This window comes from Actinophytocola algeriensis (assembly GCF_014203735.1).
Lineage (GTDB): Bacteria > Actinomycetota > Actinomycetes > Mycobacteriales > Pseudonocardiaceae > Actinophytocola > Actinophytocola algeriensis.
In genome coordinates this window covers 735,936-793,606 of record NZ_JACHJQ010000003.1, presented here as the reverse complement: position 1 = coordinate 793,606, position 57,671 = coordinate 735,936, and the positions used below count along the sequence as shown (strand labels likewise).

At 69.8% G+C, this 57,671-nt stretch carries 48 protein-coding genes (2 of these 48 cut by a window edge); 16 read left to right on the top strand and 32 right to left on the bottom strand.

The genetic code is table 11. The features are described from left to right. Positions 1 to 1,317 carry the final stretch of an AfsR/SARP family transcriptional regulator gene (locus FHR82_RS47440; RefSeq protein WP_184811173.1) on the top strand. Its footprint begins 1,389 nt before the window's first position, so 1,317 of the gene's 2,706 nt are visible here — the last part of the coding sequence; its start codon lies off the left edge, out of view; its stop codon occupies positions 1,315 to 1,317. A gap of 15 nt (positions 1,318 to 1,332) precedes the next feature. On the opposite strand, the gene FHR82_RS16070 is transcribed toward FHR82_RS47440, so the two are convergent. The 13 genes from FHR82_RS16070 to FHR82_RS16010 are packed head-to-tail and all read right to left on the bottom strand — an operon-like array spanning position 1,333 to position 16,088. Beyond that, positions 1,333 to 2,886 carry an NADase-type glycan-binding domain-containing protein gene (locus FHR82_RS16070; RefSeq protein WP_184811172.1) on the bottom strand — a complete coding sequence of 518 codons (1,554 nt, stop codon included), beginning with the start codon at positions 2,884 to 2,886 and terminating at the stop codon, positions 1,333 to 1,335. After that, the gene (locus tag FHR82_RS16065) at positions 2,883 to 3,434 is read right to left on the bottom strand and encodes a phage tail protein (RefSeq protein WP_184811171.1); all 552 of its coding nucleotides are present in this window, start codon (positions 3,432 to 3,434) and stop codon (positions 2,883 to 2,885) included. Before FHR82_RS16065 ends, FHR82_RS16070 begins: the two co-directional genes overlap by 4 nt. After that, a complete protein-coding gene (locus FHR82_RS16060; RefSeq protein ID WP_184811170.1) occupies positions 3,431 to 5,383 on the bottom strand; it encodes a putative baseplate assembly protein in 1,953 nt (650 codons plus the stop codon). Before FHR82_RS16060 ends, FHR82_RS16065 begins: the two co-directional genes overlap by 4 nt. Next, entirely contained in the window at positions 5,383 to 5,802 is a 420-nt protein-coding gene (locus FHR82_RS16055) for a gp25 family contractile injection system sheath assembly initiator (RefSeq protein WP_225944031.1), read from the bottom strand. Before FHR82_RS16055 ends, FHR82_RS16060 begins: the two co-directional genes overlap by 1 nt. 1 nt (position 5,803) lies before the next feature. Then, positions 5,804 to 8,248, bottom strand: coding sequence for a phage baseplate assembly protein V (locus FHR82_RS16050; RefSeq protein ID WP_184811169.1), 2,445 nt, complete (start codon positions 8,246 to 8,248; stop codon positions 5,804 to 5,806). Then, positions 8,245 to 9,090 (bottom strand): LysM peptidoglycan-binding domain-containing protein, encoded by an 846-nt coding sequence (locus FHR82_RS16045; RefSeq protein ID WP_184811168.1) that lies wholly within the window; start codon positions 9,088 to 9,090, stop codon positions 8,245 to 8,247. The genes FHR82_RS16050 and FHR82_RS16045 overlap by 4 nt, the downstream gene beginning before the upstream one ends. Before the next feature lies 1 nt (position 9,091). Next, the gene (locus FHR82_RS16040; protein WP_225945002.1) at positions 9,092 to 9,553 is read right to left on the bottom strand and encodes a phage tail protein; all 462 of its coding nucleotides are present in this window, start codon (positions 9,551 to 9,553) and stop codon (positions 9,092 to 9,094) included. Positions 9,554 to 9,590: 37 nt separating this feature from the next. Next, entirely contained in the window at positions 9,591 to 10,052 is a 462-nt protein-coding gene (locus FHR82_RS16035; RefSeq protein WP_184811166.1) for a phage tail protein, read from the bottom strand. A gap of 12 nt (positions 10,053 to 10,064) precedes the next feature. After that, positions 10,065 to 13,466, bottom strand: a complete 3,402-nt coding sequence (locus FHR82_RS47435) for an eCIS core domain-containing protein (RefSeq protein WP_184811165.1) — start codon at positions 13,464 to 13,466, stop codon at positions 10,065 to 10,067. 15 nt (positions 13,467 to 13,481) lie between these two features. Continuing rightward, on the bottom strand, positions 13,482 to 13,661 hold the full coding sequence (locus tag FHR82_RS16025) for a DUF6760 family protein (protein ID WP_184811164.1): 180 nt from the start codon (positions 13,659 to 13,661) through the stop codon (positions 13,482 to 13,484). Continuing rightward, complete coding sequence (locus tag FHR82_RS16020; protein ID WP_184811163.1) at positions 13,658 to 14,050, bottom strand: phage tail assembly protein; 393 nt, start codon at positions 14,048 to 14,050, stop codon at positions 13,658 to 13,660. The genes FHR82_RS16025 and FHR82_RS16020 overlap by 4 nt, the downstream gene beginning before the upstream one ends. After that, positions 14,047 to 14,514 (bottom strand): phage tail protein, encoded by a 468-nt coding sequence (locus FHR82_RS16015; protein ID WP_184811162.1) that lies wholly within the window; start codon positions 14,512 to 14,514, stop codon positions 14,047 to 14,049. The genes FHR82_RS16020 and FHR82_RS16015 overlap by 4 nt, the downstream gene beginning before the upstream one ends. Positions 14,515 to 14,543: 29 nt before the next feature. Next, positions 14,544 to 16,088, bottom strand: coding sequence for a phage tail sheath family protein (locus FHR82_RS16010; RefSeq protein ID WP_184811161.1), 1,545 nt, complete (start codon positions 16,086 to 16,088; stop codon positions 14,544 to 14,546). 182 nt (positions 16,089 to 16,270) lie between these two features. Here FHR82_RS16010 and FHR82_RS16005 point away from each other — a divergent pair, with 182 nt between their 5' ends. The 5 genes from FHR82_RS16005 to FHR82_RS15985 are packed head-to-tail and all read left to right on the top strand — an operon-like array spanning position 16,271 to position 23,491. Then, entirely contained in the window at positions 16,271 to 16,909 is a 639-nt protein-coding gene (locus FHR82_RS16005; RefSeq protein WP_184811160.1) for a Pvc16 family protein, read from the top strand. 16 nt (positions 16,910 to 16,925) lie between these two features. Then, complete coding sequence (locus tag FHR82_RS47430) at positions 16,926 to 20,093, top strand: COG1361 family protein (RefSeq protein WP_184811159.1); 3,168 nt, start codon at positions 16,926 to 16,928, stop codon at positions 20,091 to 20,093. A gap of 37 nt (positions 20,094 to 20,130) precedes the next feature. Beyond that, on the top strand, positions 20,131 to 21,174 hold the full coding sequence (locus tag FHR82_RS15995; protein ID WP_184811158.1) for a hypothetical protein: 1,044 nt from the start codon (positions 20,131 to 20,133) through the stop codon (positions 21,172 to 21,174). Positions 21,175 to 21,195: 21 nt separating this feature from the next. After that, the gene (locus FHR82_RS15990; RefSeq protein ID WP_184811157.1) at positions 21,196 to 21,474 is read left to right on the top strand and encodes a hypothetical protein; all 279 of its coding nucleotides are present in this window, start codon (positions 21,196 to 21,198) and stop codon (positions 21,472 to 21,474) included. A 40-nt stretch (positions 21,475 to 21,514) separates the two neighbouring features. Continuing rightward, positions 21,515 to 23,491 carry a hypothetical protein gene (locus FHR82_RS15985; protein WP_184811156.1) on the top strand — a complete coding sequence of 659 codons (1,977 nt, stop codon included), beginning with the start codon at positions 21,515 to 21,517 and terminating at the stop codon, positions 23,489 to 23,491. A gap of 76 nt (positions 23,492 to 23,567) precedes the next feature. Here FHR82_RS15985 and FHR82_RS15980 read toward each other — a convergent pair whose 3' ends face one another. Together FHR82_RS15980 and FHR82_RS47425 are read right to left on the bottom strand one after the other, a co-directional pair. Next, positions 23,568 to 24,587 (bottom strand): hypothetical protein, encoded by a 1,020-nt coding sequence (locus FHR82_RS15980; RefSeq protein ID WP_225944030.1) that lies wholly within the window; start codon positions 24,585 to 24,587, stop codon positions 23,568 to 23,570. A gap of 202 nt (positions 24,588 to 24,789) precedes the next feature. Continuing rightward, positions 24,790 to 26,004: a DUF4241 domain-containing protein gene (locus FHR82_RS47425; protein ID WP_184811155.1), complete on the bottom strand. Its 1,215-nt coding sequence runs from the start codon at positions 26,002 to 26,004 to the stop codon at positions 24,790 to 24,792. A gap of 68 nt (positions 26,005 to 26,072) precedes the next feature. On the opposite strand from FHR82_RS47425, the gene FHR82_RS15970 reads away from it, so the two are divergent. Continuing rightward, the gene (locus FHR82_RS15970; RefSeq protein WP_184811154.1) at positions 26,073 to 26,846 is read left to right on the top strand and encodes a PIG-L family deacetylase; all 774 of its coding nucleotides are present in this window, start codon (positions 26,073 to 26,075) and stop codon (positions 26,844 to 26,846) included. Positions 26,847 to 26,895: 49 nt separating this feature from the next. Next, the gene (gene pcaDC, locus FHR82_RS15965) at positions 26,896 to 28,029 is read left to right on the top strand and encodes a bifunctional 3-oxoadipate enol-lactonase/4-carboxymuconolactone decarboxylase PcaDC (RefSeq protein WP_184811153.1); all 1,134 of its coding nucleotides are present in this window, start codon (positions 26,896 to 26,898) and stop codon (positions 28,027 to 28,029) included. A gap of 328 nt (positions 28,030 to 28,357) precedes the next feature. Here pcaDC and FHR82_RS15960 read toward each other — a convergent pair whose 3' ends face one another. Genes FHR82_RS15960 through FHR82_RS15950 form a run of 3 tightly spaced genes read right to left on the bottom strand, consistent with a single transcriptional unit; the run spans position 28,358 to position 32,486 of the window. Further along, on the bottom strand, positions 28,358 to 29,218 hold the full coding sequence (locus tag FHR82_RS15960) for a DUF6807 domain-containing protein (RefSeq protein ID WP_184811152.1): 861 nt from the start codon (positions 29,216 to 29,218) through the stop codon (positions 28,358 to 28,360). Next, positions 29,209 to 30,273, bottom strand: a complete 1,065-nt coding sequence (locus tag FHR82_RS15955; protein WP_184811151.1) for a Gfo/Idh/MocA family protein — start codon at positions 30,271 to 30,273, stop codon at positions 29,209 to 29,211. Before FHR82_RS15955 ends, FHR82_RS15960 begins: the two co-directional genes overlap by 10 nt. Further along, complete coding sequence (locus tag FHR82_RS15950) at positions 30,273 to 32,486, bottom strand: glycoside hydrolase family 3 N-terminal domain-containing protein (RefSeq protein ID WP_184811150.1); 2,214 nt, start codon at positions 32,484 to 32,486, stop codon at positions 30,273 to 30,275. The genes FHR82_RS15955 and FHR82_RS15950 overlap by 1 nt, the downstream gene beginning before the upstream one ends. 249 nt (positions 32,487 to 32,735) lie before the next feature. Here FHR82_RS15950 and FHR82_RS15945 point away from each other — a divergent pair, with 249 nt between their 5' ends. From FHR82_RS15945 to FHR82_RS15930, 4 genes are read left to right on the top strand one after another with little or no spacing between them, the layout of a single operon-like run. Beyond that, positions 32,736 to 34,016, top strand: a complete 1,281-nt coding sequence (locus FHR82_RS15945; RefSeq protein ID WP_184811149.1) for an ABC transporter substrate-binding protein — start codon at positions 32,736 to 32,738, stop codon at positions 34,014 to 34,016. Continuing rightward, the gene (locus FHR82_RS15940; protein WP_184811148.1) at positions 34,017 to 34,946 is read left to right on the top strand and encodes a carbohydrate ABC transporter permease; all 930 of its coding nucleotides are present in this window, start codon (positions 34,017 to 34,019) and stop codon (positions 34,944 to 34,946) included. Next, complete coding sequence (locus FHR82_RS15935; RefSeq protein ID WP_184811147.1) at positions 34,943 to 35,761, top strand: carbohydrate ABC transporter permease; 819 nt, start codon at positions 34,943 to 34,945, stop codon at positions 35,759 to 35,761. Before FHR82_RS15940 ends, FHR82_RS15935 begins: the two co-directional genes overlap by 4 nt. Before the next feature lie 43 nt (positions 35,762 to 35,804). Beyond that, a complete protein-coding gene (locus tag FHR82_RS15930; RefSeq protein WP_184811146.1) occupies positions 35,805 to 36,818 on the top strand; it encodes a LacI family DNA-binding transcriptional regulator in 1,014 nt (337 codons plus the stop codon). A gap of 6 nt (positions 36,819 to 36,824) precedes the next feature. On the opposite strand, the gene FHR82_RS15925 is transcribed toward FHR82_RS15930, so the two are convergent. From FHR82_RS15925 to FHR82_RS15915, 3 genes are all read right to left on the bottom strand, one after another. Beyond that, entirely contained in the window at positions 36,825 to 38,075 is a 1,251-nt protein-coding gene (locus FHR82_RS15925) for a plasmid pRiA4b ORF-3 family protein (RefSeq protein ID WP_184811145.1), read from the bottom strand. A gap of 53 nt (positions 38,076 to 38,128) precedes the next feature. Next, entirely contained in the window at positions 38,129 to 38,608 is a 480-nt protein-coding gene (locus tag FHR82_RS15920; protein ID WP_184811144.1) for a DUF1841 family protein, read from the bottom strand. A gap of 382 nt (positions 38,609 to 38,990) precedes the next feature. Next, complete coding sequence (locus FHR82_RS15915; RefSeq protein WP_184811143.1) at positions 38,991 to 39,569, bottom strand: DUF8817 family protein; 579 nt, start codon at positions 39,567 to 39,569, stop codon at positions 38,991 to 38,993. 281 nt (positions 39,570 to 39,850) lie between these two features. Here FHR82_RS15915 and FHR82_RS15910 point away from each other — a divergent pair, with 281 nt between their 5' ends. Further along, positions 39,851 to 40,309 carry a phage integrase central domain-containing protein gene (locus tag FHR82_RS15910; RefSeq protein ID WP_376706423.1) on the top strand — a complete coding sequence of 153 codons (459 nt, stop codon included), beginning with the start codon at positions 39,851 to 39,853 and terminating at the stop codon, positions 40,307 to 40,309. A 183-nt stretch (positions 40,310 to 40,492) separates the two neighbouring features. After that, a complete protein-coding gene (locus FHR82_RS15905) occupies positions 40,493 to 40,765 on the top strand; it encodes a hypothetical protein (RefSeq protein ID WP_184811141.1) in 273 nt (90 codons plus the stop codon). 150 nt (positions 40,766 to 40,915) lie between these two features. On the opposite strand, the gene FHR82_RS15900 is transcribed toward FHR82_RS15905, so the two are convergent. From FHR82_RS15900 to FHR82_RS15880, 5 genes are all read right to left on the bottom strand, one after another. Continuing rightward, a complete protein-coding gene (locus FHR82_RS15900; RefSeq protein ID WP_184811140.1) occupies positions 40,916 to 41,278 on the bottom strand; it encodes a hypothetical protein in 363 nt (120 codons plus the stop codon). 50 nt (positions 41,279 to 41,328) lie between these two features. Continuing rightward, the gene (locus FHR82_RS15895) at positions 41,329 to 43,719 is read right to left on the bottom strand and encodes a helicase-associated domain-containing protein (RefSeq protein WP_221463795.1); all 2,391 of its coding nucleotides are present in this window, start codon (positions 43,717 to 43,719) and stop codon (positions 41,329 to 41,331) included. Between the two features lie 322 nt (positions 43,720 to 44,041). Then, a complete protein-coding gene (locus FHR82_RS15890; protein WP_376706415.1) occupies positions 44,042 to 44,425 on the bottom strand; it encodes a PIN domain-containing protein in 384 nt (127 codons plus the stop codon). After that, a complete protein-coding gene (locus FHR82_RS15885) occupies positions 44,422 to 44,682 on the bottom strand; it encodes a ribbon-helix-helix domain-containing protein (protein ID WP_184811138.1) in 261 nt (86 codons plus the stop codon). Before FHR82_RS15885 ends, FHR82_RS15890 begins: the two co-directional genes overlap by 4 nt. Before the next feature lie 205 nt (positions 44,683 to 44,887). Continuing rightward, on the bottom strand, positions 44,888 to 45,184 hold the full coding sequence (locus tag FHR82_RS15880; RefSeq protein ID WP_225944029.1) for a hypothetical protein: 297 nt from the start codon (positions 45,182 to 45,184) through the stop codon (positions 44,888 to 44,890). Positions 45,185 to 45,287: 103 nt separating this feature from the next. Between FHR82_RS15880 and FHR82_RS15875 the strand changes: the two genes are divergently transcribed. Together FHR82_RS15875 and FHR82_RS15870 are read left to right on the top strand one after the other, a co-directional pair. After that, positions 45,288 to 46,172, top strand: coding sequence for a helix-turn-helix domain-containing protein (locus FHR82_RS15875; protein WP_311771103.1), 885 nt, complete (start codon positions 45,288 to 45,290; stop codon positions 46,170 to 46,172). Between the two features lie 18 nt (positions 46,173 to 46,190). Further along, entirely contained in the window at positions 46,191 to 46,391 is a 201-nt protein-coding gene (locus tag FHR82_RS15870) for a DUF397 domain-containing protein (protein ID WP_184811136.1), read from the top strand. Here the strand turns inward: FHR82_RS15870 and FHR82_RS15865 are convergent. The 6 genes in view from FHR82_RS15865 to FHR82_RS15840 are tightly spaced (at most 49 nt apart) and all read right to left on the bottom strand, a layout consistent with a single transcriptional unit that may run on beyond the window. Further along, positions 46,381 to 48,483 carry a UvrD-helicase domain-containing protein gene (locus FHR82_RS15865; RefSeq protein ID WP_184811135.1) on the bottom strand — a complete coding sequence of 701 codons (2,103 nt, stop codon included), beginning with the start codon at positions 48,481 to 48,483 and terminating at the stop codon, positions 46,381 to 46,383. The two genes, FHR82_RS15870 and FHR82_RS15865, sit on opposite strands and share 11 nt — an antisense overlap. 11 nt (positions 48,484 to 48,494) lie before the next feature. Continuing rightward, complete coding sequence (locus FHR82_RS15860) at positions 48,495 to 49,673, bottom strand: McrC family protein (protein WP_184811134.1); 1,179 nt, start codon at positions 49,671 to 49,673, stop codon at positions 48,495 to 48,497. Beyond that, a complete protein-coding gene (locus tag FHR82_RS15855; RefSeq protein ID WP_184811133.1) occupies positions 49,660 to 50,301 on the bottom strand; it encodes a hypothetical protein in 642 nt (213 codons plus the stop codon). Before FHR82_RS15855 ends, FHR82_RS15860 begins: the two co-directional genes overlap by 14 nt. Further along, positions 50,298 to 51,701 carry an AAA family ATPase gene (locus FHR82_RS15850; RefSeq protein WP_184811132.1) on the bottom strand — a complete coding sequence of 468 codons (1,404 nt, stop codon included), beginning with the start codon at positions 51,699 to 51,701 and terminating at the stop codon, positions 50,298 to 50,300. Before FHR82_RS15850 ends, FHR82_RS15855 begins: the two co-directional genes overlap by 4 nt. A gap of 49 nt (positions 51,702 to 51,750) precedes the next feature. After that, complete coding sequence (locus FHR82_RS15845; RefSeq protein ID WP_184811131.1) at positions 51,751 to 53,850, bottom strand: AAA family ATPase; 2,100 nt, start codon at positions 53,848 to 53,850, stop codon at positions 51,751 to 51,753. After that, on the bottom strand, positions 53,847 to 57,671 hold the 3' portion of the coding sequence (locus tag FHR82_RS15840) for an Eco57I restriction-modification methylase domain-containing protein (RefSeq protein ID WP_184811130.1). It continues 204 nt past the right edge of the window; 3,825 of the gene's 4,029 nt are visible here — the last part of the coding sequence; its start codon lies off the right edge, out of view — the gene reads right to left on this strand; the stop codon is at positions 53,847 to 53,849. The genes FHR82_RS15845 and FHR82_RS15840 overlap by 4 nt, the downstream gene beginning before the upstream one ends.

Genomic DNA, 57,671 nt, shown 5'->3' with positions numbered 1-57,671 from the left:
ATGGTCGACGGGCGGATCGACATGGCCGTCGAACTCGCCGAGCCGCTGGCCGGCGCGCCGTCGCCGTTCGCCTCGCTCGCGGCCCGGCTGCTGACCACCGCGATCAGAACCGCCGTGTACGGAAGTGGCACGGTGGCGCAGTTCTACGCGCTGGCCGGAGAGGCGGAGGCGGAGGGCTGGTTGTGGCTCGCCAGGATCGCGCGCGCGACGACCGCGGTGCTGGAGCCCTCGGCGTGCGCGGACGCCGCGGCGGCGCTCGCGGAGTTCGAGGCGGCCGGCGACGACTGGGGCTGCCTGATCGCGATCCTGGTGCTGCTGATCGGCCAGCTGCGGGCCGGCCAGCCACGCGACCCCGGTGTGCTGCGGCGCACCCTGGTGCGATTACGCCGGATGCGCGCCCCGTTGCTGGAGATGTGGCTGCGGGCACTGGTGGGTCCGGAGATCGAACGGATGGAGGCCGGGGACCCGGCGCTCGCCGCGACCGCGCCGGCACGGCCGTGGGCCAAGGACATGCTCGGCCACAACTGCCCGGCGATCGTCGCGGTCCTCAGCACGCCGCCTGCCGCCACGCACAGGTCGGGACTGACCCTCGCGTCCCCGCCCGAGCGGACACCGCCGGTCGCGGTGCGCTGTTTCGTCACGTTCGAGGTGGACGTGCACGGCGAGCCGGTGCCCCTCGACGGGCTGCGCGCGCAGGCCCGCCGGGTGCTGCGCGTGCTCGCCGTGCACTACGGCCAGCCGATCCACGAGGAGCGGCTGGCGGCGGTGCTGTGGCCGGACACCGCCGTCAAACCGGCGAAACGAAGACTCCAGGTCGCCATCTCCAGCCTGCGTGCGCTGTTCCGCACGTACCTGCCGGGCGACCGGCACGGCGGAGTCGTCCGGCACGGCAGCGCCTACCTGCTGCGATTACCGGCCGGCTCGACCGTCGACGTGGTGGAGTTCGCCGCGGCGATGCGGGAGTGGCGACGCGGACAGCATCTGCGCGACCCGCACCACGTGCGCGAGGTCGGCACCAAGGTGCTCGACCTGTACCGGGGTGAGCTCCTCGCCGAGGAGGGCTCCGCGGAGTGGCTCCTCGCCAGGCGCGAGTCGTTGCGTGGCGAGGCGATGGGGGTGGCCGTGGCCCTCGCCGGCATGGAGCTCGACACGGGTGACCCGGCCGCCGCGGCGGCGGTGTGCGAGCGGGCACTCGCCATCGACGACCTCGACCACCGCCTGTGGACGGTGCTCGCCGACGCCCGCGCGCGGCTCGGGGACGGCGACGGGGCGTCGCGGGCCCACGACGCCTACCGCGCACTGCTGGCTGAGGGCTGAGGGGCTGGGGAACCTTCACTTGAGCGCGAAGAACTCCAGCTCGCTGATCGCCACCGTCTGCCGTTCCGTCCCGCTGTAGACGTCGACCACCTCGATGGTCACCGAGGTCACCAGCGTGGAGTTGGACAGCTGCAGGTTCTGCTCGCCCCGGGTGTCGATCGGCAGCACGTTCTCACTCTTCCCGGTGCTGTAGGTGAGCCGCAGGATCGACGGGCGGCCGTTCTCCGTGAACTCGTCGGCCGCGCCGGAGTGGATGATGATCGAACGCAGCAGGTAGCTCTCGTCGAAGCGGACGGTGATCTTCGGCCGGTTGCCGCTCAGGTCGGCGGCCCAGTAGGTGTCGTCGTAGGTGTCGATGAGCAGTCTGGGATCGTGCCCAGGGAGAGCGCTGAGCGAGGTCAGCGCGGCGGGCCGCACCGGGTCCATCGTGGGCACGATCTTGCGGTACAGCGCACGCGTGTTGTCGATGATCACGGCGCGGAACGGCGGGTAGAGGGCGTACACCAGGCCGAGGGTCAGGCCGAGGATCACGATCGCGGCCCGGACCCGCCGGAAGGTCAGCCGCATCAGCCACGAGCGGCGGTTGCGGGTGCCCTTCGCGCCCGGCCGCGTGCCGAGCGGGTACTTCTTGCGCCGCCGCCGGAAGACGCGGCGCCACCACACCAGGCGCACGACTCCCGCGTCCGCCAGCGACTCGCCGCACCGGCTGCAGAAGTTCCGCGACGGCGCGTTGCCCTCCCCGCAGGCAGCGCACACCAGGTCGTCCGGTTCGAGCCTGCGGCTCGGCTTGGTCCGCACGACGGCACGCGTCTTCTTGATCGCGGGGGCCGGCATCAGCTCGGGCGGCTCGTCCGGCCGCGCGGTGGCAAGCCCGTCGACCGGCTGGGCGAGCGCGGACACCAGCTCCGGCGCGGGCGGCGGCGGTTCGGCGACCGCCTCCCCCTTCGCATCCGACGGCGAGGCAGTCGCGCCAGGCGACGGTGACTTCGCACCAGGCGGCGGAGGCGGGGCCTTCGCACCCGGCGGCGGCGGAGGCGGGGCCTTCGCACCCGGCGGCGGAGGCGGCGGCGCTTTCGCACCCGGTGGGGGTGGCGGCGGCGACTTCGCGCCAGGTGGCGGAGGTGGCGGCGACTTCGCGCCAGGTGGTGGCGGAGGCGGGGCCTTCGCACCCGGCGGAGGTGGCGGCGGGGCCTTCGCGCCCGGTGGTGGTGGAGGCGGCGGCGCTTTCGCACCAGGCGGCGGTGGCGGCGGCGTCCTCGCACCCGGTGGCGCGGGCGGGGGCTCGGGTGGCGGTGGTTCCGCTTCGGACGCCCAGGTGGCGACCACGGCCGCCGACGGTGCACGCGGTGCCACCTGGACACGGGCGGGCAGCCAGGACCGGACCTTCGCGCGCACCCGCTGCCACCAGGTCAGCTGCTCCCCGGCCGTGGGCGGCGGTGCCTCCACCACCACGACGACCTCCGGCGGCGGGGTCACCTTCTCGCCGTTCCATTCGAGGAACCGGCCGCAGTCGCCGCAGAAGGCGTGCGTCTCGTCGTTGTGGTTGCCGCACATCGCGCAGACGATCATGGGAGCACTTCCAGTGTGTGCGCGACGTGCACCGGCTTCGCGGCCCGGATCACCGCGGCGACGGCCTCCTCGGAGATCACCGACGGCTCGCGCGTGCGGACCACCACCCGCACCCAGTGCTCCCCGTCGTCGGCGACGTCCGGCCGGGGGCGGGCCGACCAGGACACCCCACCGCTCTCCTCGATCTCGACGTCACCGTCGAGCACGACCGCCAGATGCCTGCGCAGCCCCGCCATCGTGCCCCGCATGCGGAACAGGTCGACCGCCTCCGCGACCACCGCGCGCTGCGCCGTCATCGGCCAGCTCTCGTCGAGCAGCACACCGAACCAGCTCGACAGCCACCGCACGAACTCCTCCGGCGCCAGCAGCGGGTCCACATAGGCGTGCACGCAGTCGATGACGTTGATCAGGGAGGCCAGCACGTCGTCGAAACCCGCCGTCCACCGCACCGCGCCCTGGCTGTCGGCGTAGACCGCGGGCAGGTAGTCGATCAGCGGGTACGGCGACGGGAGTGGCTGTTCCTCGGCGACTCCGATGACCGTCGTCATGACTTCTCCACCCGCACCTGGTGGTCGTAGGAGAACACCAGCCCGCCCGGCCCCACCTGCAGGCGCGTGCTCTCGTTGCCGCGCTCGCCGGTGACCGGGTTGGCGCCGTAGAGCCGGACGTCCTCGGCCACGTCCACCCCGCGCACGGACTGGAGCAACGCGAACACCTCCCCGTGGGTCACCCGGCGGCCGAAGGGCCAGCCAGTGCCGTCGGGCCCGCCGGTGAGCGGGTTCAGATAGCTGTACAGCGCGCTCAGCGCCCGCGTCCTGATCTCCTCGGGGTCCAGCCTGGTCCGCGCCACGAGCCGGGCGACGACGGTGATGCCGCGGTAGCGCGGCGGTTCGACGAGCACCCTCGTGCCGACCAGGCGGACCTCCTCGAGCCGGTCCGCGATCCGCGCCAGCGTGGCCTCGCCCGGCACCAGGTCGGCGAAGGCCAGTTCGCCGCCCCGGTGTGCGGCCGCGGGCACCACCAGCACCTTGACCGAGCCCGTCGGGACGTCGTCCTCCCCCGCGGTCACGCAGTGGATCCGCGCCACCTCCGGTGCGGCTTCCCTGGCGATCGCCTCGTAGTCCTCCGCGGTCACCGCCCGGCTGCGGGTCCGCAGCATGATCGGGCCGCGTGCCTTCGCCTCGTCGAGCGTCTCCCCGTCGACCCCGCCCGCGGCGGGGTGCAGGTTCGTCACGCCGGACACGAACGGGATGGACGCCTTGAGCGTGTCCACGGCGAACCTCGCGACGTTCCCCCGGGCGCCGCCGCCGTGGTAGTAGCTGCGCATGCGGACACGCGTCCCCCGCGGGGGCACGGCGCCGTGCCTGCGCAGGCCGCCGTCCTCGAGACGGGTCGCGGGGCCGAACTCGACCTCGCCACCGACCGCGTCCAGCACGAAGTGCCGGTCTTCCCGGCCGGACGCGGCGAAGCTCTCCACCGCCGTCCACTCCTGCCAGCCCTCGTCGGTCGCCACCTCCAGCACGGGCGCGTGGCTGCCCGCGAGCACCGGGCCGCGCAGCAGGGAGAACCGCTGCCCCGGCGTGCCTTCGGACTCGCCGAGCTCTTCGAACTCCACCAACTCGCCGTGCACCGCGGTCACGGACCCGCCGACGGTGCCCGCGCGCATGGACCGGATCACCGGGCTGGAGCTGTACGCGGGCTGGCCGGGCAGCGGCTCGACCACCCTGATCCGCAGCCACCCGGCCCGCTGCTCGTCGATCACGCTGGCGCGGTGCCCTTCCGGCACGTGCACGACGACGCGCCCCGGCCGGTTCAACCCGCCGGTCTCGTCGGTGGTCAGCTCGCACTCGGTCCAGCCGTCACCGGTCCACGCCTCCCACACGATCGGCGGGTGCAGCGGGTTGACACCCACGCCCGAGGTCCTGCTGTCGACGTCGATGCGCACGGCGCACGACGAGGCCTCGTCGACCAGCCCGATCAGCAGCACGTCGTCCAGCTTGGGCGGCTCACTGAACGCCTCGAACTCCTTGCCGAGCTCGACCACACCGGTCTGGTTCTCGCTGCCGACACCGGTGCCGCGGATCCGCCGCACCGCCGCGACGGCCGTCGGGCGCAACGGCAGGTCCGCCACGGTGGAGAAGACGATCGCCTCGTCGCTCTCGGTGCGCGTGGTGGACACCTTGGTGCCCGCCCGGATCACCAGCGGCGCCCTGGCCGGGGTCGACAGCCAGAACGTCACGCCCACCTCGGCCGGGGTGGGCGGCAGCATGCGCAGGCCCAGCAGTTCCAGGAACTTCACGTAGAGGCGGTCGGGCACCCGGTTGAGGCGGTAGCAGAGCTGCTCGGTCATGAACGCGAACGTCTCGATGAGCGTGACACCGGGGTCGGACACGTTGTGGTCCGTCCACTCCGGACACCGCCGCATCACGTACTTCTTCGCGTCGTCGACGAACTCCTGGAAGCGGCGGTCGTCGAGGCTCGGTGCGGGAAGGACCATCAGTAGTCTCCCTCGTCGGGAATCGTGTAGAAGGGGTGGACGAGGTTCCGTTCGTCGTTCTCCCCCTTGATCCGGTACGTGATGTCGATCAGCAGGAGGGACGGCTGGTCGAGGTCGGCGCGGACGGTGACGTCCTCGACGGTCACCCTCGGCTCCCACAGGTCCAGCGCGGACCGGACCTCGCTCTCGACCGCCGCGAACACCTCGACGCTCGCCCCCTCGAACGTGAAGTCCCGCAGCCGGGACCCGAACTTGGGGCGGAACGGCCGTTCGCCCGGATAGGTGTTTAGCACCAGCGCCATGGCCTGTTCCAGCTTGCGCGGACCGCTCGCCGTGGCGACGGTGCCGTTGACCGTGAAGTCGAGCGGGAACGACCAGCCCCGGCCGACGAACTCGTCGTGCAGCAACGGGAACCTCATCTCAGATCGGGACCGGGATGCCGTTGACGGTCAGCAGGCCGACGACGTTGACGTTCTCCGCGGAGAGCGTGATCGTGCCGGTGGCGGAGATGACCATCCCCGCGCCGCCGTTGATCATCGCGGCGCCCGCCTGCCCGGCGCTCAGGTAGAGCAGGCCGTTGTCGGCCGACAGGGAGACGCTGGGCATCGGGTTGACCGACGTGCCGGGCACCATCGCCGCGTTGATGCTCACCCCGGCGTTGACCTGGTCGACGGTCACGGACACCTCACCGTTCTGGCTGCCCAGCCGGACGGAGGAACCGATCGCGGGCGTGCCGAGCCCAGCACCCGCGGCCCCGCTGCCCGCCCCCTTACCCGTGCCACCGCCTGTGCCGTTCGTCGTGCCCGTGTCGGCGGAGCCGGACTGGTCCTCGGTGGTGCCCGTGCCCGACGCACCGGTGCCCGCCGCCATGCCCATCGGCAGCGGCACGTCGTAGAACAGCAACGAGTTGCCGGTGCTCGACACGAAACCCCGGTGGTGCACCTCGCTGACCATCCCCGGCGCCACCACCGATCCCGCGGCGGATCCGCCACCGCCACCGATCCCGCTGAGCCCGTCGGCCACCGTGTTGGTGGCGTCCGTGTACATGGCGAGGTTGGCGTCGGCCAGTTCGCCGTACGTGTCCCCGGCAGCACTGGTGTCGACGAGACCGCCGGTGGCGAAGCCCGCCGTGCCAGCGACGTTGCCGACCACCTTCTTCGCGAGCCCGGTGCCCATGGCCATCTGCGCGTTGAACGTGTCCGCGAGGGTGGTGAAGATGTTCGCGTCCTCGTTCAGGATGCTGTCGACGATGCCCCCGACGAACTCGCCGCCCGCCTGCAGCGGACCGGAAGCCGAGACGTCCCACTGGGTGAGGTTGTTCATCATGCCGCCGAGCACGTAGGGCCTGCGGATGTCGCCGAACTCGAACGCCACCAGCACCTCGTCGCCGACCTCCGGCAGGAACATCGCACCGGTCTTCTGCCCGGCGACGAACTGGATGTTCGGCGCCCAGTCGGTCTCGAAGTCCGGGGACAGCCACGGCAACGTGAGCTTCATCCGGCCCTTGGCCAGCGGGTCGGCGCAGTCGCTGACCACCCCGCACACCACCCCGGACATCCTGGCCCGGTCCGCGCCGGGCGCGGTCGCCCGCGACGCCAGCCCGACCATCGTGCGGTCCTGCCTGCCGTGGGCCGAGAAGATCACCCGGTACCCGAACTCGAGGTCGTCGAACACGTGCCTGGCACGGGAAACCCGCCAGGTGCCCGCGAACTCGGCCTGCACGCCGGAGATCGTGAGCACCGCACCTGGTTGCACGGCCGCGTTGCCCTTCACCTCACCTTCCGCCTCGGCGAACGTGCTGCCCGCCGCGGTGCCGAACGCCCCGGCCACCGTCGGACCGGCCGTCGGCATCGCCGACGCGCGGGCGAAGGGCCGGTCGGACCGGATGTTCGCGGTGGCGCTCGGCCGCGGACCGAGGTAGCCGACCGGCGAGCCCAGCATGCCGCCCAGCGCGCTCCCCGCACCGCCGGCGCCACCCGCACCGCCCAGGCCGCTGAGTCCACTCGCGACACCGCCGAGGTCACCGGACGCCAGTGCGCTGCCGACGCGCCCGAGACCACCCAGAGCCCCCGGCCGGCCGGTCGAGGTGAACCGCTGCCCCAGCGACCGCGGCGAGTGCTCACCCCCCGAGACCATCGAGACGTTCTCCGCCACCGCCTTGCGGGCGAGGGGATCCCACACCCGCACCTCGACGTCGGGGGTCAGGTTGCCCGCCGTGATCCGGGGCCGGAAGCTGATCAGGTCGTCCGGGTACCGGATCGCGACCTCCTTCGCCGCGAGGCCCCCGCCCGACGGGTGGAAGTGGAACTCGCCCGCCACCACACCGAACTCGCAGCCGGTCTCCCGTGCGCGCGCGTCCAGGAACTCCCAGTCGGTCTGGTTCACCTGCGCGAGGTAGCTGTGGGTGAAGCCACTGCACCGCACGTCGCGCACGGTCAGGCCGGCCTCGGTCGCGATCCGCCGTGCGACGTCGGCGTCGGTCACGTTGACGAAGCTGCGGCTGCGCCTTGCGCGCTGCAGCCGGTGCTCGGCGGTGTAGCCCCGCACGATGGTGCGTTGCGTCATCCCGCGGATCTGCGCCTCGAGCCCGGTGACCTCGCCGGTGAGCAACGTGAGCGCCTCACCGGCCGGGCCCGCGCCGGTGATCGTGATCTCCGAGCCCATCGAGATCCGCGCCTCGCGGAGGCTCTTGCCGTCCACGTCGAGGAAGGTCAGCTCGAACATGCCGGGCAGGTGCGCGTCGTTGTCGACCACCACCCGTTGCAGCCGGACCGCCATGTCGGCACGCATCGGCGTGCCGTCGACCGCGACGGTCGGCCGTCCGGTCGCCTCGACGTTGGCGACGCTCTCTTCCGTGTCGGTCATCGGGTCCGCACCTCCTGTGTGTTGCCCGCCGGCGGGATCGCCAGCCGCCGCCCCGGCCGCACCCGCAGGGGGTCGTCGATGCGGTTCGCCTCGGTGACCGCGCGCCAGGCGTTGGGGCTGCCGTAGGCGCGGTTGGCGATCTGCACCACGTTCTCGCCCTGGGTCACCACGTGGCGGGTGTGCCCTGGCACCCCGCCGGAGGTCGGGTTGGTCCTCGGCTTGTCCACGACGTACTCGACCAGGGTCAGGTCGACCGTGGCCCAGACCGGGATGCCGTAGTCGTCGAACCGCTTGTACCTGGCGGTCACCTTCTCGAGCGTCACCGGCAGGTTGGCGCCCGCCGGGCCGGAAAGCCCCCAGCTGAACAGCAGGACCGGCAGGCGGAAGAACACCGGCGTCGAGTCGGTCACGTCCATGCCCTTGGTCGCGGACCCCGGGGCCCCGCTCGTGGCCGCGGTCGCCGCGGTGGCCGCGAACGACTTGATGGCGGAGGCCGCGCTGACCGACCCGAGGTGGTACGCGTCCACGGCGCTGATCGAGGCCGGGGTCGCCCACTCGATGAGCTGGTCCACAGCGGACTTGGTGGAGGCGGCGCCGAACAGGTGCGCGTTGGACAACGACCACCGGATGTTGCCGGTCCCCTTGAGCGCTTCCTGGAAGCTGTGGGTGACCACCCCCCGCCTGCCCTCGGTCGTGTTCCGCTTGTCCACGCTCACCGACTCCGGGTTGAGCCCGAACGTCACCGGGAACCCGCCGGACTCGGCGGTCAGGCTCGCCTTCGCGTTGCCGGTGACCAGGCCAGCGACGTTGGTGAGGTTGGAGATGAGGCGACCGGCGGCCATGTCACAGGAACCCTTCGTGCACGAGCTCGAGGGTCTCGGTCGCCACCTTCGCCTTGTCCGCGTCCAGCGACGGACCCGTCCAGCCGGTCGGGTACACGTTGCGCAGCTCCCAGGAGGTGACCTCCTGCCACTCCGCGTCGAGCAGGCGGATCGTCGCGTCGTCCCCGAAGAACAGGCCCGCCATCGCATGCAGGGCGCCCGGCTGGCTGAACGTGGACCACTTGTCCTTCACCCAGTCCCGCACCGCGGCGGACGACGAGTCGATCGCGCGGGTGAGCTTGACGGGCGAGTAGTCGACGTCCGCGAACAGGATCCGCTTGTAGGTGTACTCGCCGTGGTCGTAGAACCGGTGCACCGTCGCCTTCGCGTCCAGGCCCGTGCAGGACGACCAGTCCCCGAGGCTGACCCCGCCGACGGACACGCTGAACCGCATGGTCATGCCCATCGCGGGCCGTGCTCCCATTCGCGTCACATCGTGCTCCTCTCCATCACGTGCACCGTCAGGCCCGCTGCGCGGCGGTCAGAAATCCGTTGTGGACGATCGTGAGCGTCTCCATCGCGACCCTTCCGGTGGTCGCGTCGAAGTCGCTGAGCTGCCAGCCGGCCGGGAACATCTCGCGCAGCGTCCACGTCGCCACCGGCACTCCGGCCGAGGTCAGCATGTCCACGGCGCCCTCCTCCGGGACCCCGCCCCGCGCCTGCACCTCGTTGAGCCAGGCCTGGACAGCGGCCGTGCCCGCCGAGTCCGCCGCCCGGCTGAGCCTGATCGGGTCGAACCGCGGGATGGCGGCGAACCGGTCCACGTGGTCCGAGCTGCCCCGGCGGTACTCGGCCACGTCCCACTTGACCGCGAGACCGGACACCTTCGACCACGCACCGAGGTCACGTGCCCCCGCGGTCACGGCGAACCGGTGCGCCATCCCGTGCAGCAACGCCCGGCCGTTGGTCCTCGCCTCCTGCATGTGCCTCTCCTGTCAGCTGAAGTCGAGCAACGTGCCGGACCGTTCGCGGTCGACGACCATGTCGAACCGGATGCGGCTCACGAGCTCGTTGTAGATGCGCCCCGCCAGCTCCTCGAAGTCGTCGACGTCGTCGAGGTCGAACCACCTGCGCGGCGGCTCGTCAGCGAAGATCTCCGCGATGCCCTCGGCCAGCGCCGCGACGGTCTCGTCAGCCGTGCCGCCCCCGCCGCCGAGCCGGTTCCCGCCGCCATCGGCCCCGTCACCGCCGGGCCCGCTCCCGCCACCACCCGGTTGGTCCGGCCCGAACAGCGACGCGACGTCCAGCGCCGGCATCTCGTAGGCGGCGTCCGGGATGAGGCTTTCGCCGGTCGCGGGATCGACACCCGCGAAGATCTGCCGCACGTCCAGGTCCGGCCGGTCCGGCGCGGAGCCGGCGAACACCGCCAGCGCCTCGGCCAGGCTGGGGCGGCTGCCGGAGCCGGAGGTGAGGCCGGTGCCACTCGCCTGCTGCTTGGCGCCACCGACCGGGTGCACCAGCACCGGCGGCGAGCCGCCCGCGCCACCCGCCACCCAGCGCTCGACCTCGACCGCGTCCTCCTCGAGCTGCTGCCCGGCGACGGAGCCAGGGGCGGGGAGCGCCGACCCGAAGTCGCGTTGCTGCGCCGCGTGGGTGAGCTCGTGCGCCAGCAGCGGTGCGACCGAGGAGCTGTCGAGCGGACCGACGTCGTCCGGCAGGTACACCACCCGATCGTCGGTGTACCCGCGCGCGCCGAGCCGGTGGGACATGGCCGTGACGTCCGGCCCGCGCCGCACCGTCACGTCCGAGACGTCGACACCGAGCGCGAGCGACACCGGCCGCACCACCGACAACGGCGGACTCTCGTCGACCGTTCCCCGGCCGTCCGAAGTGGACGATCCGGCCGAAGTCCCGTCCCCCATGGCGAACTGCGCCCGGCTCGACGGGGCGTGGCTCAGGACCGCCGTACCGGCCCCTGCCCGCCGTCCTGTGCCCGCGGCGTCCCCGGCAGGCGCGAGCCGCCGCACGTCCGACGCGTCCGGGTATGGCGCGAGCGGCACGGTCCGCGTCCCGTGCAGTCCCACTCCGCCCGCGTCCGTGTGGCGGTGCACGTCGTGGGAGACCGAGCGCCCGGCGGCGGATGCGCTGCGGTGCTGGAGCGAACCTTCCTGCGCGGCAACGGATTCGTCCTGTCCGTTGCCATCAGTTCGCACGCCTTCCGTTGCCGCGCCAGGACGTCTGCCGGACCGCGCCTCGCCACCCCGCGACACCTCGTCCGGCACCACACGACCAGGCACCACGTTCACCGGCACCGCGGCACTCGGCACCGCGCCACGCAGCGCCACCTCCGGCACCCCACCCTGCTCCGGCCACGGCTCCCGCCCCGACACGGCACCCGCCTCCACCTCAAGCTCGCGCCCGGGCCGCGACACCGCCTCCGGCCGCGACACGGCATCCGCCGCTGACTCCAACTCCGGCCCTCGCTCCAGTTCGAGCCGCCGCACAGCCACTGCCTCCGGACCCAGCCGCGACTCCCGGCCCGGCAGGGCAGCCATCTCCGGCTCAGGCCCCCGCCCGGGCCGCGACACCGCCGCCGACTCCGGCCGCGACACGGCATCCGCCGCCGACTCCAACTTCGGCCCTCGCCCCGGTTCGAGCCGCCGCACAGCCACTGCCTCCGGACCCAGCCGCGACACCCGCCCAGACGAGGTAGCCGCGTCCGGCGCAAGCCCCTGCCCCGGCCGCGACACGGCATCCGCCGATGACTCCAGCTCCGGCCCCGGCTCGATCGGCCACACCGCCGCTACCTCCGGACCCAGCCGCGACTCCCGGCCCGGCTCGGGCGGCCACGCCGCCGCTGCCTCCGGCCCCAGCCGCGACACCCGCCCCGACAAGGCAGCCGCGTCCGACTCAGGCTCCTGCGCGGGCCGCCACTCCGGCTCCAGCCCCGGCCTCCGCTCCGGTTCGGGCCGCGGCACCGCCGTTGCCTCCGGCTCCAGCCGCGACCCGGCATCCGCCGCCGACCCCAGTTCGGGCGGCGGCACCGCCGCTGCCTCCGGCGCCAGCCACGACTTCCGCTCCGACCCGGCAGCTACGTCCGGTCCCAGCTCCCGCTCCGCCGCTGACTCCAGATCGGGCCCCCGCTCCGGTTCGGGCCGCCGCAACGCTGCCTCCGGCCGCGGCTCCTGCTCCGGCACCGGCCGTGGCTCCAGAACCGGCCCCAGCCGCGGCGACTGCGGCTGCGGCTCCCGTCCCGGTTCGGGTGGCCACACCGTCGCTGCCTCCGGCTCCGGCCGCGCCTCCCGCTCCCGCACGGACACCGGTCGCGGCTCCAGCTGCGGGGCCAACTCCGGCCGTGCCAGCGGTTCCGGTTCCGGCCCGGGCGGCGGCACGGCATCGTCCGGTGCTGTGCCCGCCGGGGCATCGGGCATTGCCCGGTCAGGGGGCTGGTGCGCATCGGGACGGTCCGGCGTCCCGGCGTCGCGCACCGGCACGTCCGAGGTGAGCGCATCCCCTTCCGCCGGTCCGCGGGCGTGGCCCGGAGCGTCGGTCGCGGGCGGCGTGGCGGGCGCAGAACTGAGTGTCAGCCCCTGGCGGCGAGCCTGCGCGAGCGACGCACGCCGGACCGGCGGAACAGCCGCACCCGGCTCCGGCCCGGGACCGGACGGCATCAGAACCGACGGCACCGGCACCGGCAGCGCGGCAACAGACGGTGTGGGAACAGACGGTGCGAATTCAGACGGTACCGGAACAGGCGCGGCGAACGAGGTGTCCGCCCGTCCGTCATCCACGTGTTCCGCCTGCGCCGCAACGGGTTGCGGGCGCGGCTGGGCCTCGCCGTTGGTCTCCCGGTAGGCCTCCGCCAGCAGGCGGTCCTTCTCCAGGTAGGCCCGGTGCATGAACTCCGACGGCGTCCACGGCTCCTCCGGAACCACCGGCTGCGCCATCCACCGCGGCGCGGCCACGGTGAGCGGGCTCTCCGGCACGTCACCGACCCGGGCGGGCAGCGCCCGGGGCTCGGCATCCACAGTGGACATCGGCGCGTGGTCAGGCCCATCGAGCACGCCGGGCCCATCCGGTACGCCGGGCCATGGTCCGCGCCCGAAGACCGGCAGCGGTGCCCGGTCGTGGGGCCCAGCGGTACGACCGTCGTCGGGCAGGGCGGTGACGAGGCCGTGCACCTGACCCACCTGGTCACCGCGGCGCAACAGCGTCGGCTCGGGCAGCGTCAGGCGGTCGAGGACGCTGCTCCCGGTGACAGGAATCGTCAGGGGCGCGCTGCCGGACAGCGTCGCGGGCAACGGCGGCAGCGACCGCCACTCCTCGACGCGACGCGCCGGTTCCCGACGGCCGGTCGCCATCTGCCGCTCCCGGCGGCGCCACGGCCACCACTTCATCGCGCGGTCCTCCTCTCAGTACTGCTCCGGCAACTCGTCCGCGCGGGAGTTGATGGCGGCGATCTCCTGGATCACCCGTGTCCTCGTCCGGTGGTCGAGTTCGAGAATCGAGTCGAACGACCAGTGCAGGTAGTAGGCGATGTAGACGATCTCCTCCCACAACCGGTCGGTCTCCTCGACCGCCTGCCCGGTCACGGCGCGGCCTCACCGGCCACGTCGACCAGGAACCGGTGCTCGCACCTGGGGCACGCGACCTCGCCCTCCGTGTGCCCCAGCTGGTTGACCCGCCGGTACAGGTCCTGCAGGAACGCGAGGTCGGAGGCGAACATGTGCTCGACGACGAACCGGTCGACCACCGGCACGGCACCGAGCCGCGTCAATGTCCGCATGATCAGGTAGATGGTCAGGTACGAGCCGTTCTGCCGGACCAGCGGCTCGGCCTGCGCGGTGAGCTCGTCCTTCGCGGTCGCGAGTCGCAGCGCGCCCTCACGGTGCACCCTGCCGTCCTCGTCCACGTAACCGCGGGGCAGCGTGAACGGGAACTCGGTACGCAGCCCCGGCTGCTCGGTGACCGCGGTGGTCATCGCTGCTTGATGTCGATCTGCTCGCAGGTGAGCGTGACGGTCGCGATCGAGGCCTCGCTGCCGCCCGCCTTCATCCCCGAGATGTCCAGTTTGGACGGCCACGCGTTGATCAGGTCGTAGGTCTGCTTGATCACCCCGGCCATGTCGAGCAGCATCAGGGAGCAGCTGCGCCGCGCGGTCGGCTGGCCTGCCAGCACCTCCTGGTGCCAGGTCCACAGCGCCAGGTCCTGGTCGACACCACGCTTGAGCACGACCGTCGCCGGCTTGGTGCGGCCGAACTGCTTGGACAACGACACGCCGAGCCGGTTGCTCGACATGTACTCGCTGACCTCCACCTCGGAGGTGATGCCGGACAGCTCGGAGAAGGAGATCTCCGCCATCCGGTCCGCGGTGATCACGAACCGGGCCGCGCTGACGAGGGTGTTGGTGTTGGTGCTCGCGGTCGAAACACGGGGCAACGCCATGGTTCACACTCCAAACGTGCTGGGACTACTCACTCTTCGAGGGCTGGGCCCTGCGGCATCTGGGCGATGCGGAACACCACGAACTCGGCGGGCTTGACCGGGGCGACACCGATCTCGATGATCAGGTTGCCCGCGTCCCTGGACTCCGGCGGGTTGTTCTCCTCGTCGCACTTGACGTAGTAGGCGTCCGACGCGGCCCTGCCCATCAGGGCGCCGCTGCGCCAGATGCGTTGCAGGAACGCCCCGACGACCCGGCGGACCGACGCCCACAGGTACTCGTCGTTGGGTTCGAAGACCACCCAGTTGGTCCCGTTGAGGATCGACTCCTCGATGAAGTTGAACAGCCGCCGGACGTTGATGTAGCGCCATTCCTGGTCGCTGGAGAGCGTCCGCGCGCCCCACACCCGGATGCCCTGCCCCGGGAAGGCGCGGATGCAGTTGATGCCGTTGGGGTTGAGCTGTTCCTGCTCCCCACGGCTGATCATCGTCTCCAGGGAGACGACACCCCGCACGACCTCGTTGGCCGGCGCCTTGTGCACGCCCCTGGTCTCGTCGCTGCGGCCCCAGATGCCTGCCACGTGCCCACTGGGCGGCAACGAGATCGGGCGGCCCGTCATCGGGTCGAGTGTGTTGATCCACGGCCAGTACAGGGTGGCGAACTTCGAGTCGTAACCGGCGGTCTCGCCGCGCCAGTGCTTGATCTGCTGGGAGTTCAGGCCGGGCGGCGGGTCGAGGATCGCGACCCGGTCCGACATCAGCTCGCAGTGCGCGATCATCGCGAGCTGGACCGACCGCACCCCGTCCATGTCGATCAGGCCGCGCTGGTAGGCCGACATCAGGTCGGGGGCGAGCACCATCGTGATCTCGTCGATGGCCTCGAAGCCGCCGATGCCCGTACGCGCCACCGCGTCACCGACATAGGTCTGCGCCGTCACCGCCACCGGTTCCGACCCGTTGCCGCCCAACGACACCACCGTGTCCTTGCGCGGCGCGACCGCGGTGCCGGTCTTGCTCTGTTCCAGCGCGATCAGCTTGGACTGCTTGCCCACCACGGTGGCCACGTTCCTCGGCCCGCGCTTGACGGTCACGTTGTCGAAGGACTCGACCACCTTGCCGGCACGCAGCACGTCGAGGCGGAAGTTGTCCTCTCCTGCCTCACCGGCCTCGGCCACGTCGGCGATGGCGACGGTGTACTGGCCCGCCTGCGCCGAGTTGAGCGCCTGGACGTCGAACGCGGGCGGTCCGTCCTGTTCGGACGCCGCCGGGATGGCGACCCGCCGGGCGGCTCCGCCGGACTGGCCGGGGTCCGCCGTCTCCGGCAGCCTGACGACGTAGGCCGCGCCGCCGCCGTTCAGGAAGTACCCGTACACCGAGTGCGGCAGGTAGGCGCCTTCGGTGAAGCCGCCGAAGACCCGGGTGTAGTGCGTCCAGTTGCTGATCAGTGTCGGCTCGGAGACGGGCCCCTTCTCGGCGAAGCCCACGAAGCCGGCGACGGCTGTGCCGACGCCCTCGATGGGTTTCGACCCGGAAGACACCTCTTCGACGTATACGCCTGGAGCCAGGTAGTTGGGCATCGACTCTCCCAGTTGGAGCGGGAACCACTGGACACGAGCGTGCCGCTCCCGCCGCGACGGCGCGGGGTGCGCGCGGCCAACGACACAGCCACCGCCGGTTGCCCGTCAGGACAACGGATTGTGGCCGTGTGGCGTGCCGTGACAGCACTGCCACCGCGACCGGCCCGTTACACACTGCGGAGGTGCTGGCCGACATCGCGTCCTCCCTTCGTGCGTGGCTCGCCTCCGAACTGCCCCCTGGGACCGGGATCGGGTTCGACCCCCTCGGCGTCGTCGCGGGCATCGAACGCCGCCCCAGCGGCGCCGGGCTCGTCAACGTCTTCCTGTACGCCGTGTCCGAGGACCTCGACGGGCTGGCGGGCACCCGGGTACGCGTCGTCGACCAGGAAGGCCGGGTCGCTGGCACGGTCTCCCCGATCCGCACGTACCAGCTCTCCTTCCTCGTGACCGCGTGGGCGGCCGACACGAACGAGGAGCTCGAGCTGCTCGGCGCCGTGATCGGGGCGCACGCGGAGCGGGACAGCCTGAGCGGCGACCACCTGCGCGGTGGGCTGGTGCACATCGACACCGCGCTGCCGATGCGGCTGGGATGGGCGCCCACCGCACACGCCGCCGAGGTGTGGAGCGCCATCGGCACGTCCATGCGCACCTCCCTGGTGCTGACCGTGTCCGCGCCCGCGCTGCCGCAGCGGGTGCGCCAGGTGGCGCCGCCGGTGCGCACGCGTGAGCTCGACGTGCACGACCTGACCAGGTCCGGGGACACGGCGCCGACGGCCGTGTCCCGGCGCCGCAGGCAACGCCCCACCACCGCCGAGCACTGAACCCCGAGGAGCGAACGTGTCCCGCTACGCCACCGCGGTCCTGCTCGCGCTGATCGTGACGGTGCCCTTTCTGGGGCTCGGCGCGGATCAGCCCGGCGCCGCCCCTCCTGCCGAACAGGTGGCCGAGCCGAGCCTGCTGCCGCCGCCACCGAGCCCCACGATCGAACCGTCCTACCGGGACGCCGTGTACGGCGACTTCCTGCTCGCGGGCAACAGCGTGCTGCGCTGCCCGGTCGACGGCGAGACCGAGGGCGACCACGGTCCACAGGAGTGCGCGGCGGCCACGGCCGGCGCGGACGCCGGCGGCGGTCTCCTCGACAACAGGTCCAACAACAACGGCTACTACCTGCACCACGCCGACGTCGACGACCTGCCGGAGACGTTCGACTCCAGCACGGCCACGGTCACCGTGCCGCAGGGCGCCGCGGTGCGGCACGCGCGGCTCACCTGGGGTGGGCACACCGGACGGTTCATCGGGTTCTCCGGGATCAACTGCGTCCGCCCGCTGCTGTTGCAGGGCGAGGCGCCGCCACCGCCCGCCATGGCGGCGCCCGCCGACCAGCCAGTCACCGTCTCGGTCGACGGCCACGCGCCGGTGACGGTGAGCCACGCGGGCTTCCACACCACCGACGGCCTGACCGAGGCGAGCCAGGTCTACACCGCCTGGGCTGACGTCACCCAGGCGTTCACCGGCGTGCCTGCGGGCGCTCCGGTGCCGGTCACGGTCGGCAACGTCTGGGTGCCGACCGGGCCGGGCTGCGCGGGCGGCTGGTCCCTGACCGTCGTGTTCGACCACGGGCAGCCCACCGACTCCTACCCCCGGCCCCGGGTCGTGGACGTCTACCACGACGACCTCCCGAGGAGCGGGGTGCTGCTGCCCGGGCTGATCGAGCCGCTGCTGCCCGGCGTGCCGCTGCTCGACAACGTGCTGCCCGGCCTGGTGCCCGCGCTGACCGGCTCCAGGGTGCTGCTGCCCGGCCTCACCCCGCACCGCGCCACCGCGGACGTCACGATCGGTGTCACGGCGTTCGACGGTGACTGGCGGCAGGGCGAGGAGACCATGACCGTCGACGGCGAACCGGTCGTCGAGCCGTGTTCGGAGGACGGTACGGCGGACTTCTTCCGGTCCTGTGCCCGTGGCGCGGCCGACCCGCTCGTCCCCGGTGCGGAACCGGTCAACAACCTCGGCGTGGACGCCAAGACGGTCCGCCCCGCACTGGCCGACAACGACACGGGCGCCGTCGAGGTGGGACTGGACGCCGTCAGCGACTTCGTGGTGCTCGGCAACCTCGTGATGTCCTCGGCCGTCGACCCGTCGATCGCCATGACGATCACCGGGCCCGCCGAGCCGGTGGCCGAGGGATCGCTCGCCACGTTCGACGTCGTGATCACCAACGACGGCGGCCTGCCACTGACCGGTCTCACCCTCCGGGTCGGGGCGCCGGACGACGGCACGCGGTGCGTGCCCGGTGTCCTGCCCACGCTCGAACCGGGAGCGTCGACCACGGCGACGTGCGTCCGCCCGGTGACCGAGTCGGCCGCGTTCGACCTCCCCGCCGAGGTGGCCGCGTCCTACCTCACGGGCGCGGACGGCGCCGCGCGCACGGTGACGGCGCGGTCGACGGCGCACGTCGAGGTGGTCCCCTCGGACCTCGCGGTGACCAGGATGCCGGACCGGCTCGTGACCCGCGCTGGGTCCACTGTGGAGTTCGCGGTGCGGCTGCGGAACAACACGGCCGCTCCGGTCCGCGACCTCGTCTACACCGACAGCGCGGCACCGGACTGCACGGCACCCGGCACCACCCTGGACGCCGCCACCACGATGGAGTTCACCTGCTCCGTCGTGGCACCCGGCGAGGCGTTCGAGAGCGGCGGCACGCTGCGGGGCACCACCGCGGACGGCAGCGTCGTCACGGTCGAGAGCGACCGGGTGACCGTCAACGTCATCGCACCGGCGATCACGGTCGGGACGGTCGCCGAGCCGGACACGATCTACCGGGGCGGGACCACCGAGCTGACGTTCACCGTCACCAACGCGGGCACCGACCCCGACGAGGCGCTCACGGACGTGCGCGTCACGGCGGCCGACCTGTGCGCCACGGCACCCATCGCCACGCTCGCCCCCGGTGCGAGCGCGACGACCTCCTGCACCGCCGCGCCTGCCGAGAGCCGGGGGATCACCGCGACGGCGGCGGCGTACGACGTCACCGGCGAGCCGGTGACCGGGACGGCCGACGAGGTGGCGGTGACCGTCCTGGAGCCGCTGATCGCGTTGCGGCAGGAGACCGACCGCACCGTCGTCCGCGTCGGCGAGGAGGTGGTGCTCACGTTCACCGTCCAGCACACGGGCACCGAGGCGGACGGGCCGGTGCGCGACGTGCGGGTCACCAGCCCCACCCTGCCGCCCGACTGCCTGCCCGATCCGGTCGCCGAGCTCGCTCCCGGCGAGTCCGCGTCGGTGTCGTGCAGAGCGGCTCCCGACCGGACGTTCGACAACCAGGCGTTCGCGTCCGCCGTCGACCGGCTCGAGCGGGTCATGCGGGTGGGCACGGCCCCCGAGCGGGTCGTGGTGATCAACCCGGCACTGACGATCAGCGCCACCGCGGAACCGGAGTCGGCCAAGCACGGCGCGCCGGTCGACTTCGCCGTGACCGTGCGGAACATCGGTGACGTGCCGCTGACCGTGGCGGTCACCAACGACAACGCGCCCGACTGCGACTTCACGCTCTCCGGCGAGGGTTTGCGGGCAGGCGCGGCGAACGGTCTGCGGTGCACGGTCACCGCACCGTCCGACGAGGGCACGACGGAGCTGACCAACATCGCCGCCTACCGCGCGGAACCGTTGCCGGGAAGCGGCGACACCGGGCCGCCACTGGACGGCGCCGACGACGCGACGGTGCGGCTGGCGGCGGGGCAGGCCGAAGCGCCGCCAGCGCCGGGCGACGATCCCCTCGACCCGGCCCGGAGCGGCGGTGGCGTCGAAGGCGGCTCGACCGGCGCGGGCGCGGATCCCGCACGCCGGGAGGGCGCCGGGTCCGGGCTGGCGTGGACCGGGGCGGGCATCGCCGGGTACGTCGGCGCCGGTGCCGCGCTCCTCGTCGTCGGTGGCCTCGTCCTGCTGGTCACGTCGCGGCGGCGGCACGACCCGGACTCCGCGCTGTACCGCTGGTGGCCGGGATCCTGACCGCCCGCACCGAGATTCCCCCAGAAAGGAAGCGACCATGGACTCTGTCCTGACCGACTCGCTCACGGTCCTGTGTGACAGCGGGCTGAGCGACCCCAGGCTGTTCTTCGCCTCCGTCGGCGAGGTGCACGAGGAACTCGACCAGGCGGGTGCCGGTGGCGACTTCGACGCGTTCCGGTCCGCGCTCGCCGACCGCGCGGGCCGCGACGGCTTCGCCGAGGCCGGTGCGCGGTTCACCCGGTACCTGGAAGCCAACGGCGGCACCGAGATCGTGCGCAAGCTCGCCGAGGAGAGCGTCGACGACCTCGTCGCCGAGTACGAGCGGGTCCTCGCGGAGACCGGGGACTCCGCCGAGCCTGCCGCACCGGGTGGCGGTGCGTACGACGAGTCCGTGTGGACCGCCTTCGTCGCCGAGTACGGCGCGAGCTGGAACGGCGAGGCGGAGACCTGGGACGCGTTCCGGACCTGGTTCCTGTACCACGCGGAGGAACGCGGGGTTGCCGCGCCGGCAACGGATTTCCTGGACTACGCGGAGGGCGAGACCGACCGTGTCGCGTTCTTCGCCAGGTACGGCGTCGTCGTCGAGGGCGCGGCCGAGGTAGCGACAGACGCAGCGGCGGACGCCGCGGCGGAGGACCCCGGGGCGTGGGAGGCGTTTCTCGCCGCGTACGGCCCGGACTGGAACGGCGCCGAGGAGAACTGGGCGAGCTTCACCCCGTACTTCCTGCACTACGCGGAGGAGCGGGGGGTGCCGGGCTTCGCCGCGGCGTTCCTCGAGAACGCCCCGGACGACAACGACGAGCGCGTCCGGTACTTCGCCTCCTACGGGATCTCCGTCGGGGAGGAGGCGGGCGACGACGCGCCCGCCGGGAACGGCGAGCCGGTCACCGCGGCGGAGATCGCCGAGGCGGAGCAACAGTTCGCGCAGGTCGCGGACGAGTCGGACCACGTGCCGGAGGAGCACGAGGAAGCCATCACCGAGGCGTTCGCCGAGCTGGTGAACCAGATGCCGGAGGCGGCGAACCTCACCAGGGAGCAGATGCGGGAACTGCTCGCGACCATCCCGCCAGAACACCTCTGACCGCCGGAAAGGACCACCCCGATGACCACAGAACAGGCCACGACCGACATCTCCGCGTTCGCCGGGCCCCTCCTGGAGAAGTTCCTGGAGCTCAAGGCCGTCCGCGCCGAGGAGGACGCCACGATCACCGAGGCCGACGTCGCGCTGCTGCTGGACGAGGTCCGGGAGACGGCCATCCGCCCGGCCATGGCGGACATCCTCAGAACCGTGCCCGGCGCCGCGGCCATGCCGCCGGAGGAGCTCAGCGCACTCGTCGGAGAGGCGCTGACCGAGATCGTCATGGAAGCACTCGGCGCCTGAGTGGTCGCCGGTACCGAATCCCCGAGAGGAGCACGAGACCATGACCAGCCCAGCCAAGGCGGACAAGTCCGCCATCGCCGGCGTGCTGCGCAAACATGTCTGGACCACCCTGCAGAACCGCCTCGGCAATGCGACCCATCTGACGGTCGACGCCCGCGCGCTGGCGCCGATCGCCCAGGACGTCGCGGTGCAGGAGATGGCCGAAGGCATCCGGGTCGACCCAGCTGTCGCCGAGGTGGTCGGTGAGTACCAGGTCCTGTTCGGCGACTACCGCGTCTACCTGACCGGCCTGATCGGCCAGAGCATGGAGCTCGTCAAGATCTGTGACGGGCTGCGTGAGTACGAGTTCATCAACAAGACCGTCCACGGCGACGACGCGAAGTCCGCCGCGAAGCGGCTGGAGAAGCTCCTCAAGAAGCTGTACGACGTCCTCAACGAGCTGAGCGGGCTCCAGACCCGGCTGCCGCTGGTGGCCGACCAGCCGGGCCTCGCACCGTTCACGGCGTTCAACGCGAAGATGCGGAACCTGATCGAGGACACCAAGAGACAGGCGGACGAGGTCGGCGCGGGGTTCGACGACGCCGTCGACTTCGAGGTCGTGAAGGCCATCGTCCGCAATGACCCGCACTACAAGCTGGGCACGGCGTTCTACGCGGTCAGGTCCGGCATCGCGGGCATGTCGCTGGCGGGCGACATCTGCGGGCTGATCCCCAACCCCTACACCACTCCCGTCAGCATCGCGCTGAGGAACGTCGCACGCGGTCTGTCCATCGTGGAGACGATCGTGCGCCGCCAGGCCTACGCGTTGTCGAACGAGAACAGGGTCAAGGAGTACCGCAACAAGCACGCCGACGGCGACAAGTGGGACGCGCACACCAAAGACAAGTCCCTCATGGCCCAGATGCTCGTGGACAAACGCAAGGCCGACCTGGAGCTGGCGCTGGTCTGCGCCGACGCGGCGATCGGCCCGGTCCTCGACCTGTTCGAGTACTCCGATATCGCGTGGGACGTCATACGGCAGGCGATCGAGTCCACGTTCGTGGGGTACCTCGACGCACGGATCAAACTGTTGAAGGAGGAGCTGGGCCAGACCCCGGAGGGCAACGTCGTCAAGCGGGCGGCGGACGTGTTCGGGCAGGCACTGCTCGACGCGTTCAAGGAGGACCTCTTCAAGATCCTCAACCCGCTCAACGCGCTCAAGGGGGCGGTGCTGTCCAGCCTCGGCGACAACATCGCCACCCTGATCTGGGAACACCTCCCCATCGACCCGGGGCAGGCGGTGGACGGTGCCACGCTCAAGGCGCAGCTGGACGAGCTCGCGGAGAAGCTGGTCTCCGGGATGCCGAAGCGGGACGAGGCGTTCGCCGCGAAGGTGGCGGCCGAGGAGAAGGCCGCAGAGCGGCCGACCGTGGACAAGGACGGCAAGGCGGTCGAGAAGGTGCTCAGCGGCGTGCTCGTCGACGACGACGGCAAGGCGCACCGGCTCGTGCGGATCGGCGGCGTGGTGGGTGCGCTGTACCTGGCGGACCTGGAGTTCCGGCCAGGGCAGGTGAACGACGACGTTCTCGCGCCCCTCGACGTCCTTCCCGCCACCGACAACCGGGCCCGCGCCATCGACGAGATCGACCTCACCGTCGGTTTCACGCTCGGCCACCCGGCGCCGGCTGGCATGACCGCCACCAAGCACCTGTGGGTCCGCATCGGCGTCATCTGGGGCTACCTCGACACCGAGACCGAGAAGTTCTGGCCTGCCACCGTCGACCCGGCGGGTTTCGCGAACTGGCGGCAGCGCAAGATCGTGCCGGACGGCTACTACGAGGACGGCGAACACGTCAAGGGAAAGTGGTACCGGCCGTTCCCCGAACACCACGCCGGGTACTACCTGTTCAAACCCAAGGGCAAGGACGAGGGCGAGTGGGCCCGGTCCCAGGACAACACGGGCTCGGGCCGCGGCGCCAACAACACGATCGCGGGGCTGACGAAGCCATCCGACCGGTTCGACCTCTCCCGCCTCTGAAGCCTCTGACGCCGTGACGGTCGGCGGTGGCAACGAGCCACCGCCGACCGTTTCGCGTACCGCGGGTCGCCCGCGCTCACACCCAGGGCGCGACCGGGAACCACGGGATGATGTCGAGCATGGCGAGCAGCCGGACGTCCCAGTACAGGACCAGGAACACACCCGGGATGATCAGCGCCGCCCCGGTGAGCACCGTCAGGCGCCGGGGGTCGGCGGCCAGCCAGCGCTGGAGCCGCCCACTCGTGAAGGCGATGATCAGCATCAGCACGGCGAGCACCACGATGTTGCCGATCGACTGGAGCACGAACGCGCCGGCGCCGTAGAACGGGTTGCCGGACTCCGCCGCGTCCCGGAACAGCATGCGGAACAGCGGGAACGGCCTGCCGATCAGGAAAGCCCCCACCAGTGCGCCCATGAACACCAGTGGGGCGTTGGGAAAGCGCGGCGCGATCCGCGCGAAGGGGTCGCGCACGAACCCGAGCGAGGCAAGGCCGAGGTAGGCCATGACCACTCCGATCAGGCCGAACACCACCATCGACTGGCCGAGCCTGCCGGGGATCTCACCCGGCTGGCTCGCCGCGGTGTCGAACTGCGGCATGCCGGTACCGACGAGGCCGACGACCACGCCGTACACCGCGGACACCACCACCATGCCGACGGCGAGCCACAGCATGGGGCGCAACGTGGTCAGCACCTGCTGCCACCGCCCGCCCGCGCCGCCGACCATCGGTGCGACGGTGCCGAACACCGCGATGTTGCAGGCGGTGAACGTGCCGGCGAGCCCGGAGACGAACGCGAACACGATGCCGGCGGCCGCGCCGGTGATGGCCGTCTCCTTCGCGTCGTGGCCGAGCATCGCGTTGGCCACGCTGTCCCCGATGACGCTGTCCACGAACGACGCCGACCAGATCACGGTCAGCAGGAACCCGGCGAGCACGCTGAACCCGACGACCTTCCACCGCCGCCGGGGGAAATGGCCGTTGACAAACGCACTCGTGGCAGCGGCGGGGATGACCGGATAGGCGGCCGACACGTCACCGGAATCGGCGACCTCCACATTTTCGGCAGGCTGGCCCGGTCGTAAACTACTGGACATCACGTCACCTCTCACAGGGATACCATTCGCCGGTCACACATTCCCGTGATCTACGAAACCGGCGAAACGACGGTATCCCGGACAGGCCACCACCCCATTGCCCGTTGAGACAACAGGCAGACGACTCCGCATTTCCCAAAAAGGAAACCGGCCCGGCGGAAATGGTGCCCCGAAAGGGCCCTCAGCGTCCCGAACGCGTCATTCAGGACACCGCCGACGGTGTGGCGTTGCGGAGGATCATGAAGTCGAACACGAAGCTGGTCACCGCGCCGGACTCCGTGCGGCCGACCCACACGGGGTAGCCGCCGTCGCCCCAGCCCGTTTCGACCGCGAGCAGGTTCGCGCCCGACTCCGGTTCCGGGACGTTCGTGACGTGGCCGGAGAACACCACGTCCTCGATCGTGTCCTCGTAGGACTCCGCGACCTCCGCGTCGACCAGCGCGAGCAGGCCGCCGTCGACGCCGACCGAGAAGTAGCTGTCGTCGCCGAGCATCCGCACGTCCTCGCCCTCGCGGAGCGCGGGTTCCCAGCGCGCCGCCTGCGCGTCGCTGATCACCAGCTTGGCCGCCGCCACGCGGGCGTGGCCGGGGTCGTCGGCGAACCGGACCACCGAGAGCACCAGCGGGTACTCCCCCGGCTCCACGACATCGACGTAGGGCTCCTGCTCGAACATCCACGGGTCCGGGTCGGCCGCGATCAGGTTCCCACTGGGCAGCCACAGCCGCCCGCCGTCGACGACCTCGACCGTCACCTCGCGGCCGTCGTCGTCCAGCCGGAACCGGCCACCCGCCGTGAACATCTCGTCCAGGCCGGCCGGCCGCATCGGGGTCGGCGGGTGCCACGGCAGCTCCACCTCGGGGCCCGCGTCGGTGACCTCGCGGACCGTCAGCCGGACCGGCTCGGCCAGCAGTTCGTCCAGGTATGCGAGCGTCACCCAGTCGCCGAACCGCGGCATCGGCCGGGACGTCTTCGCGAGCTCCAGCGGCTCGACCTCATCGAGGTCGTCCGACCAGCCCCAGTCGTGGCGGTCGCCGTCCAGGCCGTACTCGCTCGACCGCTGGGGCACACCCGTGTCGAACTCGAGCTGGTCCGGCGAGGTGTACACCCACTGCTCGGCCAACCGCAGCACGAGCATGCCGACGCCGTCCGCGGTGGGGAACCGGCGCAGCTCCACCATCCGGTCGCGCCTGCCCTGGTCGTCGAACAGCCAGGCCGCCGCGTGGTGGGCCTGCCAGCACACCTCGACCAGCGCCAACGGCTTGCCCTCCGCCAGCAACACGACGGCGTACTGTTCGCCCGCCTCGTCGCGCTCCCGCGCCACGGACTCCGGAAGTGGTCGCACGACCGTCGCCGACTCGGGGTCCCAGCCCTCGCAGTAGACGACTTCGGCAGAGGTGAAGGCGGCATCAATGCTCACTACGCGAGCTCCGTTCGGTCTTCGTGGTGGTCACCCCAGGATCCTGACACCTCGCGTAGGTTTCCATCATGGCCACCCTGGTTTCCTTCCACGCACACCCCGACGACGAGTGCATCGCCTGCGGCGGTGTAATGCGCAAGGCACACGAGGAGGGCCACCGGGTCGTCCTCGTCGTCGCGACCCGCGGTGAGCTGGGCGAAGTGCCCGACGGCTTCCTCGACGACGGCGAGGAGCTGTGGCAGCGCCGGGTCGTCGAGACCCGCGCGTCCGCCGACATCCTCGGCGTCGACCGGATCGAGTTCCTCGGCTACACCGACTCCGGGATGATGGGCGAGCCAACCAACGACGCGCCCGGCACGTTCTGGACCGCGGACGTCGAGGAGGCCGCCGCCAAGCTCGCCGCGATCCTCCGCGAGGAGAACGCGGACGTGCTGACCGTGTACGACGACCACGGCGGCTACGGCCACCCCGACCACATCCAGGTGCACCGCGTCGGCATGCGGGCGGCCGAGCTGGCCGGCACCCAGAAGGTCTACCAGGCCACGATCAACCGCGACCGCGCGCTCGCCGGCCAGCGCGAGTTCGCCGAGCGGACCGGTGTCGAGGTGCCGGAGATGGGCCCCGACTTCGGCACGCCGGAGTCGGAGATCACCTGCATGGTCGACGTCACCGCCTACACCGGGCACAAGCGCAAGGCGATGCGCGCGCACGCGAGCCAGATCAGCGAGCAGTCGTTCTTCCTCTCGATGCCCGACGAGGCGTTCATCTTCGCGTTCGGCACCGAGTGGTTCATCCGCGCTGGTCAGGGCCCCGGGATCACCGAGACGGACCTGATGGCATGAGCGGAGCTCGCGGAGCGTTCCGGTGCCACGGAGCAGGCGAGGTGGCGGCATGACGGTCGACGTCCACTTCGAGGTCACCGGGCACGGCCCGCCGGTCGTGCTGGCCGGTTCGCTCGGCAGCGACCTGCACATGTGGGACCCGCAGGTGGGCGCGCTGACCGCGGCCGGTTTCCAGGTCATCAGGTACGACCACCGCGGCCACGGCTCCTCCCCCGCGCCCGACGGCCCGTACACACTGGCCGAACTGGCGGAGGACCTGCTGGCGCTGCTGGACCGCCTTTCGCTGCAGCGGGTCTCGCTGGTCGGCCTGTCGCTGGGCGGGATGGTCGGCATGTGGCTGGCCGAACACGCGCCGGCACGCCTGGACCGGCTGGTCCTGTGCTGCACGTCCGCTTCCCTCGGCCCGGCGTCGATGTGGCGGGAACGCGCGGAGACCGCCCGCACACGGGGAATGGCGGTGCTCGCCGACGCCGCGGTGGACCGCTGGGTCACACCCGGGTTCAGGAAGTCCCAGCCGGACAAGGCGAACTGGCTGCGTGACATGGTCGCGAGCCACCCTGGCGAGGGCTACGCGTCGTGCTGCACCGCCATCGAAACCATGTCCATCGCGGACTCGCTGCCGACGGTCACCGCACCCACGCTGGTGATCGCGGGCGCCGACGACCCCGCCACCCCGCCGGACCACGGCCGCCGCATCGCCGATGCGATCCCGGGCGCGCGGCTCGAGATCGTGCCGGACGCCGCGCACCTCGGGAACGTCGAACAGCCCGAGGTGTTCACCGGCCTGATCCTCGGCCACCTGCGCCCCGACCGCCGCGCACTCGGCACGACGACCCGCAGGCAGGTGCTGGGCGACGAGCACGTGGACCGCGCGGAGGCCAGCACGACCGAGTTCACCAGGCCGTTCCAGGAGTACATCACCGAAGGCGCGTGGGGTTCGGTGTGGTCACGCCCCGGCCTGGACCGCCGCACGCGCAGCGCGGTGACCCTGGCGGCGCTGACCGCGTTGCGCGCGCACGAGGAGATCCCGATGCACGTCCGCGCCGCCCGCAAGCACGGCCTGACCGAGGCCGAGATCGCGGAGATCCTGCTGCACACAGCCGTGTACGCGGGCGCCCCGGCCGCGAACGCGGCCTTCGCCATCGCGCAACGCACGCTGGCCGACGAGGAGTCATGCCCCTGAGACGCTTTCGGGGTGTCTTTGGCGGGTGGGTTGCCCTCCGGGGGCTCCTCGCCGGAGGGGCAGGTCTCTGGGATGGCTTGGGGTTCGTTGTTTGGCTGCGGTTGGGTGCGGGTCTGCCCCGTGCTCGGTTGGCCTTCGTGCCGTGAAAGGCGCTTTCAGGACGTGGCCCGATGTCATGAAGGGCCCCTTCGTCACACCGGGCGTTACGAAGGGGTCCTTCATCACGGTGAGCGCAACGAAGGGGTCCTTCATCGCAGCGGGTGTTACGAAGGTCCCCTTCGTGGCATCGCAGTTGTCTCGACAGCGTCGTCTTTCAGGGCATTGGGTGTCACCAGCTGACCTGTGACACCAGCTGCTCCGGATGCGGTGCGCCGTCCGCCACCGCGACCGCGTACGACAGCCGCAGCGCCTCGCCTGGCTCGACCGGCACCTCCGCCGCGAAGAACGGTGCCGGGCACACGCATGCGAACGGCAACGACCGCACGAACCACATCACCGGGTGGCCCTGGTTCTTCGGCGCGTCCACGAACACCAGTGTCGACGTGCGGCCGTGCCCGTCGTGGCGGCCGCGGAACGCCAGCCACGGCGACCGGCTCCCCATCAGCTCGTCGCCGCCAGTGCCCGTCGGCAGCAGGACCTCGCCGTCCGTGAACGAGCGCGGGCCGCGCCACATCAGGCCGCCGTAACCGGCGTTCGGGCGGCCCGCGGTGGTCGGGCTGCCGATCGGGATCACCGCATCGGTCACGTTCGTCATGGCCGTCGTGAACACCAGCACCCAGCCACCGTCCACAATGGACCAGCGCAGGACGCGTTCCTCGCGGAACCACCGGGAACCGTCGGCGGCCAGCCAGTCCAGCTCCTGCGTGACCGTGCCGTCGTCGACGGTCAGGCCGCGGTGTGCCTGCGTGCCGTTGTTGTCCAGCTGCACGTAACCCTTGTCCCGCACGAAAGTCGGGCCGCCCCAGAAGTTCTGCGGGCCCACGTGCGGCAGGGACCACGAGATGCCCTTGTGCCACACGTGGTCGTGCGGGCGATAGATCGACACGACGTCGCCGGTCAGCGTGCGCACCGGGTGGAAGTACGGTCTCGGCGACTCCACCCGCGGTTCCGATGGCCGGTACACGTACCGGCACAGCGAGACGCCATCGTGTGCGACCAGTAGCGCGGCCCCGTCGTCGGTCAGTTCCACGGTGCGCCCGTCCCGTCCATCCGGTGGTAGAACGGCGAATCCGTGGTCAGCTCGCCCCGCCGCACGCTCGCGCCGGTGAACGCCGACGCGTAGATCGCGGCGATCAGTTCCACCGTCAGCCTCGTGTCCCGCAGGGTCACCGGTGGTGCCGTACCGGAGGAGAGCGCGTCCAGTACCGCCGCGAACTGGGCCTTGTGCCCGCTCGCCACGCCCGACGGACCTGCCGCCCACGCCGACGCGATCTCCGTCTCGTGGCCCGGTGCGGCCGTGACCCGCCAGTTGTGGTCCGCGTAGCCGTACACGTGGTCCAGTTCGACCGTCGCGTGTTCGAAGTCGAACCGCAGGTAGCTCTGCTCCCTCGGCGACACGACGCTGTTCACGACGGTGGCCACCGCGCCGTTCGCGAACGTCACGATCGCGGCCGACAGGTCCTCGGTCGCGGTCGGCTTGGCCTGGCGGGCCGCCACCGCCACCACCGATGTCCACTCGCCGAGCACCGACAGCAGCAGGTCGAACTGGTGGATCCCGTGCCCCATCGTCGGGCCGCCGCCCTCGATCTCCCACTTCCCGCGCCACGGCACCGCGAAGTACTCGTCCGGGCGGAACCACAGCGTGTGACACACGGCCGTGGTCGGGCGGCCCAGCCGCGGGTCGCCGATCAGGCCGCGCAGGCGTGCGGCGCCGCTGCCGAACCGGTGCTGGAACACGGTCGCGAAGAACGCGTCGCCCGTCGCCGCCTCGATCGCGTCCAGTTCGGCGAGGCTCAGCACCGGTGGCTTCTCGCACAGCACCGACACCCCGCGGGACAGGCACGCAATCGCTTGCGGCGCGTGCAGTCCCGGTGGGGTGCACAGCGTGACGAGGTCCGGTTTCTCGTGGTCGAGCAGCTCGTCCAGGGTCGGGTACACCGAGGGCACCGACCACTTCGACGCGTACGCGTCGAGCGCGGCGGCGTCGATGTCGGTGGCCGCGACGATCCGCGCCCGTCCGGCCAGTGCCTCCGCGTGGAACCCGGCGATCACCCCGGTTCCCACGATCGCGCACGACAGGTCCATCAACTCACCGTAACGCGTGTGTCACACTCCTCGCCCGGGCTTATCTCACGAACCGGACCCTCGACGCGTGCGGGCAGCACCTGCCGCACGTCCGCGCTCGACGCGGCCAGCCACAACTCGACGTCACCCGGCTCCACGATCCGCTTCCCCGCGAGACCGGTGAACGCGGTCGCCTCCGGTGGCACCGCGAACTCGACGCGCCGCGACTCGCCCGGCGCCAGCCACACCTTCGCGAACCCGAGCAGCCGCTGCACCGGCTGGACGACCTGCGCGACGGGGTCGTGCAGGTACAGCTGCACCACCTCGGCGCCGTCCCGGGCACCGGTGTTGGTCACGGTCACCGCGGCGGTCAGCCCGTCACTCGTCACGTCCGTCCACTCGAAACTCGTGTACGACAGCCCGTGCCCGAACGGGAAGGCAGGCGTCGGGTCGACCGAGCTGCTGCCGTTGACCCGCGCCAGCGGCGCCCCGAGGTACGGCGACGGTGACGCGAACGGGTCCGCGGGCACGCTCACCGGCAGGCGGCCGGACGGCTGGACCGCGCCGGTCAGCACACCCGCCATCGCGGGCCCGCCTTCCTCGCCGGGGAAGAACGCCTGCACGATCGCGGCGCACCGGTCGGCGTACGAGCCGAGCGCGTACGGCCGCCCGGTCAGCAGCACCAGCACGACCGGCGTGCCCGTCCCCAGCACCGCCTCCAGCAGCTCGTGGCCCGGTACCCGCAGGTCAGAGGCGTCGGTGCCCTCACCGGACGTGCCGCGTCCGAACAACCCGGACTCGTCGCCGAGCGCCACCACGCACACGTCGGCGTCCCGTGCCGCCGCGACCGCGTCCTCGCCGTCCGGCACGTACACGTCGTGCGGCAGCACCGAGCGCAGCGTCGGGATCGCGACACCTTCCGGCGCGGTCGGGATGTGGCGCGGGAACGTGTAGCAGCCGAGCATCGCCGCGTCCGTGTCCGCCTGCCTGCCGACGAGCGCGACCTTGACGCCGTCGCGCAGCGGCAGCACCCCGTCGTTCGCCAGCAGGACGACGGACTCCTCGGCGACCTTCCGCGCGAGGGCGCGCCCTTCCGGTGGATCAAGGTCCACTGTGGAGGGCACAGACGGCCGGGCCGGCCGCCAGCCGGGGTCGAGCATGCCGAGCACGCACTTCTGCCGCAGCACCCGGGTCACCGCGAGGTCCACCAGCGACTCCGGCACGTCCCCCGCGAGCACCGCGTCCAGCAACGGCGTGCCGAAACACCTGACCTGCGGCAGCTCCACGTCCACGCCCGCGGCGAGCGCGAGTGCCGCCGCGCCACCGGCATCGGCCGCGAGGTGGTGCTGCTTCTCGATGAACGTGACGCCGAAGTAGTCCGAGACGACCGTCCCTTCGAACCCCCAGTGCTCCCGCAGCAAGCCGGTGAGCAGCGCGTGGTCCGCGACGGGCGGCACGCCGTCGACGTCGGCGTAGGAGTGCATGACCGACTCCGCGCCCGCCTTCAGCGCCGCGAGGAACGGCGGCAGCAGGACGTCCGCGACCTCGCGCGGGCCTGCCGCGACCGGCGCGAAGTTGCGGGCGCCCCGCGAGGCCGAGTACCCCACGAAGTGCTTGAGCGTCGGCATGATCCCGGCCGACCGCATGCCGCGCACGTACGCCGTGCCGATGGCCGCGACCAGGTGCGGGTCCTCGCCGATGGACTCCTCGGTGCGGCCCCAGCGCACGTCCCGGGTCACGTCGAGCACGGGCGCGAGCCCTTGGTGCACACCGATTTCCCGCATGGTCGCGCCGACGGTCGCCGCCATCTCCTCGACCAGCGCCGGATGCCACGCGGCACCCCACGCGAGCGCGGTGGGGTAGATCGTCGCGCCGTGGGCCATCAGCCCCGAAAGGCACTCCTCGTGCACGACGGCGGGGATGCCGAAGCGTCCCGCCGCCATGACCTCCTCCTGCAGCCGCGCGACCCGTTCGGCGCCCGCGGCCGGCTCGATCGGCGCGGTTCCGAAAGGCCGGGTCAGCTGCCCCAGTCCGTTCTTGATCAGCTCGGGCCAGTCGAGGTCGTCGTCCACCAGCTCGTGCTGGAACGGCGCCACCTGTTCCTCCGAAGTGGACTGTCCGAGCCACACCCCGTACAACTGGCCCAGCTTCTCGCGCAGCGTCATCCGATCGACCAGGTCGGCGACCCGCTCATCGACCGACCGCGCCGGATCCCGCCACGGCTCGTCGGGCATCGCGCACTCCATTCCCGAAAGTTTCGACCGGCAAGAACCGGCAGAATCTCAAGCTAACCGCGACATGTACCGGTAGCAAGGGATTGACCTCGCTGTGACGAGCGTCGTAATCTCCGTCCAACTACCGGATGGATTCCGAAACTTACGGCAGGTTGATCGCGCTGGGGCGAGCTGCTGTCCGCCTCGGCGCGCGGGCCATTCCTGAAAGGCGCGCCCATGGTTTCCCAGCGGCTACCCAGACGATCCTTCTTGGGCCTCCTCGGCGCCGGTGTCGGCGCGAGCGTCCTCGGCACCAGCGCGTGCGGCACCGACGCCACCTCCAGCGGCGGGGGCGGCGGCACGTTCCAGGTGTGGGTTCTCCAGGAGGAGGCCCAGAACGTGGCGCACGAGGGCGCCGTCGACCGGTTCAACAAGAACTCCGACGCGAAGGCGCGGATCGTCGCGTCCCCCAACGACGGGTACACCGACAAGCTGCACGTCTCCATGGGCAGCTCGAGCAAGCCGGACGTGTTCTACAACTGGGGCGGCGGCAGCATCCGCACGTACGCGCGGGACAACCTCCTGGTCGACCTGACCCCGTACTTCGAGAAGGACACGGCGTGGAAGGACAGCTTCCTCCCGTCGGTCCTCGACGCGGGCCAGATCGACGGCAAGTACTACGGCGTGCCCGCGCGTGGCATGCAGCCGATCATCCTGTTCTTCAACAAGAAGGTCTTCAACGACCACGGTGTCCAGCCACCGAGGACGTGGACCGACCTGATGGCGGCGGTCGACCGGTTCACGTCCAACGGGATCATCCCGTTCGCGCTGGCGGGCGGTGACGCGTGGACCGAGCTGGTGTGGCCGGAGTACCTGGTCGACCGGATCGGCGGCGCCGAGGTGTTCAACCGCATCGCCGCGGGCAAGAAGGACGCGTGGCGCGACCCGGCGATCTCCACGTCCATCGACATGATCCGCCAGCTGGTCGACCGCGGCGGCTTCGGCGACAGCTACGCGTCCGTGCGGTGGGACGGCGCCGGCGCGTCGAACCTGATCGCGCAGGGCCAGGCAGCCATGCACCTCATGGGTTCGTGGGAGTACACGAACCAGGTCAACGACCAGCCGGAGTACGCGAAGAACGACCAAGGCTTCATCCCGTTCCCGATCGTCGAGGGCGGCGTCGGCGACCCGAAGGCGATCGTCGGCAACCCCACCAACTACTTCTCGGTCAGCAAGGACTCCGCGCACGTCGAGCACGCCATCGAGTTCCTGAAGCAGGAGATGTCCTCGGACGCGTACGTCGACCAGTGGCTGAAGGCGGGCGACGTGCCCGCGGTGTCCGGGCTCGAGTCCAGGATGGACAACGCCGCGGACCCGGCGTTCGCCAAGGTCGTCTACGACATGGTCAACCAGGCGCCGACGTTCCAGCTGTCGTGGGACCAGGCGATCGAGCGCGCGCAGGCACAGCCGATGCTGGACGCGCTGGCGAAGGTGTTCCTCGGCCAGATGGACGCCGCCGGGTTCGTCAAGGCCAACGAGGACGCGGCGTAGATGTCGGTCGCCCTGGAGTCGCGGGCGCCGGTGCGGCCGGCACCGGCGCCACCGCGGCGGCGGCAGGCGCGGGTGAACCGGCCGAACGCCCTGTACCTGCTGCCCGCGCTGGTGTTCTTCGGCCTGTTCGCGGCGTTCCCGCTGGTCCTGGTGCTGTACCTGTCGTTCACCGACTGGAACGGCATCGGCACGCCCGGCTTCGTCGGCGTGGACAACTGGGTGCGGATGTTCGAGAACGAGGCGATCTGGGACGTCACCTCGACCACCTTGCTGCTGACCGGGCTGTGCTGGGTGACCCAGACCCCGCTGTCGATCCTGCTCGGCGTGTGGGCGGCGGGCGCGCAACGCAACCGGGCCGTGCTGTCGGCGCTGTTCTTCCTGCCGCTCCTGCTGTCCACCGCCGCGATCGCGTTGCTGTACAACAGGTTGTTCGACCCGTACGTGGGTATCGGGCGCGGTTTCGAGCCGCTGCGCAACATCCTCGGCACCACGTCAGGCGCGCTGACGGCGATCGTGATCGTGGTGGGCTGGCAGTTCATCCCGTTCCACACGCTGCTCTACCAGGCGGCGGCGCGGAACATCCCGAAGGTGCTGTACGACGCGGCCTACATCGACGGCGCGGGTGGCTGGCACCAGTTCTGGTACATCACGCTGCCCCAGCTCAAGAACACGATCATCACGTCGTCCACCATCATGATCGTCGGCTCGCTCACGTACTTCGAGACCATCTTCCTGCTGACCAACGGCGGCCCGGCCGCGTCGACCCGCACGCTGCCGCTGGAGATGTACTTCCGGTCGTTCCGGTCCTACGAGTTCGGCTACGCGTCGACGATCGCGTCGGTGCTGGTCATCGTCGCGACCGCGATCTCGCTGCTGATCGTCAGGTTCTCGGGCTTCGGGAAGATGCGCAGCACGTTGGAGGGCCTGTGAAGACCAGACCGAACTACGCCGCGGGCGCCCTGTCCGCGATGTGGCTGGTGCTCGTCGGGGTCCCCATCTACGTGATGGTCTCGTGGAGCCTCCAGACTCGTGACAGCTTCCTGGACCGCGGCCCGCTGGCGATCCCGGGTTCGATCACGCTCAGCAACGTCGCCGAGGTCCTGGACAGCGGCTTCATGCGCTACCTGCTGAACACGGTGATCGTGACGGCGGCGTCGGTGGGGCTGACTCTGCTGGTGGCGATCCCGGCGGCCTACGCGATCGTCCGCTCACTGAGCTGGTTCTCGAGCACGATGTTCCGGATCTTCCTCGCAGGCATGGCGATCCCCGCGCAGGCCACGATCATCCCGCTGTACCTGATCATCAACCGGATGCAGCTCTACGACTCACTGACCGCGATCATCCTGCCCACGGTCGCCTTCGGGCTGCCGCTGGTGATCCTGGTCCTGGTCGGCTCGCTGCGAGACGTGTCCGCGGAGCTGTACGACGCGATGACGGTCGACGGCGCGGGCCCGTTCCGGATCCTGTGGCAACTGGTCATCCCGATGTCGAAGGGCGCGATCGCCGCGGTGGGCACGTACACGGCGCTCGGGGCGTGGAACCAGTTCCTGTTCCCGCTGGTGCTGACGCAGGACCCGTCCATGCGGGTGTTGACGCTGAGCCTGACGAGCTTCAAGCAGGAGTTCCAGATCAACGTGCCGGGGATGATGATGGCGGTGATGATGACCGCGCTGCCGGTGTTCGTCCTGTACCTCGTGGCACGCCGGTGGCTGATCGCAGGCCTCGCCGGGATGGGCAGCAAGTAGACTTCCGAAAGTTTCGGAGCGTTTCGGTATCGGGGAGTGCGACGTGGCAAGAGAACGCAAGGTGACGATCAACGTCATCGCGGCGGAAGCAGGCGTGTCGGTGCCCACGGTGTCGCGGGTACTGAACGGCAGGTCAGACGTATCCCCGACCACCCGAGCGCGCATCGAAGCGCTACTGGCCCAACACGGCTACCAACGCCGGGGTTCGCGCCGGGGCGAGCATGCCGGCCTGGTCGACCTGGTCTTCAACGACCTGGACAGCCCGTGGGCAGTGGAGATCATCCGCGGCGTGGAGGACGTTGCCCACGCGGCCCAGGTGGGCACGGTGGTGAGCGCGATCCACCGCCACTCCGCCGCCACCCGCCAGTGGCTGGACAACCTCCGAGCGAGGAAATCGGACGGCGTCATCCTGGTGACCTCGACGCTCCAGCCGGGTCACCAGGCCGAACTCCGCCGGTTGAACGTCCCGGCAGTGGTGATCGACCCAGCAGGCGGCCCGGCACTGGAAGTCCCGACAATCGGCGCGACGAACTGGGCAGGCGGTCGAGCCGCGACAGAGCACCTGACTTCCCTGGGCCACCGCCGCATCGGCTTCATCGCGGGCCCGACGTCCCTCCTGTGCAGCCGAGCCCGCCTGGACGGCTACCGAGCGGCCCTCGACGCGGCAGGCCTACCGGTATCGGACGAACTGATCCAACCGGGCGACTTCTACCACGAGTCCGGTTTCCGAGGCGCGACCGCGCTGATGTCGCTACCGGAACCGCCAACGGCGATCTTCGCGTCGAGCGACCAGATGGCGTTCGGCGTGTACGAGGGCCTCCGGCAACGAGGGCTGCGCGTCCCGGACGACGTGAGCGTGGTGGGCTTCGACGACCTTCCGGAGGCCCGCTGGGCGTCTCCTCCACTGACGACGGTCCGCCAACCACTGGCGGAGATGGGCACGCTGGCGGCCCGAATGCTGCTTCGCCTGTCCCGCGGGGAAGAGACGGACAGCCCGCGGGTGGAACTGGCAACCGACCTGATCGTCCGCAACAGCACGGCACCCCTGGCGGTTTGACACCTCTCAACGCCGGGCAGTGATGAAACCGGCGTTCGACACGACGGTCAGGCGACGGTCGGCGTCGTCAGGATCGAAGCGTGCCGGGTCGAACTGGTCACGACTGTCCAAGCCGAGCCAGTCGAGCATGGACCGGTGCTCATCGTGACCGGGATCGGCGAGGATCTCGACGAGCCGCTCGTATCCCTCCACACCACCGGAGTCCTCCGGCGGACAGGCGCCCTCCCCAGCGACACACCGTGGACAACGCAGGCCGGACTCGGCGACAGTCGCTTCCTCGACGAGGATCTCGTGGTCCCAGCCGTCACCGAAGTCGTAGGTGTACTCGAGGCGGCCACCAGGTTCGACCAGGTCGTTCAACCTCGTCGCGTGTTCGTCGCGGTGACCCAGTTCCGGATCCGGCACGCCGTAGTGGGTCTGCCCGTCGCTGAACGCGTGCAGGTGTGCGTTCTGCCAACCCATGGTGGCCTGGACGACCTCGTGCAGGCGATCGAGCCGGATCGCGGCAGGCACCAGAACCCGCCGCCACACCGGCGGATCAGCCGACCCCACCAGGGTGATCCTGAGCTGGTAGACGGGGTCACCATGCTCCGGTTCCGCCAGGAGCACGCGCATACCGGCCAGGCCGGGTTCGGTCAGTGACACTGTCCCGTCCTCGATCGTCACCGCGCCCAACCGCCGCAGGACGTCGAGCGCGAGGTCGGTGTCGCGGTCGTTGCACTTTCGCCATAGCCCGGCCTGGAACTCGGTGGCATCGTCCAGAACGTACGGCGCGGTCACGATGTCCCAGGCCATCGCGCGCAGGCGGGCGACCGGCTGGTCGGCCTGGCGCAGCAAGGTCAGCATCGCACGGCTGCCGCTCGCGAACTGCCAGCGCAGCGGCGACTCCGCGATCCCGCCCGCCAGAAACGCCTCGCCAACCCGGTCGAACGTCGTGAACAGCGTCAGCCACAGTGCCCGCTGGTCGTCGAGCAGCGCCGCGTTCTTCTTCACCGCCACCAGCCGGTCGCCGGTCTTGCGGACGAGCCGCGCGGCCTTGGCCCACGCCACGACGAGCATCAGGTTGGACAGTTCCTGGCTCGAGGTGGTCCGGTACACGCGATCACCGATGGTGGGGTCGACCACGTCGCCGGTACCCAGCGATTCCACCAGTACCCGGGCGTCGGTCAAGGTGATCCGCCCTGCCTGGGTGAGCTTGCGCCCCGTGCCCACCCAGCGCACGAACGCCCGCACCTGCTCGACCAGTTCCGACTCCACGGTCACACCTCCCGGCACGCTGGCATGGACAGTACCGACCGTGACCGAAGCGGTCACAGGTCGGCCAGCGCGCCGCGGTAGGAGTCCTCGTCGAACGGTTCCCCCCTGGTCAGGGTCGGGCGCATGTGCTCGGCCATGACCCTGGCCAGCTCGTGCAGGACGTCGTGCCGTGCCATGCCTTGCTCACGCAACCGCTTGGCCGCCCGCCACACCTCAGGCGGCTCGTCCGCCCACAGCTGGTTGGCGATCACCTCGTGCATCGTGAGGTGGAACCGGGGGTTCATCCCGTCGATCTCGCCCTGCCACGTCGAATCGGCCAGATATTGCTGGAACTCCGGGTGCTCACCCTGGATGAGCAGCGACCGCTCGTCCGGGTCGGCGGGATCGAGCCGGTCGAACTCCTCGCCGCCGATCACGGTGCCGCGGTGCGGCATCGCGAACACCCGCCGGTCCAGAATCCGCTCGACCTCGTCCTCGGACACGCCGGACGGCAGGTCACCGAGATACACGTCCCGGTCGACATCGTGCTCCACTCGGACTTCCGGCCGCCGCTTCGGGCGAGAAATCCCGCGTCCCGACTTCTTCGGTTTGCGTTTACGCCCCTTGCTCACCGGACTCACAGCCCCAGACTCCCACGAAACACCGGCGCGAATTCACCGGGTCAACCGCGCGTTCACGGCGCCGACTTCGAAGGAATGCGGCTCATCGGGGTCTGCCAGGCGATGGACAAAAATGTGGGGCCGGTCCGGAAGACCGGCCCCACGATTGCCTCAACGCGCTGGTCAGAGCACTGATTGCCACATCTGCGACAGTCCGAACGGTCCCGAACTGAGACGGCCACACCCAAGGCCGGCGGCTGTCAGCTTCCTACGACCCCGAGGTGGTCGGGGCCGCGCTCAAGCGCCTGGGCGCGGCTCATACCCCTTTGATCCGTTCGACGAGCTCGTCGCGGTAATCCCGCACCGCCTGAAACTCCGGTTCGTCGCCGGTCGCCCGCTTCAACGCGCCTTCCAGGATCTTCAGCCCCTGGCGTTCGTCGCCGCGCGCATCCGCCTGCCTCGCGGCGTTCTCCATGGCTTTGGCGAGCTTGGTCTGCGCCTCGGGTTCCGTGGCGGCCTTGTTGATCCGGATCCAGTTGCCGCCCGGATCGACGACGGTGAACCCGGTGTGCCGGTCGTTGCGCAGCCGCGGCCGGGTCATGCGCGGGATGCCGGAGACGAGCAGTTTTCCGTGCACGGACCGCATCCCCGCCGCGAAGGCCTCGAACAGCTCGCTGGTGTCCGCCACGATGACCAGGCACGAGCTGTACGACTGCGCCGGGTCGTAGTCGTCCATCCCGAAGAAGTGCAGATTGATGTCTTCCCGTCGCACCGCGACGTGCGGGTTCGGCCGCGTCTGCCGATAGGTGATCTCGAAGCCGAGCATCTGGTAGAACGACGCGATCTCGTCGATGGATGGACAGGGCAGGAGCGGAATGGTCAGTTCGTTCGCCACCGCCCGAAGCTAAGCCCGGACCTGCCGAAACGACACCGAGCTATTTGCTGATGCGAACAGCATGACAGCCCCGCTCGGCAACAACGACGCCGACACAACGGCTGTAGCGAGCACACGCCCACGCGGCGTCTGCGCGTGCTTCAACGCGATACCCAACGGACCGATCCCAGCCATGACAGCTCCCTTCGAAGGCATAGCAACGACAGCACCCAAAGCCTCGGAGGCCACGCTCAACGGCGACATGCCAAGTTCGCGCGCCCCAACAACATCCGCGCTTCCCACTGCTCGCGATAGCGGTCATCGCCCACCTGTGGTTCGCGGTGTTCAAGCAGAAGAAGCGAGCGAATGCAACATTGACCACGTACGACGACACGCTGCGGCTGCGCGTCGTGCCGGGTGTGGGGTCGCTGCGGATACGTGAGCTGACCGTCGGGACGGCGGAACGGTTCCTCAACGCCGTGCGGGACAAGACTGAGCCGTCAGCGGCCAAGCACGCCAAGACGGTGTTGAGTCAGGCCATGGGGTTGGCCGCTCGGCATGCCGCGGTCGAGCACAACCCGCTGCGCAACGTCTCGCCCATCACAACGGAGAAGGAGTTGGCTCGGGCACTGACACTCGACGAGGTGCGCAAGCTCCGGGCTGGTCTGCGTGCGTACGAGCGTGCGTGGCACGGGACATCCCAGATCTCGTGGACTTCATGCTCGGGACGGGGCTGCGGATCGGCGAGGCGCTGGCAGTGACATGGGACGCGCTCGACCTGCAGGCGGCCACAGTGGAGGTTCGCGGCACGTTGACCTATGTCCGCGGTGAGGGTGGGTAATCCAGCCGAAGCCCAAGACGGAGTCGGGGTGGCGGACTCTGCACCTACCCGCCTGGTTGGTGCTGCTGCTCAAGGCCCGCGAGCGTGACGGGAACGGTGGAACGTGGTGGTTCCGTCGCCGCTGGGCAAGCTGCGGAATCGGGGTAACACCAACTCCGACCTGCGGGACGCTCTCGATCCGCTCGGGTTCACGTGGCTCACGAGTCACAACTTCCGAAAGACGGCCGCCACGCTGCTCGATGATGGCGGACTGACCGTCCGGGAGACCGCGGACCAGCTTGGTCACAAGCGGGTGAGTGAGACGCTGGACACCTACCTCGGCCGCGCCCAGCCGAGTCCGAAGGTCGCGAAGTTGCTTGACGTCCTCGCCGATTAGCGGTAACTCTGCGATGACGCTAACTACACGAAAAGTAACCCTTTGGAGGAGCGCGATGTTGGCGATTGCCTCAGCAGTCAGCGTCCTCGCGGTAGCCGCAGAAGACCACTCAGCGAACCAAGGCTGATCGAGGAAACCGCTGGTTGGCGATCACCTCGTGCATGGCGAGGTGCAACCGCGGATTCGTCCCGTCGATCTCGCCGCTCCACAACGGGTCGGAGAGGTACTCGTCGATTCGGCATGCTCGCCCTGGATGAGCAGTGACCGCTGGTCCGGGTCGGCGGGATCGAGCCGGTCGAACTCCTCGCCGTCGATGGTGGCGGCGCGGTACGGCATCACGAACATCCGCCGATCCATGATTCGCTCGACCTCGTGCTCGGACGCGCCGGGCGACACGTCACCGAGATACACGTCCCGTTCGGCACCCTGCACCGCCCGGGCTTCCGGCACCCGGTTCGGGCGGGCCGTGCCGCGCCCCGACTTCTTCGGCTTGCGTTTACGTCCTCTGCTCACCGGACTCACGTCACCAGACTCCCACGAAACACCGTCACGAGCTCACCAGGTCAGCTTGCGCAACCGTGTTGACGGCCTCGACGTCCGAGGGCTCCGGAGCCGCCGGGTCGTCGCCCTTGCCGGTGCGGTGCCGGCATCGAGTCAGCGCGCGGGCGCCACCGCCTCGATGTTGGCGACGGTGAACTCGCGGTCCGCTTCCCGCAGGAACAGAAGGACTCCAGCCACCGGCCGCGAATCCCGTAGGGCCGGACCTGTCGCACCGTGTGGCCGCCGTTCTTGTCCTTATAGGAGATCAGCACGTCGTCCTGGTTGTCGATGGCGTGGCTCAGCAGGACCAGCTCGGCGTCGTCGAGGTGCGGGTTGAGCCGGGCGATCAGGTCGACGGTTCCGCTCCTCGGCGCGTCGCGGTCACCGTCCGGGTCGGCGAGGAGCCGCGCGGCCAACTCCGGCGCGTCGACCACGGCCCGGGCGGCGACGATGCCGGTCTCCTCCGCCCGGTGCTCCTCGCGGCGCTCGACGACCGTCGTGCCGTCGGCCTTCTCGCCGACCGGGGACAGCCCCGCCGCGCGCAACCGCTCGAGCACGTGGTCCAGCTGGTACGGGCTGGTCAGCACGGTGGGTGCGACGCGGCTGAGCCGGAGTTTCGTGAGTTCCCTGGTGTTGAGGATCTCGGTGGCGAGTGCCTCGTCGGCGACGACACACGACCGGGTCTCCCGCACCCGCACCTGCCCGTGTCTGCGGGCGGCGTCGTTGACCAGGTATTCCAGTGGTTGCGGCACGGCACGGTCGGCCACGTCCGCCAGCTCCGCCAGCAGTTCGGCGGCCGTCCAGCCCGCGTCGAGCGCGGCGCGGACGCCGGCCGGGGTGAACCGCCAGACAGCGGCGTCACCGCGCGCCTCGTTGAGGGCGGCCGCGGCGAGCAGCCGGGCCACGGCCGCGGTGGGTTGCCCCGTGACGACCGCGGTGAGGTCGGACTGGAGGATCACCGTGCATCCGGCTTCCGGCAGCAGGGACGCACACCCCTCGGCCGCGTCCGCGACGACGTCGCCGCCGGTCCCGATCGCGGCCAGCACCGCGTCGCCGAGGCCGGACACCCGGTCGCCGGCGACCACACCGAGCAGTTCCGCCTCCCGGACCGTGGCGGCGGTCTTCTCGTCACGGGCCCCCGGTTCGTAGCCATGCAGCGGGCAGAACCAGTCGATCTCGGCGCCGACACCACGCACCGAGAGCCCGGCACGAGCCTCCCGCAGCATCGCGCGCCGCATCTCCCCCGCCATGGACATCAGCGGCAACGGCGGTGGCAGCTCCCGATCGCCGTCGATCTCCCGCATCAACGGCGCGTGCTCGATGCCGTGCCACGCGACGGCGAGCGCAGCCCACTGCGCGCCGGGCGCGGCCTCCCGCCACGTCCCGTAGGCGCCGGTCGGGGCGTAACCGCCCTCCACCTCCCCGAGCAACCCGGCCGCGAACGCGATGTCGATCGACAGCACCAGCACGTCGTCGGGAAGCCCGAGCAGTTTGGCGAGCCGACCACGTTCCCGCGTGCCGACCCCGCCCTTCTTCAGGGCGGCGACCGGCTTGCGCGCGGCCTCGTCCAGGAGCGTCGACACCGCCCGCACCGCCTCCCGCGCGGCGGCGACGGCCGCCGTGGCGGGCAACCCGGCCGCGGCGGCGACCGCGGGGCGGCCGGTCAGCCCCAGGTTGTGATCCACGAGCCAGGCCGCGACCGCCACCTCTCTCGGCACCTCCGGCCGCCGGTTGGACCGCAGCACCAGACCGGCCCGGACCAGCAACTCGGTCGGATCGACCCGGCCACGCGGCGCACCGAACCCGAACATGCCCCCGAAGTCGCCGAGTCGCAGCTCCTCCAGCCGCACCCGCGCCGCCGCCGGAAGCCCGCGGATCACGTCGCCCAACAACCGCGAATCGGCCATCACCTCGCCCAGTCGCGCGACCAGCTCGACCTTGCGCAACCCGGCAACGTCGACCCCCAGCGCCGACAGGCAGGCACGCAACTCGTCGGCGAGCGCCGCCCCGGCCAGTTTCACCGCGGGCCGCCCGCCCCCCACCTCGGTCATCCACTGGTCCCGCAGCACCTCGGGCTGGTGCAGGACCTCCCCGTCGGCCCAGGCCAACCCGATCGCGCACAGGACTGCCAACTCGTCCCGCACGCTCTTCTCGTCGGCCCCCAGCAACGCCGCGACCGCGGGCGCGGTCGCCGCCTCCCCGAGCAGGGCCACCGCTTCCCCGGCGATCAACGTGTCCCGGCAGAGAGTGTGCAACGCGGGCACAATGGACTCGACCCCACTGAGCCGCTGCGCCAGCTGCCGAAACCCGGACGGCACCGGCTCACGACGAACGTCCGGACGCACGTCGAGCAGCCGAACCAGCGCGTCTTTGTCCAGAGCAGACAGGTATCCGGCGAACGACACGTCACTCATGCCTCGACATTGTGTCCCATCCATCGCGGTGATCACTCGGGACGCCGCTGCCTGGCGGCCGAGTGCTCACCGACGCCAAGGTGAACGCCCATGTCTGGTGTCCCGCATAGTCTGGACACAGTGGACTGACGTGATGAACCATTCGACATCGGCACTGGCTGCCTTTGTCAGCGGCCGAGAAGGCCTCGGTGCTCGATGGACTGCTGGCCGCTCGTCCGGACCTTCAGGAACCGGCCGAGGCCCTGGATCGCCCGGTCGGTGTTCGAATGGGGTCGGGGAGTGGGCCTTTCAACGCCCGGAAGTGCCGGTCCGACAATGGCCGTCAGACCACGATCAGGGGCAGTGTCGGGTCGAGCTTGGCGAGGTCCTCAGGATCGGACGTTACTACCGGGCAGTGGTTCAACCGGCGCGCGCAGACGGCGACGCACGCATCGACGACGTCCGCCGTTCCGCTGTCACCGAGCAGAGCGCCGATTTCCAGGGCGGCCGGGTAGTCGAGTCCGACGAAGCTCAGGTACGAGTCGGCCAGGAAACGACGCAGGTTCGCCTGCCTGCCGCCGCTGCGCACGACCTGCGCGACGACGACGGTGGGAACGACGATGGCGACGGTGCGCGCCCGCGCCTGCCGAAACAGCTCCTGGAGCTGGGGCGATCGCCGATCGACGCCGATCAACGCGCCTGCGTCCAGGACGAGAGACTTGTTCACGCCACCCCGCGGTTGTGTGCGGCCTGCTCGGCGAACGCCCGGTCAAGCTCCTGCCCGGCCCACTTCTCCACCTCGGCGGAGGGCGTACCCCGCTCGGCGTCCCACTCCGTGAAGAGCGCGTCCATGATCACTCCGGGTGCGAGCTTGCTCGCGATGTAGGCGGACACCGACCGCGCTTCACCTCGCTCGACAGCCGCTCTGATGGTGTCGATCAGATCTTCGGGGAGGGTGATCGAGATCTGGCGAGTTTTACTCATGATTCCATCATAATTGACTGTCCCCTGGCCGCGAGTCGTTCGCATCGGGGACATCGACCGAGCCGTTCGAGCCGGTCAGCGGCGTGGAGTACGGCCGCCCGCCCGCAGAGCGACCAGGCGAGCGGCACCCCGTGGAAGACCATGCGGTCGGCGTACGGGTCGACGGCGTGCAGGCGGGGCACGAAGTAGCCGGGCAGCCAGGCCGTCACGACACCGGCGGCGACTCGACCCACACGAGCCGCGCGGTGACGTCGGGGTCGCGACCGAGAAGTCGGCACGCGCACTCCGGGGAGCGGACGCCCAGCAACGTGGCGCCGTCGCACACCACGTCCGCGCGATCCTCGAACGCCATGCCCCATGCGGCGATACGGCCGTCGACGCGCTCCCCCAACTCCTGGACCACGGCGAACAGCCGTGGCGCCGCCTCGTTGACCATCGCCGTGACCAGTTCGGCGAACTCCGCCTCACCACACAGCTCGCCCATCCCATTGCCCACGCTCATGCCACACCTCGTGTTCGATCCGCTACCTGACGTGAGATACACTGATCGCTCAACCGTAAGGATGAAAAGTGGGATTCCCATTTTTCACTCGGAAGGGGTACCGGTGTCGGAGGAGGACGAGTGGGTCGTGACCGCGACCGTGCGGCGCTGGCAGCTCACCGAGACGCTGCGCCAGCTGCGGGAACAGCACGGCTGGACGATGGACGAGACCGTCGAGCGGCTGAACCGGATCGGCGGCAAGTGGTCCACGTCGAAGATCAGCCGGATCGAGAACCGGCAGCAGGGCGTGAAGTCGTTCGACGTGGAACGGATGCTCGACGCTTACGAGGTCACGGATTCGAACACCCGCGAGTGGGTGCTGGGATTGTCGGCGCGGGCCGGTGAGCGCGGCTATTGGCTGGCTCTGCGCAAGGACCTGCCCGCAGACTTCCACGAGCTGCTGAACGTCGAAGCCGCGCTGCTCGCGGTCCGGCAACTGGAGACGATCGTGGTACCCGGCCTGTTGCAGACGCCCGACTACACGCGGGCGCTGGTGACCGGCGCGAACCCCGGACTGGACTACGAGGTGGCCGAGCGCCGCGTGCTCGCGCGGATGGCCCGGCAGCGCGTGCTGAACCGGCCGAAGCCGTTGCGGTACCACGTGATCATCGACGAAACGGTGCTGACGCGGCCGATCGGGACGCCGTCGGTGCTACGCGGTCAGCTCGCCAGGTTGGTGGACGCGGCGGAGTCGGAGCACATCACGCTGCAGGTGTTGCCGCGTTCAGCGGGCGCGACCCCGGCCGTGGACGGCCCGTTCTCGATCCTGACTTTGCCGGAGCCGATTCCGGATGTCGGCTACGCGGAAGGCCAGGGTGGCTCGATCTACATCGAGGATCGGGGCCATGTCCGCGAACTGCTGGAACGGTGGGGAATCCTGACCCAGCGCGCAATGTCGCCAGCCAGGTCACTGGACTCGATCAGGGCGGCCGGGGAGACTGGAGGCTGACGACGAGAAGGGGCCTCCATGACGAGCGGGTCGGACCTGGTGTGGCGCAGGAGCAGCTTCTCCGGCAGCGGAGGCACCGGGGGCGGAAACTGTGTCGAGGCCGCGCTGCTGCCCGCAGACAGGTGTGCGCTGCGCGACAGCAAGGCAGCCAAGGAACCTGCTGTGCTCGAACTCCCCCGCGCCGGTCTGACCTCGTTGCTGCTGCACGTCACGACCTAGCCTCCGGCGGCAGCAGCGACGACGGCACCCCGTGCCACGAGAGGCGCAACGTCTCCCGTGCCCGGGTGCAGGCGACGAACAGCAGGCAGCGTTCCTGCTGAAGATCGAGTTCGTGGGCGACCGGGTCCTCCTCGATCGGCGTGACCGCCCGCGGTGACGGCATCGACTCCTCGCCGAGCCCGACCACGGCGACAGAGCGGAACTCCAGCCCCTTCATCGCGTGCATCGTCGCCCCCGAGATGCGCCCGGCGACCGGCTTCGACCGCGCGAGCGACGTCGTCGGCAGACCGGCCCTGTCCAACGCCGACAGCGCCGACGCCACCTGGCTCCACGTACGCGCGGCGATGCCGACCTGGTCCGGCTCCACACCGGCGGCGAGCCACTCGCGCACGTCCTCGACGACCGCCTGCGACTCCTCCCGTTCGCTCATCGCGGGGCGCAGGGCAGGTGGTTCGCCGTGCACGTCCGAGCGACAGCCCGCGAGTGTGTCGAGATCCTCGTTGAGGGCGTCGATCTCCTGCCCGCGCAGCAGGCCGATGCTCCACCCGAGGATCTCCGCCGTGGTGCGGTAGTTCAACGTCAGCCGCGCGGACCGGCCCGTGATGTTGATCCCGAGCTGCCGCAAGGAGACCCGGTGACCGTAGATGCGCTGGTGTGCGTCCGCGGCGATGAACAGGTCATTGCCGGACTCGGCCACCGCGGCACGCAGCAGACGCCAGCCCCACGGACCGAGGTCCTGCCCCTCGTCGACGACGATGTGCTGGTAGGGCTTGTCGGGCCGCTCGGCCAACAGCCGGGCCGCTTCCACGCACACCGTCTCGTAGGTCCAGCGGTCACGGCGGCGCAGCTCGTCGACGAACGCCGACACCGCCGTCCACACCTGTTCCTTCTGGCGGGTGCCGAGCTGGCGTCCCCGGCCGCGGCGCCGCGCGGCCAGGTAGCCGTCGAGGTCGGCGATCTGTTGCGCGAGCACGACATCACGCCACTCCTGCGCGAGGAAGGTGTCGGTGAATCCGGCCCCGGTCGCCCCGATCACCGTCCGCCACACCTGGCGCTGTTCGTCGGTCGACAGGATGCCGACCCGCCCGTGTGCCGCGGTGACGACCTGGTTGGCGATCTGGTCCACGTGCCGCACGTCGATCCGGCGCAGCACGGCGTCGTCCTCGACCAGTGTGTGGAGCTGGTCCTCAAGGGAACCGGTCAGGGTCTTGGTGAAGGTGGTCACCAGCACCGACCGGTCGCGTGTGGACCGCTCGGCGAGGTGCTTCGCCCGGTGCAGCACGGCGACGGTCTTGCCGGTGCCCGGTCCACCGGTGACCCGCACCGGCCCGGAGAAGTCGCCGTACGCGACGCGGTGCTGCACCGGGTGCAGGTAGACCCGCCACAGGTCGAACGGGTAGCTGAACACCTCCATCAGCTCCTCCGGTCCGCTGACCAGGACGACCTGCTTCGAAGAGCGGGTGAGGGCGGCGGTCACGTCGTCCGGGTCGTAGTCGCCGGGTTCGAGGGTGTCGGCGATCTCGGCCCACACCTCTTCGGGGCTCATGCCGACGGCGAGCCCGACCAGGGCGTCGTACTGGGGTTCCGGCAGCATGATGCGGGCCGTTTCGAGCTGGTCGTGGTCGGTGAGGGTGCGCGCGAACGCGAGAACCTGGTCGTCGATACCCAGTCGCCGCAGGTCGGCGTCGCTCACCCCGCTGAGCAGACGCGTGGTGGTGGTCGCCGCCCGCTCCTCCAGCCGAGGCATACGATCCTCCATCGAGACCACGTCACGGATCTCGATGCCGCCGGTGACCCGGTTGACGCTCGCGGTCCTGCGCCGCGCCCACTGGTACGCGTCGTCGTGCGGAAGCACGCGAAGCAGCACGTACGCGTCACCGGAGGTCGGAGCGAGGACGATGCCGCGCCAGAACTGGTCGATCCGGATGGACCGCAGCCGCGGGTCGCGGACGTTGCGGATGGTTTCCAGGTGGATACCCGCGAACGTCGCCTCCTCGAACTTGGCGAACGTCTCGTACACCTTGTCCTGGACGGGCCGTTGGAGTTTCCCGAACTCACGCAGGAACTCCCGCGCGATCCCCAGTGTCGGCACTTCTCCTCCGTTTACTTGTTCCCGGCGAGGTCCCTTGCCAGTCGGTCGATGAGGCCCAGCAGCTCCGCCGGCCGCAGTGTCAGATCCAGCGCGTGGCAGACGATCTCCACCCCGGCATGCCGCACGACGTGCCGCGCGGGCAGGCCGTTTCCCTTGGCGTAGACGAGATGGCCGCGCCGAAGTCCGAGTGCGGTGCAGTAGGCCAGCAGCTGGTACAGGTCGGCGTTCGGGTAGCCCTCCGGCTTCTCCTGCTTGTACTTCGCGTCCACCACGGCCGCCGGGCTACCGCCGACCCGCCAGACCAGGTCGGGTTTCATGCCCACGGCCGCCGCTTCGTCGAGTGAGCACGGATACTGACGATGCGCGGTGCCCGCCGCGTGGGTGGGCAGCGCTTCGGCGAGGCCGACCGTGACGAAGTCCTCGAACACCCTGGCGAGGTCGAACAGGAACCCGGTCGCGGTGACTGTGCCGGGCGCGTGCTCGGGTGAGGTGGCCTGCCACACGATCTCCGCGAGCCGCAGAGCGCTGTGGTATCGGGCGTTGAGCCGGTTCGGCCGCCACGCGGGCAGCCGCGCGCCACGAATCAGGGAGGTCACGTCGGCGAGGCGAACACGCAGTGCGGTGAGCCGCTGCCGCGACTGGTCGTCCACCCTGGGCACCGTGAGCATGCGGGTGACGGCGGCCAGGAGGATCTGGTTCTCTGCCACGTCCACGGTGAAGTCGTCGTGCCGCAGTTCCATCGGGATCACCCGCCCGTGGTGCCTGCGGAGCTGGTCGGCCTCCCGCAACCGGCCACGCAGGACATACGAGGTTTCCTCGACCTCGCGGTAGCCCTGAAGCAGACCCTGGCGCAACGCGCGTTCGGTCTGCCGCCACAGCGCGTTCGCGACCGCGGGCACCAGCCCGTCACCGGTCGCCAGCTCGACCTCGTCGTCACGCCACCCCTTCGGGTCGACCGCGTAGCCGACGAGGAACAGGAGCCGCGCGATGTCGAGCTTCGGCCGGATCCACAGGTCGACATCCCCAACCCGGGCAACACCCACCTTGCCGCGGGCCGCGACGTCCCACTGCCCCGGCACGAGCGCGGACGGGGCCGCGGACACCAACCCCGACCGGGCGAGCCGTTGCCCCTGTTCGGTGGTGAGCGAGTGCGCGGAACTGCCCAGCTCGTCCAGTTCAACGACCGGCATCGCACGCGGCCTTCAGCCCGGCTTCGACTCCGGTGACGAAGTGCTGCCAGGACGGCAACCGGGCTACCGGGCCGTCCCGGTCCAACCGCTCCAGCAGCTGCCGCCGGTGCTGGGAGAACCGTTTCCTGACCTGGTCGAGTCGTCGGCCCGAGACTCCGGACGCCGTGGCGAGAGCGTCCCTGAGCAGTTCCTTCGGATCGGCGATCCGTTCGAGAGCGCCGAGGTTCGGCAGGCCCAGCGGCATCCTGCCCGTCGGGTTCCCCGCGACCCGGCGCACCTCGTCCTCGCTGGTGAGGAGCCACGCCTCGGTCATCCGAACCGGTACGACCGGAACGTGCGGCACGTCTGCGGTCACTACGGCGACGGCCGCGGCGATCTCGTCGACACGGGCGTCGACACCCTGGTTGTCGGCGTCGCGGTGCACCACGATCAGGTCGTACACACCACCCATCTCCAGCACCGCCCGCAGTTTGGCCGCCACGGCCAGCCCGGGCGGCTTCGGCAGCCGGTCCAGTTCCGGGTCGGTGACTGACACGTCGAGGTCGTGGTTCGCCGCGATCGCCTCGATGTGCGGCACGATCCCGCTGTCGCTGGTGCCTTCACGAAGGAACACGATGCGGATGGTCACGCGGTGTCCCCCAGGCTGAGCTGGGCACCGGGGTGCGTGGTCAGGTAGGGCAGGATGTCCGCCCTGGTCACCGCTGAGTGACCCCGGGCCCGCCAGGTGTCGGCCATCGGCCGCAGACGAAGCACGTGTGCGGTGCTGCCGTCCGGACCCTTGCGGACGGCGGTGTCGGCGAACAGCAGGTCACCCGGGTCGACAAGTTGCACGATCGCGGGTGAATGGGTGTTGATCACGACCTGGCGGAACGGGTTGTCCTCGCCCGGCGTCGCCTGCGGGTCGACCGCGAGGTCGCGGACGAGGTGGACCATCGCGTCCATGTTGGCCGGATGGATCCCGTTCTCCGGCTCCTCCATACAGATCAGACCGGTGACGGACGGATCCTCCAGCAACACGCACAGCGCCAGGAACCGCAGCGTGCCCTCCGACAGGCTGCGCGCAGGCAGTGTCAGGCCGCTGGACTCGACCAGCTGGATGGTCAGCAGTTCGCGCACATCGTCCTGGTCGATACGCAGGTCCCGGACGTTGATGCCCGCCAGATCCGCCAGACGTCCGGCGACTCTCGCGTAGGCGGCCTCAGGATCGGAACCCGCACGATTGGCGACCCGGAACAGCGCGGCCGCCAGGTGCCTGCCGTTCACATCCATCATGCGGTCATCGACATACCGGTCCGCGGTGCGCAGCGCGGACGGTTCCAACGCCAGTCGCCGCCACGACTGCATCTCGCGCCGGGCGGCGAGGATGGTGGGATCGTCGTTGCTGGTCACGGTGCTGACGACCGTGGCGGGAGCACGGGAAGCCGCCGCCCGCTTGGGCTGGCCGCGGCTGCCACCGTCCTGGTGAATGGACACGATCGGCTGGCCGTCCTCGACAATGGTCGAGATGAACGCGGTTCCGCTGCGCTTGCCGTGCAGGACGGCGTTGCGGAACTTGCCGGTGCTGTGCGGAAACCGGAGATGGGCGGGGGCGTCGCCGAGCTTGATGTGCCGGAGGTTCTCCTCCAGCAGGACGAGCCTGCCGACTTTTTCCAGCCCGCTCGGGGCGGCGTAGCCGATCACCAACTCGTAGCGCAGGAAAGTGATCGTGGCCTTGGCAGCTCGACCGAAGTCGTCCTCGACCTCGCCGGGCACGATCATCTCGGCCGCGAACCGCATCCTGGGTTCCGACCAGGAGTGGCCGTTCCAGAAAAGGTCGCGCGGGTCGCCGAGCCGCTCACCGTGGATACCCCGGACCTCCTGGGCGGCTTCGATGAGCGAGCGGTCGACGAGCAGGCTCAGGAACTGGATCGCGTCGAACACGTTGCTCTTGCCGGTGCCGTTCTCGCCCGCGATGCAGGTGAACGGGCCGAAGTCGATCGCCAGCCCCAGCAGGTTCTTGAAGCCGTCCACCTCGATGCGGGTCAGCATGCGGCCTCCTGTGTCCTCGACGGCCCGGAACGCCCATCATCCTCGCAGGTCACGGCTCGTCCGACCGGGTGTCGATGGACTTGCGCAACGCGGCGAGGCGGTACCGGTCGAGGATCTCGCGCGGGCTGCCGAAGTGGTGTTCCTCCAGCAGCGGCAGGATCGAGGTCTCCCACACCTCGTCCAGCGCGTCCGGTCGCTGGTAGACGTAGTCGTGCATCAGGTAGGAGGGGCCGATCGCCAGTTCGCGGTCGTCGATGGCCCGGTTGAGCGCGTCCAGCAGGTCCGCCGCGTCGGCGTGGTGCGCGATCTCGTCGGCGCGTCGGCGCAGCCACTCACGCAGCAGTCCCGAGGTGGGCGGTTGCGACGGGTGCAGCTCGACGAACGCGAACCGGCGCCGCATGGCGGCGTCGACCAGCGCGATGGAGCGGTCGGTGGTGTTCATGGTGCCGATCACGAACACGTTCTTCGGCAGCGTGAAGTCCGCCTCGGTGGAGTACAGCAGGCTGATCGAGTCGTCCCGGTACTCCAGCAGGAAGTACAGCTCACCGAACACCTTGGCGAGGTTCGCCCGGTTGATCTCGTCGATGATCAGGATGTACGGGTCGGACGGGTGTGTCCGCGCGTCGTCGACCAGCGCCCGGAACGGCCCGGGCCGCAGCTCGAACGCGAGCTGCCCGTCGTCCCCCTGCACCGGCCGGAAACCCTCGAAGAAGTCCTCGTAGGTGTAGGACGGATGGAACTGGACGAGCTTGACCGCACTGGGCTCGGCGAGGTGCTGGGCGATCTTGCGGGCGAGGAACGTCTTCCCGGTGCCGGGCGGGCCGTAGAGGATCAACTGGCGGCGGTGCCACAGCAGGTCGGTCCTGCGTTGCAGCCAGTCCCGGTCGATCATCAGCTCGTCGGCCAGCTCGGAGCTGACCGGCGTGAACTCCAGCGGCTTCTGCGGCGCGGGCGCGGGTGTCTCGACCTCGATGTCCAGCTCACGCAGCAGGGCCTCGACGGCGGCGAGGTTCTCGGTGAGGTCCACGACGTCGGACTGGTTGTGCAGCTTCGCGGGCAACGGGTCCGGCAGTTTCGCGAACGGCACCGGCCGGGTGTCGTTGAGCCAGTCCACGGCGCGGCGCAGGTTGGAACGCTTGTCCCCGGAGTTGACGTACTCGGCCTCGCCGGTGACGCGACCCAGGTAGGTCTTGCCGCCGGTGGTTGTCAGCACGAGGTCGCCGGGCCGCATCCGGTTGCAGAACGCATCGAACTCGGCCACCTTCGCCTCACGAGCGGAGTAGGGCTTGTGCTGGTAATCCTCGTCCACAAGGGACTTCAACTCGGCCCGCGTCACGGGAAGAGTGACGGGCCGCAACGTGGAGGCGGCGAGTGACACTGACTCCTTCCGCAACCACACCGGCACCAGATCCCGCCCCTCGACGGACGACCCGCGCACCAGCCACGCACGTTTGTTGGTCGGCTGCGGAAGAAGATCGCTCAGCAGGTCACGGAAATCATCGACGGTGAGCCGTTGACTCGAACTGGCACGACCACGTTCGTCGAACTCGACGCCTTCGGATTCGAGCACTTCCCGGGGGGTGTCGGTGCGCTCCGGATCCCACCACTGGAAGTTCGGCGAGATGGTGCCGTTGACCGTCATGACGCGGTGGCCACTGGCAGTTGGATGCTCGGTCATGAAACCGCCGACCGCCTGCCCTGACATTCCGACAAGCTCGGCCAGGTCGCCGTATGTGGTCCAGTTTCCCGGTCCTACGTGTTCGAGAGCACTCAGCACGGTGGACCAGCGCGGGTCTCGGTACTGGCGCTTCTTCGTGGTCTGGTTTCGGGCTCGGTAGAGGCGCCGCAGCTCGCTCAGCAACTCTGTGCCGGGGAAATCCAGCATCGCCTGCAAGCCTGACTCGGTCACGGTCCACGAGCCGCCACCCTTGGTCAGCCACCCGACCATCGCGGCTTCGGAGGTCCGGAACCCCATCTGGACCCGCCACTTGACCCGGCCTCGTTCGTCGGACGCCCGTTCGTCGGCGGTGAGGCCCAACCTGTCAGCGACTCGCTCCGCCACCTCGGTCCGAGACAGTGATCCGCCCGCGTCCCGCAACACTTCCATCGCGGTTCGCAGGTAGAGCGCGTTGCGATCGGCGAAGGTCATTCGTGTTCTCCTTCAGCCGGGTGGCGGGGACCGTGGCCGGGCGGCGGGTCGAGCCTGGTCTGGTACGGCTCGCCGGTCTCGACGGCCTTGGCCATGTCGTCGTAGATGTCGAGGATCGCCTGCTTGGTGCGCGCGAACCGGTCCGGGTCGTTGTTCCTGAACGCCCGGAACGTGTCCATGATGTAGTCCACGTCGTCGCGCGGCACCCCATAGAGGTGGAAGTAGGCGGCATCCAGCTCGGCCCGCAACCAGAACCGCCGCTCCTCATCCCACCGGAATGGTGGCCCCTCATCTCCATGATCACGCGCGAAGCCGACCACGTCATAGCTGCCATAAGTAAGCTCTACAATGCGGACGCCGACCCACTGGTGGAGAATCTCATTCGAACTCCACAAACAGTTGCCATTGTAGTAACTCGGAACAAATATCGGAAGCTGTTTGAAGTACGCCGGATTCAGATGGGACCCTGCAACTTTTTGCCTGACTATGTAGTCGAGACAAAGGGAAGTGAGGTTCGCGTACAAGCCTGCAATTCTTCCAACTGGAAGCATCAGATTGAAAGTTCCAGCGATTGCCGTTCGCGGAACGATACTTGCAATGCATGTCCGCTCGTCGGAACTGCGGCAGATATCACGCCATCCCAGCAGCCAGTCCTTATCCCAGCCTTTGCGTGCGAGTCGACCGTCCGCCTCTCCCTCGGCCACCCAGTAGCGAGGTACTACTGCAAAATTCGGATCAAACTTCCGTTCAGCATCCACTCGCGGAAGTGTCCCTTTGTTTACCTGAGCATCGGTGGCGTGCTCGTAGGTACTAAACCGGTGATCCAGTATGTGAATCATTTTCGCTTCGACCAGAGGGAACATCCGCTCATCGCCACGCGCAAAAATGTTGCCGTTCAGCGTCCAGTCGTTCTGCTCCAGGAAGTCTCGATCACGGAACAGCGGCGAATCACTTGCCATATTGAATGTTCCTTGCATGAATGAGATATTCCAAGGATTTTCCTCAGGACTGTCACGCCATAGCAGAGACTTGACATGTCGATACATGGCAATCGTGAGGCCCGCAGAACGCTTATGCGCAAACACCGGACACGTTCCAGTATTCGAGTTAAGTAGAGTAATCTCATTCGGGGTCAGCGCGTAGCGCCTTAGTTTAATCTGAGACGCCTGACGCAAGGCAAAAGCGAGACTAATCTCCTCGATTTTGGATTCGCGTCCCGCAGCCGTCCACAAGCAAAATCGTACCCTATTGGTAATGCCTGGAAAGATTTTTTCTTCGTTCTCAAAATCGTATATTGACACAAGAGTGCGACTCAGCACCAAGTCTTTGAAGAAGTACTGAGTGTTAGCATCAGTCGCAATACCGGTTGGTAACACCATTCCCACCCTTGCATGTGGAGCGAGAATGGTCCGACCAGTTTCCGCGAATACAGGGTCAGTTTTTATCCTTCCGCGTGCAGTGAGAGGAAATCTGCCACTAGTCGCCAGAAAATGCCTAGTTCCGTCAATGAAGTGTTTTGCTTCCTCAAAATCAGCGAACAGTTTCTTGTCCTGCTCGTTGACACTGCTCTTCAGCGCGTCGATCGCCCGCTTGCGCTTGGAGGCGTTCGTGGATTCCGCAATCTTCGGTCGGCGCGTGGCAAAGAACTCCTGCTCCTTCATTTCGATATTCTCCCAGGGCGGGTTGCCCAGCACGCATGAGAAGCCTCCGCGCCAACCGGTCGTCGCGTCCACGTCCAACCGGTCCTCAGAAACGGTGAAAATGTGAGGGAACTCCACGTGCCAATGGAAGAACCGGTAGTCTCTGGCCAGTTCTACAACCAGATTGGCGAGCTGGGCACGTTCGAGGGTGTCCGGGTTGTCAGCGATCCAGTCCAGCGTCGACCGAACTACAGCGTGCAGCGCGGTGTCTTGGGTCTTAGGCTGAACAAAAGCGGCACACCAAGCATCGGCGACACGCTTGGCCGCCATGCGCTCATCATCGATATCACGCAATCGCGTGCGTTGCACGTATACATCTGCCAGGCTGCGTGCCTCTGCGTGTACCAGCGCCCTGGTGTTGTGGGCGATCGCGACATTCTTAGTAATTGGGGGTTCTGATGCGAACAGGTCGAAGATGCCATCGCCCTGTTCGGCGTTGCGTTTGGCAATGACCCGAGAAGCATCCCTGTCGTCACCGACCAAAGGCTTAAAGGCCTCCTTTGGAATACCTTTCTCGATCAGGGCGGGTGTGGTGCCGAGCAGCGAGTTCCCTACGCGGATGTTGGCGTCCAGGAAGGGGAGCGGGAAGCCCGGTTCCACCGACTCCAGCCACAGCGACACCTTCGCCAGTTCCGCTGCCGTCTCGTTGATGTCGACGCCGTAGATGCAGCGGCTCACGACCTCACGCATCGCGGTGCGGACCAGGTTCGGGGACGGTTCGTTCTCGCCGCTGCGCAGCTGGGCGACACGGCGGGCGATGCGGCGGGCGGCGGCCACCAGGAAGTGCCCGGACCCACATGCCGGGTCGCACACCGTCACGTTCAGCAGGGCGGCGACCTGCTCGGTGGCGGAGTCGATGCCGCTGACCGCGTCGTCAAGGACCGGGTCCAGTGCGCTGTCCAGCAGCGCCTCCGTCAGTGACGACGGGGTGTAGTACGAGCCCGTTGTCTTGCGTTCGTTGCCCGCCGCCGCCTTCAACGTGAACGCCCGCTCGTCCGGGTCGTAGTCGGGGTGCAGCTCCAGCAGCGACTCGTAGACGCTGCCCAGTTCCTCCGAGTCCAGGTTCAGGAAGTCCACCTGGCGACGCTGACCGGCGCTGTCCACGATGGCCAGGTGACGCACGGCCGTGATCAGGACCCCGTTGGTCAGCCGCATCCCTTCGAGGGGCTCGTCCAGCTCGTCCGGGCGGCTCGGGTCGATCTTCTCGTCGCCGTCCCGGGTGATGCGTTCGAAGATGCCGCCGATGCCCGGCACGCCCAGTTCGGGGCGACCTTCCTCCAGCCCGAGGCCGACGAACACCAGCCGCACCGACTCCCACAGGTCGTCGTGGTGGTCCGTGCTGCCGTGACGCGCGCGGTCTCGCAGACGCCGGGCGGAGAAGTAGCGGTCGTACCGCTTGCGCACGTCCAGCGTTGTCTCCGGGTCGAGCAGCACGCCGCGGTCCTCGGCGACGAACCAGAACAGCAGCCGGTACACCAGCCGCAGCACCGACCGTTTGTAGTCCTCGGGTCGCAGCTCACCGGTCGCCAGCCGACGGTTGAGGTCGCCGTTGGCCGGGTGGCGGACGAACCCGGTGCCCAACGTGTTGATCGCCTGCTCGACACCACCCCGTAACCGTTCCAGCGCGCGTTCGCCCTGCTGGATGGCCGTGGTGCGCCACGTCTCCAACCAGCACGACGCCGGTGAGTCGTCGGAACGGACCTGGAATCGGGTCGCGTGCAGCAGCCGGAACAGCAGCAGGAAGTCCGGGAACAGGCCCTCTTCGAAGATCAGCTCCAGGTCGAACTCCACGTATGCCGACCCGGCGAGCGAACGGGAGTCACGCAGGAGCCGCAGGCGCTGCCCGTTCGACACCATCGCGAACAGGTGGTCGTCGGTGCGGTTCAGCAGTTCCTGCACCATCGACTGCGGGGCGGCGTCGGCGGCACCGACGACACCCTTCGTGCGGTGGTCCAGGTCGGTGCCCCAGGGCAGCCAGTGCACGGGCACGTGCTGCCAGCGGTGGCTGACCTTGAACTGCCGGTCGTCCGCCGTCAGGCCGCCGCGCAGCTCCTCCAGCGGGCCGTAGCCGAGGCCGTCGCTGCCGTAGACCGCGCGGAGCCAGTCGCGGGTGCCGCGGAC

Bases quoted from the DNA above. Each gene is read 5' to 3' on its own strand.
- FHR82_RS15940 (WP_184811148.1), top strand. From the start codon at position 34,017: ATGTCGGTCGCCCTGGAGTCGCGGGCGCCGGTGCGGCCGGCACCGGCG.
- FHR82_RS15895 (WP_221463795.1), bottom strand. From the start codon at position 43,719: ATGAGTGACGTGTCGTTCGCCGGATACCTGTCTGCTCTGGACAAAGAC.
- FHR82_RS16060 (WP_184811170.1), bottom strand. From the start codon at position 5,383: ATGGTCCTTCCCGCACCGAGCCTCGACGACCGCCGCTTCCAGGAGTTC.
- FHR82_RS15860 (WP_184811134.1), bottom strand. From the start codon at position 49,673: ATGCCGGTCGTTGAACTGGACGAGCTGGGCAGTTCCGCGCACTCGCTC.
- FHR82_RS16010 (WP_184811161.1), bottom strand. From the start codon at position 16,088: ATGCCCAACTACCTGGCTCCAGGCGTATACGTCGAAGAGGTGTCTTCC.
- FHR82_RS15880 (WP_225944029.1), bottom strand. From the start codon at position 45,184: ATGAGCGTGGGCAATGGGATGGGCGAGCTGTGTGGTGAGGCGGAGTTC.
- FHR82_RS15955 (WP_184811151.1), bottom strand. From the start codon at position 30,273: ATGGACCTGTCGTGCGCGATCGTGGGAACCGGGGTGATCGCCGGGTTC.
- FHR82_RS15990 (WP_184811157.1), top strand. From the start codon at position 21,196: ATGACCACAGAACAGGCCACGACCGACATCTCCGCGTTCGCCGGGCCC.
- FHR82_RS16015 (WP_184811162.1), bottom strand. From the start codon at position 14,514: ATGGCGTTGCCCCGTGTTTCGACCGCGAGCACCAACACCAACACCCTC.
- FHR82_RS16055 (WP_225944031.1), bottom strand. From the start codon at position 5,802: ATGAGGTTCCCGTTGCTGCACGACGAGTTCGTCGGCCGGGGCTGGTCG.
- FHR82_RS47435 (WP_184811165.1), bottom strand. From the start codon at position 13,466: ATGAAGTGGTGGCCGTGGCGCCGCCGGGAGCGGCAGATGGCGACCGGC.
- FHR82_RS15995 (WP_184811158.1), top strand. From the start codon at position 20,131: ATGGACTCTGTCCTGACCGACTCGCTCACGGTCCTGTGTGACAGCGGG.
- FHR82_RS15985 (WP_184811156.1), top strand. From the start codon at position 21,515: ATGACCAGCCCAGCCAAGGCGGACAAGTCCGCCATCGCCGGCGTGCTG.
- FHR82_RS15885 (WP_184811138.1), bottom strand. From the start codon at position 44,682: ATGAGTAAAACTCGCCAGATCTCGATCACCCTCCCCGAAGATCTGATC.
- FHR82_RS15950 (WP_184811150.1), bottom strand. From the start codon at position 32,486: ATGCCCGACGAGCCGTGGCGGGATCCGGCGCGGTCGGTCGATGAGCGG.
- FHR82_RS16065 (WP_184811171.1), bottom strand. From the start codon at position 3,434: ATGACGACGGTCATCGGAGTCGCCGAGGAACAGCCACTCCCGTCGCCG.
- FHR82_RS16020 (WP_184811163.1), bottom strand. From the start codon at position 14,050: ATGACCACCGCGGTCACCGAGCAGCCGGGGCTGCGTACCGAGTTCCCG.
- FHR82_RS16040 (WP_225945002.1), bottom strand. From the start codon at position 9,553: ATGGGAGCACGGCCCGCGATGGGCATGACCATGCGGTTCAGCGTGTCC.
- FHR82_RS16045 (WP_184811168.1), bottom strand. From the start codon at position 9,090: ATGGCCGCCGGTCGCCTCATCTCCAACCTCACCAACGTCGCTGGCCTG.
- FHR82_RS15970 (WP_184811154.1), top strand. From the start codon at position 26,073: ATGGCCACCCTGGTTTCCTTCCACGCACACCCCGACGACGAGTGCATC.
- FHR82_RS15870 (WP_184811136.1), top strand. From the start codon at position 46,191: ATGACGAGCGGGTCGGACCTGGTGTGGCGCAGGAGCAGCTTCTCCGGC.
- FHR82_RS16070 (WP_184811172.1), bottom strand. From the start codon at position 2,886: ATGATCGTCTGCGCGATGTGCGGCAACCACAACGACGAGACGCACGCC.
- FHR82_RS16050 (WP_184811169.1), bottom strand. From the start codon at position 8,248: ATGACCGACACGGAAGAGAGCGTCGCCAACGTCGAGGCGACCGGACGG.
- FHR82_RS16035 (WP_184811166.1), bottom strand. From the start codon at position 10,052: ATGCAGGAGGCGAGGACCAACGGCCGGGCGTTGCTGCACGGGATGGCG.
- pcaDC (WP_184811153.1), top strand. From the start codon at position 26,896: ATGACGGTCGACGTCCACTTCGAGGTCACCGGGCACGGCCCGCCGGTC.
- FHR82_RS15845 (WP_184811131.1), bottom strand. From the start codon at position 53,850: ATGACCTTCGCCGATCGCAACGCGCTCTACCTGCGAACCGCGATGGAA.
- FHR82_RS15850 (WP_184811132.1), bottom strand. From the start codon at position 51,701: ATGCTGACCCGCATCGAGGTGGACGGCTTCAAGAACCTGCTGGGGCTG.
- FHR82_RS15980 (WP_225944030.1), bottom strand. From the start codon at position 24,587: ATGTCCAGTAGTTTACGACCGGGCCAGCCTGCCGAAAATGTGGAGGTC.